Consider the following 55,949-nt stretch of genomic DNA (forward strand, 5'->3'; position numbering starts at 1 on the left):
CAACCGTTCCTCAGCTAAGTCTTTGCTTATTCACGAGAATCCCGGACAATCCGGCCCCTTCTATGGTCGGGGCGCTGCCTGTCAGGTTTTTCTGACTCGTCCCGGCCGTGTAAATGCGGAGATCCGACCGGATGAATGATCAGGCCAATAGCGTCGACGAACGCTATGCAACGACACCTGCAACCCTCACAAGCTGGAGCCGCCAGGACACCACCTGGATGCTTGGCCTGTTCGGCACCGCCATTGGCGCCGGCACTTTGTTCCTGCCGATCAACGCCGGCCTGGGCGGCTTCTGGCCCTTGGTGATCCTGGCGGTGCTGGCGTTCCCGATGACGTTCTTTGCCCACCGTGGCCTGACCCGTTTCGTACTCTCCGGTCGTGCCGGTTCCGACATTACCGATGTGGTCGAAGAACATTTCGGCGTCAAGGCCGGTGCGTTGATCACGCTGCTGTACTTCTTCGCGATCTTCCCGATCCTGCTGATCTACAGCGTGGCCCTGACCAACACGGTCAGCAGCTTTATGGAACACCAGTTGCACATCATGCCGCCGCCACGGGCACTGCTGGCGTTTGTGCTGATCTTCGGTTTGCTGGCGGTGGTGCGGTGCGGTGAACAGGTGATCGTCAAGGCCATGAGCATGATGGTGTACCCGTTTATCGTCGCCTTGCTGTTCCTCGCGGTGTACCTGATCCCGCATTGGAACGGTGGGATCCTCAGCACTGCGAGTGTGGTCCCGGCGCCTGCGGCCCTGCTCAATACCCTATGGCTGGCGATTCCGGTGATGGTGTTCTCGTTCAACCACTCGCCGATCATCTCGGCGTTCGCAGTCGACCAGAAGCGCCAGTATGGCGAACACGCCGATGAACGCAGTTCGCAGATCCTGTCCCGCGCGCACCTGTTGATGGTGGTGATGGTGCTGTTCTTCGTGTTCAGCTGCGTGCTGACCCTGTCGCCGGCGCAGTTGGGTGAGGCGAAAGCGCAGAACCTGTCGATCCTGTCGTACCTGGCCAACCACTTCAACAACCCGACCATCGCGTTTGCCGCGCCGTTGATCGCGTTCGTGGCGATTGCCAAGTCGTTCCTGGGCCACTACATCGGTGCCAGCGAAGGCCTCAAGGGCCTGGTGCTCAAAAGCGGTCGCCGCCCGGCCGCCAAGACCCTCGACCGCATGACCGCCGCCTTCATGCTGGTGGTGTGCTGGATCGTGGCCACGCTGAACCCAAGCATCCTCGGCATGATCCAGACCCTGGGCGGGCCGATCATTGCATCGATCCTGTTCCTGATGCCGATGTACGCGATCCGCAAGGTGCCGGCCATGGCTAAGTACCGTGGGCAGGCGTCCAACGTGTTTGTCACGGGGGTGGGCCTGGTGGCGATTACTGCATTGATTTACTCGCTGATGTCCTGACACCGGGGCGTACGCAAACAGGCCGATTCGTGCACAGCACGAATCGGCTTTTTTTTGCCTGCGCAAAAGCTGACGCGGCTCAACCGCAGCCGGGCAATGAGGGCTAAGCTTACGCACGCTTTTTGCCAGGATGGGTTGGGCCGATTGAAGACTGAAACCGATGCGCCCGTTGTCGTACCGTCGAACCGCATCCAAGACGTGCTGGCCGGTTTATCCATCGCCGGTTTGCTGCTGCCGGAGGCCGTTGCCTATTCCAGTATTGCCGCGCTGCCGCCCCAGGCCGGGGTGATCGCGCTGTTTGCCGGGTTGGTGTGCTACGGCCTGTTCGGCACCAGCCGCTTTGCGATTGTCTCGGCCACCTCGTCGTCGGCAGCGGTGTTGGCGGCCGCCACGGCCAGCCTGGCGGGGGATGACCCGACATTGAGGCTGTCCCTGGCCTTCGGGCTGGTGTTGCTGACCGGGGTGTTTTTCCTGTTGGCCGGCCTGTTCAAGCTTGGCGGCGTCACCTCGTTTATCGCCAAGCCGGTGTTGCGTGGCTTCGCCTTCGGCCTGGCGCTGACCATCATCCTTAAACAATTGGCCAGTGTGGTGGGCGTGCACCTGACCGATAACAACCTGATCCGTTTTCTGCCGCAGTTGCTGGAGCAGCTACCGCGCTGGAATTGGCCGGCGGCACTGGTGGCGGCGCTGGCGTTGCTGGTGTTGTGGCTGTGCGCACGCTTCCCGCGCCTGCCCGGTGGCCTGGTGGTCGTGGTGCTCGGCATTGCTGCCGGGCAGTACCTGGACCTGCAGGCCTATGGCGTGGCGCAGATCGGCATGATCGACCTGCGCCTGGAGCTGGGGCATTTGCCGGTACTGCCGTTTGCCGACTGGCTGCGCCTGGGGGAATTGGCGTTTGCGCTGGTGATGATCCTGTACGCAGAGTCCTACGGCTCTATCAGTTCGTTCGCGCTCAAGCATGGCGACCGCGTGTCATCCAACCGTGACCTGCTGGCGCTGGGCGCGGCCAATCTGGTCTCCGGTCTGTTCCACGGCATGCCGGCCGGTGCCGGGTATTCGGCGACCTCGGCCAACGAGGCGGCCGGCGCCTATTCGCGCCTGGCGGGGATTGTCGCGGCGCTGGTGATATTGCTGATCGTGCTGACGGTGCTGCCCTACGTTGCGCTCACGCCGGAGCCGGTGCTGGCGGCGGTCGTCATCTATGCCCTGGGTCGAGGCTTGAGCTTGCAGCCGTTGGGGCGTTATTTCCTGTGGCGCCGCGATCGCGTGCTGGTGATCTGTGCGGTGACGGCGGTGCTGGTGCTGGGCGTGCTGGATGGTCTGCTGCTCGCGGTCGCGATCAGTGTGATGTTGATGCTGCGCCAGATGTCGTCAGCCGACATTCAAGTGCTGGGCCGCCTGGGTGGCAGCCATGACTTTGTCGACCGCCAGCACCATGTCGATGCCCTGGCCGTGCCGGGGGTATTGATCGTACGGCCCAGCGAAGCGCTGTTTTTTGCCAATGCCGAGCGCATCCTGGGCGCGGCCTTGCGCCTGATGCGTCAGTCGCCGGTCGAGGCGGTGGTGTTGAGCCTGGAAGAATCGCCGGACCTCGACGGCACCAGCATCGAAGCGCTGGCGGCGTTTTTTGCCCAGGTGCACGGGGAGGGCAAGCGCCTGGTGCTGGCCCGCGTGCGGCATGAGGCCCGTGAGGTGTTGCAGGGGTTGCCTGAAGCATTGGCGCCCCATGTGCTGCTCAGTGGCTTGAGCGTCGATGGCGCGGTGCAGCTGGCGCTTGAGGTGAGCAAAGCGTGACGCGTGGGGCTTGCCCCCGATAGCGGTGGGTCAGTGACGGAACTGAGTGTGTTTGTATTCCAGGCATAAAAAAACGCCGCGTACCTTGCGATACGCGGCGTCTTTCACATCAACACACCGTTAAGCTTGAATCACCGGGATGTTGGCGCTTGCTGCGATTTTGCGGAACTCGGCGATCTGGTCGAAGTTCAGGTAGCGGTAGACGTCACTGGCCATGGTGTCCAGTTTCGCTGCGTAGCCCATGTACTCTTCGACGGTCGGCAGGCGACCCAGGGTGGAGGCGACTGCCGCCAGCTCAGCCGAAGCCAGGTAGACGTTCGCGCCATCACCCAGACGGTTCGGGAAGTTACGGGTCGACGTCGATACCACGGTCGAGTTCGGCTCTACACGTGCCTGGTTACCCATGCACAGCGAGCAGCCCGGCATTTCCATGCGCGCGCCAGCCTTGCCGTAGATACCGTAGTAGCCTTCTTCGGTCAGTTGGTGAGCGTCCATCTTGGTCGGCGGCGACAGCCACAGACGCGTTGGCAGCTGACCCTTGACCTGCTCCAGCAGCTTACCGGCAGCGCGGAAGTGACCGATGTTGGTCATGCACGAACCGATGAACACTTCGTCGATCTTCTCGCCGGCAACGCTGGACAACAGACGGGCGTCGTCCGGGTCGTTCGGTGCGCAGAGGATCGGCTCGTTGATTTCGGCCAGGTCGATTTCGATGATTTCGGCGTATTCCGCGTCGGCATCGGCTTCCATCAGTTCCGGGTTGGCAACCCAGGCTTCCATCGCTTGGGCGCGACGTTCCAGGGTGCGTGCATCGCCGTAGCCTTCGCCGATCATCCAGCGCAGCAGGGTGATGTTGGAGTTCAGGTACTCGGTGACGGAATCTTTCGACAGCTTGATGGTGCAACCGGCAGCCGAACGTTCAGCCGAGGCGTCGGAGAGCTCGAAAGCCTGCTCCAGCGTCAGGTCGTTCAGGCCTTCGATTTCCAGGATGCGGCCGGAGAAGGCGTTTTTCTTGCCTTTCTTCTCTACGGTCAGCAGGCCAGCCTGGATCGCGTAGTAAGGAATGGCATGAACCAGGTCACGCAGGGTGATGCCAGGTTTCATTTTGCCTTTGAAGCGCACCAGGATCGATTCCGGCATGTCCAGCGGCATGACGCCGGTGGCGGCGGCGAACGCGACCAGACCGGAACCGGCCGGGAACGAGATGCCCATCGGGAAACGGGTGTGGGAGTCACCACCGGTGCCGACGGTATCCGGCAGCAGCATGCGGTTCAGCCAGCTGTGGATGATGCCGTCGCCTGGACGCAGCGATACACCGCCACGGGTCATGATGAAGTCAGGCAGGGTGTGGTGGGTGGTCACGTCGATCGGCTTTGGATACGCCGCGGTGTGGCAGAAGGACTGCATCACCAGGTCGGTCGAGAAGCCCAGGCACGCCAGGTCTTTCAGCTCGTCACGGGTCATCGGACCGGTGGTGTCCTGGGAACCCACGGTGGTCATCTTCGGTTCGCAGTACGTACCTGGACGAACGCCTTTGCCTTCCGGCAGGCCGCACGCCTTGCCGACCATTTTCTGGGCCAGGGTGAAACCCTTGCCGGTGTCGACCGGTGCTTCAGGCAGCTTGAACAGGTCGGTAGGGCCCAGGCCCAGCTCGGCGCGAGCCTTGTCGGTCAGGCCACGGCCGATGATAAGCGGGATACGGCCACCGGCGCGAACTTCGTCCAACAGGACCGGCGTCTTCATTTCGAAGGTGGTCAGGACTTCGTCGGTGCCGTGTTTGCAGACTTTGCCAGCATGAGGGTACAGGTCGATCACGTCGCCCATGTTCATGTTGGTCACGTCGAATTCGATTGGCAGTGCGCCGGCATCTTCCATGGTGTTGTAGAAGATTGGAGCGATCTTGCTGCCGAAGCAGAAGCCGCCGGCGCGCTTGTTCGGCACGTAAGGAACGTCGTCGCCGAAGAACCACAGTACCGAGTTGGTAGCGGATTTACGCGAAGAACCGGTACCGACCACGTCACCGACGTAGGCGATCGGGAAGCCTTGGCCGCGCATTTCTTCGATCTGCTTCATCGGGCCGGTCTTGCCTTGCTCGTCCGGCACGATGCCTTCACGTGCCATTTTCAGCATGGCCAGGGCGTGCAGCGGGATGTCAGGGCGGGACCAGGCGTCCGGGGCAGGGGACAGGTCGTCGGTGTTGGTTTCGCCGGTGACCTTGAACACGCGCAGGCTGATCTTGTCGGCCAGGGTCGGGCGGTTGCGGAACCACTCGCCGTCAGCCCAGGACTGGATCACGCCTTTGGCGTGCTCGTTGCCGTTGCGGGCTTTTTCGGCGACGTCGTGAAACGCGTCGAACATCAGCAGGGTGTGCTTGAGTTGGGCGGCCGCGACAGGCGCCAGCTCGGCGTCGTCCAGCAGCTCGACCAAAGTCACGATGTTGTAGCCGCCCTGCATGGTGCCGAGCAGTTCAACAGCGCGTTTCTTGTCGATCAGGGGGGAAGTGGCTTCGCCCTTGGCCAGGGCAGACAGGAAACCGGCCTTGACGTAGGCAGCTTCGTCAACGCCTGGTGGAATGCGGTTGGTGATCAGGTCAACGAGGAATTCTTCTTCGCCAGCCGGAGGATTCTTCAGCAGCTCGACCAGGCCTGCGGTTTGTTCGGCGTTAAGCGGCTGGGGAACGATACCCAGTGCTGCACGCTCTTCGATATGTTTGCGGTAGGCTTCAAGCACAGTTATTACCCTCATCAGTGGTCCCACGGGACGCTCATCCAGAAATGAACGGCACGCATGCGCTCGGGGGCTTTTTGGGCCGCAAAGCCAGCGCTGCCGGCATTCCTTACAGAAGCTGCTTTCAAAGTTTTACGCCTGCAGAACGGAACTGATGAGGGTTGGCGCTGGCTATTACCTACCGGGTGATAACCATCGCCAACACCGTTCTGAAGGAACGACTGTGCTCGTGACGCTTTGAAAACAGCTTCCAGCGGATTATTGGCGCCTTACAAGGCCGGATGATTCTACGGCAAAAAATTTCTAAAGGTAAGTTGCATCACCAAGTTTGCTGGGTGAACAACCTTAGACAAAGGGCTAACATGGCGCACTGTTTCGCTGATTTGCGTGTTGTTGCCCATGTCCAACCAAACCATCAAGACCCCCTGCGTCGGTCTCTGCTCCACGGTTTACGGCGATCTTGTGTGCCGTGGCTGCAAGCGCTTCCACCACGAAGTGATCCAGTGGAATGGTTATAACGAAGAAGAAAAACGCGCGGTCTGGCTGCGGCTGGAGCAACTCTTGGTGCAGGTGATGGCCGGCAAGCTCGAGATTTTCGACCCCAAGACCCTGCGCGGCCAACTGGAGCAGCGCAAGATCCGTTTCGTGCCGCACCAGTCCGAGTACTGCTGGGCGTACCAGCTGATTGCCCGCGGGGCGCGGGTGATCAATAACCTGGAAGCGTACGGCATGGTGCTGTTGCCGGAGTTTCGCGACTGGCCCTTGCCGGAACTGCGCGATGCCATCGACCGTGAGTTCTTTATCCTGTCCGAGGCGCATTACCAGCGCTATATCGCCCCGGCGTTCCTGAAAGATGCGCTCGCTGACTGACAACACACATCCAAATGTGGGGGGGGCAAGCCCCCTCCCACATTGGATCTCGGGTGTCTGGGGGATCGGCGTCAGGCCTTGGTCGCCAGTTCTTCCAGGTGATCCATCAATGTCTGCGGCTTGAGCACCAGCACATCACTTTCCACCGCATCCAGTATGACCTCCGCCGTATTGCCGATCAGCGCCCCGGAAATCCCGGTGCGCGCCACGGTGCCGATAATGGTCACGGCCGCCTGCCATTTATGCGCCGCGAAGGGAATCAGCACATCCGCCGGGCCTTCCTCGATATGCAGGTGTGCGTCATCCACATCGAATTCCGCCTGGAACGCCTTGCACTGCTCGCGATAGCGCGCCTCGATGGTTTCCTTGAGTTGAAACGTCGGGTCCGCCGCCGACAACATCGGCGATGGGTGGGCGCTGATCACGTGCAACTGCGCCTTCGCCAGGCTGGCGATATCAAAGCCGTGATCGATGATCGAATTATGCAGCGAGCGGTGCTCGGCATCGGTATTGCCCACATCAATCGCCGCCAGAATCACTCTCTCCGCCCAAGGCGTGGACGTCTTGACCAGCAACACCGGCGTCGGGCAGAAGCGCAGCAGCTTCCAGTCCGCCGGTGTCAGCAGCGCTTTTTTCAGCGGGCTGTCGGGAAAGTGCTGCTTGATCACCAGCCCGCAGCCTTCAGCCTGCTGCACCTCGATAATGGTGTCATGCAGGCTTTCGTTCCACGCCTGCTCCGTGCTGACGCTGTAACCGTCCTCCTGCAAACCGGACTTGAGCAGGCTCAACAGCGCCGAGTGCTCGTGTTTCCGGTCGCAGACCAGCAAGTGCAGGTGCGCGCCGGTAACCCCGGCGATCAGCTTGGCGCGCTTGAGGGCCAGGCTTTCCGAATGCTCGGGCTCGATGACCACCAGGATGCTGCGAATGGCTTGCATGGTCGGATCTCCAAAAGGGTGGGCGTGGAACAACTATAGTTGCTGCCCGCCAGACGTCATGTTGATGCACATCAAGGCCGGTGGCTGGTGGTCTGCGGCGCGGTCGGTATAATCGGCGGCCTTTTGTGATCCTTTGCCCGTGAGCCCGATGAACCTGCCCGAAATCCACGAATTCCTCGGTTGCCCCACCCCCGATGCCTGGGTGCAGGCCGCATTGGCCGACCAGGACACCCTGCTGATCGACCACAAGAACTGCGAATTCAAAGCAGCCAGCACCGCCCTGAGCCTGATCGCCAAGTACCATGGCCACGTTGACCTGATCAATATGATGTCGCGCCTGGCCCGGGAAGAACTGGTGCACCACGAGCAGGTCATGCGCCTGATGAAAAAGCGCAAAGTCGAACTGCGCCAGTTGCATGCCGGGCGTTACGCCTCGGGTTTGCGCAAGGTGGTACGCAGCCACGAGCCGGTCAAGCTGGTGGACACCCTGGTCGTCGGCGCGTTTATCGAAGCACGCAGTTGCGAGCGTTTCGAAGCACTGGTGCCGCATTTGGACGAAGAACTCGGCAAGTTTTATTTCGGCCTGCTGAAAAGCGAGGCGCGGCACTTCCAGGGTTACCTGAAGCTGGCCTACCAGTATGGCGACGCCAAGGATATCGCCCAGGTGATCGAGCGGGTGAGGGCGGCGGAGCAGGACCTGATCGAATCACCCGACATCGAGTTCCGCTTTCACAGTGGCGTGCCAGCCTGAGGCCACGGCCACGCCGATCAATGCGGTGATCCCGGTCAGTAGCAGGATCACCGTTTGCGTGCCCAAGGGCGCAGCCAGCAGTGCAATCACCAGGCCGGCCAGCGGCTGGGGCAGGTTGTTGAGCAAGGTGATCACGCCCACCGTCTTGCCGAAGTCCTGCACGGGAATGACCCGCTGACGGGTGCTGCGCAGGTAGACGTTGAACATCTTGTCGAAGCCGGTGACCAGCAGGAAGCCCAGGGTGTACGCCCACAGGTTGGGGCTGACCGCCATGATCAGCGCGCCGGCGCCTATCATCGAATAAGACAGCCCGCCCAGCACTTTCAAGGGCAAGGTGGCGCGCGCCAGGTAAAACAGAATCGCGATGGTCACCCCCGCGCCGGCCGCCTGGAGCAGGGCATAGGTGTCCTTGTCGGCGGCGTACAGGCCGGTGACCATGGCGGCGGAGGTGGCCAGCGTCACGCCGATGATCAGGTTCACGCCGACCGCCAGGGTAATGATCCGCTTCAGCTCCACCAGGTTACGGATATGCCCGAAGGCGATGCGCAGCGGTTGCAGCCAGATATCCCGGTGCTGCTGATGGGTTTCCAGGTTTGCCGTGGTTTTACGCTGCCAGGCCAGCATCGCCAGGTCCGCCAGCACAAACAACCCGGCAACCCCCAGCACCACCCAATGCCAGGCCCACACCTCCAGCATCAGCGCGGCCACCAGCGGCCCGAGCACCAGGCCGCTCTGGTCGGCGATCTGCGAGTAGGAGAGGGTCTTGGCATAGCTGTACTGCTGGAAGACATACGGCATCAACACTTCGCGGGCCATGATGCCCTGGGTCGTCAGCACCCCGCACAACGCCGACAGCAGCACCAGCCAGTAGATACCGTCGAACATCCCATACAAGGCCACCGCCGCCACACAGGCCAACGCCCGGTAAACCTGGCTGATATGCAGGATGCGCACCGGTGAATACTTGTCGCACAACGCCCCGCACACCGGGAACGCCAGATAGCGTGGCAGTGACTCAACGAAAAACGCGAGCCCCGCCCAGGACACGCTGTGGGTGGTCTGGAACACAATCAGCGGCACGATAAACAACAGAATCTGGTCCGCCAGCCGTGACAGGAACAGTGAAACGAAGAACGCCAGGTAATCCTTGCGCATACAACTCCCTGTGAATGGCGTTAAAGATTGCAGGCTATTTGTTAAAAACTCTTAAAAGCATGAAGCTTCGTCGGCGCCAGCTGGCCAGTTACGTTAGTTGCCCAGCTTGCCACCTATAATGCCCGCTCTTCAATCTGCGTCTGCACACTGAGAACTTATGGAAAACCTGGGTTTGGGCAAGGTCCTGCTCGTTGAGGACGACGAGAAGCTGGCAGGGCTGATCGCGCATTTTCTGTCACAGCATGGGTTTGAGGTGCGCGTGGTGCATCGCGGCGATGAAGCGTTCGCGGCGTTCCTGGCGTTCAAACCGAAGATCGTCGTGCTCGACCTGATGCTGCCGGGTCAGAGCGGCTTGCACGTGTGCCGCGAGATTCGCAACGTGTCCGACACGCCGATTGTGATTCTCACCGCCAAGGAAGACGACCTCGACCACATCCTCGGCCTGGAGTCGGGTGCCGACGACTATGTGATCAAACCGATCAAGCCGCCGGTACTCCTGGCCCGCCTGCGCGCCCTGCAACGTCGCCAGGCGCCGGAGCCGACGGTGCGCGGCGCCCTCGCGTTCGGCCGCTTGGCGATTGACCGCAGTTGCCGGGTGGTCAGCCTGGGGGACGAGCAGATCGACCTCACCACCATGGAGTTCGAACTGCTGTGGTTGCTGGCCAGCAGCGCGGGGAAGATTCTTTCCCGCGACGACATCCTCAACCGCATGCGCGGCATCGCCTTTGATGGCCTTAACCGCAGCGTCGACGTGTACATCAGCAAGCTGCGCGGCAAGCTCAATGACAACCCCCGTGAGCCGGTGTGCATCAAGACCATCTGGGGCAAGGGTTATCTATTCAATCCGTTTGCGTGGGAGGTCTAGATGCTGCGCCTGTTTCTGCGCCTGTATGTGATTCTGGCGATCGGCCTTGCAGGAGCGATCTGGCTGGTCAACTACACCTTCGACGAACTGCTCCCCGAAGCCAACGAGACCTATAACCGCGAAGCCCTGCGTGGCCCAGCGTATGGGCTGGTGGAGCAATTGCGTCCTCTGCAAGGCGAGGCGCGCCAGGCCCGGCTGGCCGAGTTGCAGCCTCATTATGGGTTGCTGCTGAAGCTGGTGCAGAAGGAAACCCAGGCCCTCACCGAGCGCGAACGAAAGCTCTTGGACCAGGGCCTGCTGGTAGTGCGCGGCGACTTCATGGAGTTTCTCACGGCCATCGACGGTGGCTCGCAACTGCTGGAAATCAAGCTGCCGGAAGAGCCCAAGTGGTTATACCTGTGGGCGTATGGTTTTCTCGGGCTGTGCCTGGCCATCGTCCTGTATTTCTGGGTGCGCCCGCATTGGCGCGACCTGGAACATATCCGCCTGGCCGCGCAACGTTTTGGCGACAACGACCTCGGCTCGCGCATCCTGCTGCCGCGCAGCTCCACCGTGCGTGCGCTGGCCGGGCACTTCAACCAGATGGCCGAGCGCATCGAAAGCCTGATCGCCAACCAGCGTGAACTCACCAATGCCGTGTCCCACGAGCTGCGTACACCGATTGCACGGTTATCGTTCGAGCTCGACCAGCTCAAGCAACAGGCCGACCCGCACCAGCGGGGCGAATTGATCGCCGATATGTACGCCGACCTCGGCGAGCTGGAGGAGATGGTGTCCGAACTGCTCACCTACGCCAGTCTGGAGCGCGGCGCCACCCAGGTTACCCGCGAGCGCATCGAGGCTCACAGCTGGCTCGACAGCGTGATCGGCAGCGTCGCGCTGGAGGCGGAGGCGGCCGGTATCCAGCTGACGCTGCGTACCTGCGAGGTCGACGTTATCCAGATCGAACCGCGCTTCATGGCCCGCGCCGTGATCAACCTGCTGCGCAATGCCATCCGTTATGCCGAGCGCCGGGTCGAGGTGTCGCTGGTCAAGTTCGGCGAGGGCTACGAAGTGCGTGTGTGTGACGACGGCCCTGGCGTGCCCGAGGAAGGTCGGGCCAGGATCTTCCAGCCCTTCATACGCCTGGATGCCAGCCGCGATCGCCGCACCGGCGGCTTCGGCCTCGGCCTGGCGCTGGTGCAGCGGGTGTCGCAGTGGCATGGCGGGCAAGTGCAGGTGTTGGATTCGGAGTGGGGCGGGGCGTCGTTTCGCATGACGTGGGCGTATGCCGAGTAAGTATCTGGAGAACAATGGGAGGCAAATGTGGGAGGGGGCAGCCCCTTCCCACATTTTCTGACGGGCTTACCCGGTCAAAAGGTGTATTCCAACACCCCCATCACCGAGGTCTGCAAGCGCCGCTCCACAATCGGGCTCTTGCCCGCGTCATCCGCCAGGTATTGCACATCCAGCAGGGTCGAGAACTGGGTGTGCTCGCTGATCGGCAGGCTCCACACCAGGTTCATGCCATTGCTGATATTGCCCGCACCGGCCTTGTAGGCCTTGAAGCGACTTTGCGCGGCCTGGCCGGTGGTCACGCCGTACCAGGTCTGCAGGTAATTGCGGTCACCAAAGTGACTGTTGAGGCTGGCATCGACCGATCCGTAGCGGCCGTCGTAGAGCGTGGTGCCCAGGCTCAGCTCCAGGTGGGTGAACGCCTTGCCGCTGTCCTTGTGGTCATCTTCCTTGAGTGCGTGCTCCAGGGTTGCGCCGACAATCACACCCCCCAGGTTATAGCCGGCACTCACTCCCACTTGCGGGCGGGCCTTGATCTCGCCCATGCCCTTGAGCCGCTTCGAGCCGGCGTGCAGGCTTTGATTCTTGTCCTTGCGTGAATGGCTGGCACCGATATAGGTGCTGAAGCTCAAGGCGTTGCCTTCATAGCCCCAGCCCAGGCCTTTGTCGGTGTCGAGGAAGATCCCCCAGGGGCTGACGACTTTGCCGCCCAGCACCGGCGCGGTCATGCGTTCATCGCTGCCGCTGTAGCGGGGCACGTTGGCCATGCCGGCCTTGAGGCTGTATTGCCAGTCTTCGGCAATTGCGCGGTCGGCAGCGGCCAGCAGGCAGAGTGAGGAAAGCGACAGGTACAGGGGGGTTGAGCGCATAAAGGGTTCCATATGGGGTTAGAAGGCCAAGGGTTTATGAGGGGAGCGGGTGCGTTTGAAGGCGTAGCCCGAGGCGCTGAGACCGTTGATCTGGCGGCTCACCGTATCGCCCAGGCCGTAGCCGTTACCGGCGAGGACCGCATGGGCGTTGTCGATCGGCAGCAGGATGTAGTCGGTCAGCGGTTCGTCGTGCAGTTGGCCGCGGATCACCAGGAAGCCGTCTTCCAGGCGCACGCTGATGCCGTTCAGGGGGGCGTCCGGCTCATGGGTGTTGAGCACTTGATAGGTGCCGATGGTGTCGGCCCAGGCCGAGGGCAAGGGCAGCGGCTCGATGCGCTCACCGATAGCCACGCGCTGGCCGTGGCTGCGGGCGGTGAGCATCTGGCGGCCTTGCACGCTGATCACGTCCAGTTGCACGCGGCCCAGTTCGCCGAGGTCCTTGAGCCAGAAGCCGAGCACTTTCTTCTGCGCGCGCAACCAGCCGTCGTCGTCGCGCAACAATTCGAAGGTGTAGCCGGCCAACTGGCCCGACAGCCGCTGATCGTCATCCTTGATCCGGAACACGCCCCAGGCGGTGGCGTAGAACCCGGCCAGGCGCTTGCGGTCGATGGCGGCCGGCACGTGGCGCAGTTTCAGGCCGTGGCTGGGCGCCTGGCAGTCGTCGGCGCATACCGCGTGGCCGGTTTGCGCCTGGAGCAGCAGGCGCAGGGTGTCGGTGGCCAGGCCGGCCACCAGGTCTTCGGCGTTGCTGTCATTGGCCATGATGATCACGGCCAGTTGCTGGTCGGGCAGCAGGCTCAACTGCGCGGCAAAATCGTCGCCGCCACCGCTGTGCTGGTAGGTGCGTATACCGGGGCCGACGGGTTCGTCACCGCATGGGGCGAGGAACCAGCCCAAGCCCATCTGGCAATCGAAGTCCAGCGCATTGCCGGTGTTCTGCTGGGTGAACATCGCGTCAATCGAAGTGCTGCCCAGCACGCGGTTGCCTTTGTAGACGCCTTGGGCGAAGAGCATGTGCACGTAATGCCCGAGGTCTTTCGGGCTTGCCCACAGGCCGCTGGCGGCGATGTCGCGCACCGGGCCATCGGTACTGGCAACGCCGTCCGTGTAGCCCAGGGCGCGGAACGCCTGCTGGCTGGCGGTGCCGACAAAACTCGACTGGTTCATTTCCAGCGGCTTGAGCAGGCTGTTTTGCAACTGGGCTTCAAAGCTTTTGCCGCTGCTGCGCTCGATGGCCGCGCCCACCAGGGCATAACCGAGGTTGGAATACGCCACCTGCGAGCCTGGCGGGCTGCTCAGCCAAACCCCCGACACGCGCATCGGCATCTGCCCCATGGCGTAGGTGCTGCGCAGGTCACGCAGGTGTTCACTGGGCAGGCCGGACTGGTGGCTGAGTAAACGCCGCAGGGTGACAGCGCGGTCGGCAGCGGCCTGGTCGTCATGAAAGCGCGAGCGCACGTAAAACTCGCGCAGGGTCTGCTGGATCGGCGCATCCAGCGCCAGCCGTTGTTGTTCCACACATTGCAGCGCGGCCGTGGCGGTGAGCAGCTTGGAAATGCCACCGGCACGGAACGCCGTGTTGGGCGTGACCGGTACGCCCCTGGCCTTGTCGGCCAGGCCGAAGCCCTGGGCCCAGATCAGCTCCTGGCCATTGACCAGGGCAATCGACAGGCCGGCGATATGCTCTTGGGCGATCGCCCGGGGAATGCGGGCTTGCAGGTAGCGGATGATCGCGCCGTAGTCACCCTTCTGAATGGGCGGCGGTGCCGGCGGTTGCCCATGGCAACCGAGGCTGCCCAGCAGGCAACCCAGCAGCGGAATACCGCGCAATCTGCGAAACATGAGGAGCACCCGAATGGCTGTTTGGATGCTCGAATGCTAGGGAAGGGCCGTCCAACAATCTTTGCGAACTTTGTCGGGAAACTGTCAAAGACTGTTAACGGCTGAGCCCATGGCGTTCATGCCACTGTGCGATGGATTCTTCGGGGTATTCATCAAACTGCAGATCGCCCTTGGGCACGCTGACTTCGACCCACGGCGCCTTCGAGCCCAGCATCAGGTGCGTATGCGCCGGCGGCTCCGGCAACGGCGTGTCGATGGCCGAGGCAAACGGGTGGATCAGCTCCGGCCACTCCGGGCTGAACAGCCATAGCGCACTGCCGCACTGCGAACAGAAATGCCGCTCGGCGCTACTCGCATGCGCACGGCTGGCGCCCTCCGGCTTGAGCCGGGCGTGGTAGATCGAAATCTGTTTGCGTCCGCGCACCTGCAAACTCTTGGAGTCGCCGGCCAGGTTGATCGCATAACCGCCGCCGCCCTGGGTCTTGCGGCAGATCGAGCAATAGCAACGCTGGTAAGGGTAGGGATGGGCACTGGTGAGGCTGAACGTCACGGCGCCGCAGTGGCAGGATCCTTCGAGCTGCATGGGGAGTCTCCTCTGGCAAAGTGACTGTTGAGCTTAGGCGTTTTCCGGCATCAAGGTCGCGATCAGTGCGCGGATCGTCCCCGGCAGCGCTTGCGGCTCACGCACCAGCTTATCGGTGCTGAAGTGCAGTCCCTGCAACCCCGCTGCTTCCACGGGGCCGGTGATGATGCCCATCTCACTGGTGCCATCCAGGGTCAACAGGTGCGAGGGACAGGGCCCCTCCCACATTGGTTTTGCGTCCGGCTCTATTGGTCCATCGCACTCAAGATTGCATGGGCGACTTTTACCCGTTCGGCATTCGGGTAGTTCTTGTTCGCCAATATCACCACGCCCAAACCTTTGCTCGGCACATACGCCACGTAGGCGCCAAACCCATTGGTGGAACCGGTTTTATTCACCAGGGTGTCGGCGTGGGGCGCTTGCGCTGGCGTCAGCCAGTCGACGGTGTGCGGCTCCATTGCCATGGGTGTGGAGTTGCCGGCAATCAACGCATCGAGCTGGATGGGGTAGGGGTACATTTCCCAACCCAGGCCCTGGATCATGCCGTCCACGCTGTAGTAACCCGTGTGAGTCACGGTAATCGCCTGCTGCAAGGTTTTATCCAGATTCGCCGGGTGCATGTTCACCTCAACGTACTTCAGCAAGTCCGCAGCGCTGGTCTTGATGCCGTAGGCCTCGCTGTCCATGGCGCCGGGGCCGACGCGCACAGGTTTGCCATCTTTGCCATAGCCCTGGGCGTACAGGCTCATCTGGCTCTGCGGCACCTTGATGAAGGTGTGCTTGAGCCCGAGTGCGGGCAACAGGGTTTTCTCCATCACCTGATCGAACGGCTGCTTCAGGCTCTGCGCCGACAGATAGCCGAACAACCCCAGGCTCGGGTTGGAATACAGGCGCCGGGTGCCAGGAGCGAAGTCGGGTTTCCAGTGCTGGAAGTAGCTGATCATGTGCTGGCTGTTATCCGCCTGAGCGGGGAACTGCAGGGGCAAGCCGCCTGCGGTGTAGGTGCCGAGGTTAAGCACGCTGATGTGGTCGAACTTGCCGCCGCCCAGTGCCGGCAGGTAGTGGCTGGCCGGGTTGGAAAGCTTGAGTGCGCCGGTGGCCACGGCATAACCGGCCAGAGTGGCGGTGAAGGTTTTGCTCACCGAGCCGACTTCGAACAGGGTGTTTTCGCTGACCGGCTGGCGGGTGTCGGTGGCCGCGACGCCGTAGTTAAAGTATTGCGCCTTGCCGTCCCGCACCACGCCGACCACCAGGCCGTTAATCGACTGCTGCTGTATCAGCGGTTTTACATTGGCATCCACCACTGCCTGCAGGTCGGTGGCGGCCAGGCAGTTGCCGGCGGCGATAAAGACCGCGAGGGCGGTGAAATTACGCACGCCAGACAATAAATGTTGGGGCATGATAACGCTTCCATGAGAATGATCGATTGAATGAAGAGCCTGCGCGGGCGAGGCAAATGTAGGCAGTTCGCCAGCCCAGGGCAAACGATGATATCTCGCAGCAGCCATTAGAAATATTAGGGTCATATGCTCCGCTCCCATTTACCGTTGAACGCCTTGCGCGCGTTCGAAGCGGCCGCCCGGCATTTGAGCTTTACCCGCGCTGCCATCGAGTTGTGCGTGACCCAGGCTGCGGTCAGCCATCAGGTCAAAAGCCTGGAGGCGCAGCTCACTGTCACCTTGTTCAAGCGCCTGCCGCGCGGGCTGATGCTCACCCGCGAAGGTGAAACCCTGCTGCCGGTGGTGCGCGAATCGTTCGACCGCATTGCCCATACCTTAGGTCAGTTCGAGGGCGGGCATTACCGCGAGGTGCTCACGGTGGGAGCGGTTGGCACCTTCGCCGTCGGCTGGCTGCTGCCACGACTGCCGGACTTCCAGAGCCGCTACCCGTTCATCGACCTGCGCCTGTCCACCCACAACAACCGTGTCGACGTGGCTGCCGAAGGCCTGGATTACGCGATTCGCTTCGGTGCTGGTGCCTGGCACGGCACCGACGCCTGCCACTTGCTTGAGGCGCCGCTGAGCGTATTGTGCGTGCCCGCGCTTGCCGAGCAGCTGCACACGCCGGCCGACCTGTTGAAACACACGCTGCTGCGCTCCTACCGCGCCGATGAGTGGAACCTGTGGTTCCAGGCTGCCGGGTTGCCCGCCGACACCCTGGTACCGCGCAGCATCGTGTTCGACTCGTCGCTGGCGATGATGGAAGCGGCGTTGCAAGGCATAGGCGTCGCGCTGGCGCCGGCGCTGATGTTTTCGCGGCAACTGGAGAGTGATGTGATTCGCCAGCCCTTCGACGTCGGCATCAGCACCGGCAGCTACTGGCTGACGCGCTTGCAGTCGCGGGCCGAGACCTCGGCGATGCTGGCATTCAAGGACTGGTTGCTGGAGGAGCGTGGGAACGATCACTGTGGGAGGGAGCAAGCGCTTATCAAACTTTCTACTCCTTAACTGACAGGCATCAGGGCTAGCCCCTCCCACATGTTGACTGCATTCAGGCCAGGTATTTACGGAACCAGCCCAGCGTCCTTTCCCACGCCAGATTCGCCGCCGCCTCGTCATAACGCGGTGTCGAATCGTTATGGAAACCATGGTTGGCCCCCTTGTAGATATACGCTTCATAAGTCGTGCCGGCAGCCTTCAGGGCCTTTTCATACGCCGGCCACCCCTCGTTGATCCGCGTATCCAGCTCGCCGAAATGCAGCATGATCGGCGCCTTGATGCGCGGCACGTCCTTGTCTTGCGGCTGGCGCCCGTAGAACGACACCGCCGCGCCCAGTTCCGGGTAAGCCACCGCCGCTGCATTGGTCACGCCGCCGCCATAGCAGAAGCCGGTGATGCCGACCTTGCCGGTGCTGCTGTCGTGGTGCATCAGCCATTCGATGGCGGCGAAGAAGTCGTTCATCAGCTTGGTCGGGTCGACTGCCTGTTGCAGCGCCACGCCTTTTTCATCGTTGCCGGGATAGCCGCCCACCGAGCTCAGGCCGTCCGGCGCGAGGGCGATAAACCCGGCTTTGGCCAGGCGCCGGGCGACGTCTTCGATGTAGGGGTTGAGGCCACGGTTTTCGTGGACCACCACCACGGCCGGCAGCTTGCCGGCGGCCTTGGCCGGGCGCACCAGGTAGCCACGCACGGTGCCGTTGCCCTTGGGCGAGGGGTAGGTGATGTAGTCGGCAACGATGTCCGGGTCGGTGAATTTCACCTGTTCGGCCAGGGCATAGTTGGGGCTCAGGGCCGCCAGCAGGGCCGAAGCGGTGAGGCCGCCAAAGGTGAACAGCGCGGCGCGGTCGAGAAATTCGCGGCGGTTGATCTTGCCGTGGGCATAGCCGTCGTAGAGTTCCAGCAGTTCGGGGGCAAAGTCTTTCGCGGTGAGACGAGTCATCGGTTCGGTCCTTTTTGGGCGATGGCATTTAATGTAGACCAGGATCATTGTTATCGGACATTGGGCCGTTTTTTCTGTTGCGGAGCGTTGCATGAACAATCGAATTGTCCCGGCGGCTGTATTGGCGCTTGTCCTCGGTTATTTGCCCAGCGCCCAGGCGGCGGAGTACACCGACGTCAACCGCACCGCCAGCCAGATCAGCTTTACCTATACGCAGTTGGGGCAGCGGGTGTATGGCACCTTCGGCGACTTCGAAGGCACGCTGGGCTTTGACACGCAAAAGCCCGAAACCGGCCATGCCTTGCTCAAGATCCAGCTGGCGAGTATCGATGCCGGCAGCCCGGAGGCGAACGATGAGCTGCAACGGGCCTCGTGGTTCGATACCGCGACCTATCCGGTGGGCGTGTATGAGTCCACCGGTGTCACGGCCTTGGGGAATAACCGCTTCAACATCAGCGGTAACCTGACGATCAAGGGCACCACGCGCCCGGTGGCGGTCAACGTAGTGCTCAAGGAGCTGGATGGCATTGGCGTGTTCGACGGTGAGTTCATCCTCAAGCGCGGCGACTTCAGGATCGGTGAAGGCGAATGGGCCGGCAACAGCGTGGTGTCCAACGACATCAACATCAAGTTCAAGATGGTCGCGCCGCAGCGTTAGCGCGCGAACCGCCTGGCCCCGGCCACGCAGCCGATCACCGCGACCGTCACCAGCAGCATGCCCAGGCTGACCGGTTCATGCAGCAAGCCCGCTGCCAGCGCCAGACCGAAGAACGGTTGCAGCAGTTGCAACTGGCCGACTGCGGCAATACCACCCTGGGCCAGGCCGCGATACCAGAACACAAAGCCGATCAACATGCTGAACAGCGACACATAGCCCAGGCTCAGCCAGGCCGGCAGGCTGATGCCGCTGACGCTCGACGGTGCCAGCGCCAGGCTCAGCGGCACCACCACCGGCAACGACACCACCAGCGCCCAGCAGATCACCTGCCAGCCGCCCAGGCTGCGCGACAATTTGGCGCCTTCGGCATACCCCAGGCCGCACACCAGCACCGCCAGCAGCATCAGCACGTCACCTGCCGGTGCGGCGCTCAAGCCTTGGGCAAAGGCGTACCCCATCACCAGCGCACTGCCGAGGATCGAAAACAGCCAGAACACCGGGCGCGGACGCTCGCCGCCGCGCAGTACAGCAAACACGGCGGTCGCCAGCGGCAGCAGGCCGATAAAGACGATGGAGTGTGCGGAGGTCACGTATTGCAGCGCCAGTGCAGTGAGCAGGGGGAAACCGATCACCACGCCGAGGGCGACGATGGCCAGGGGCATCCATTGATGGCGCGCGGGGCGTTTTTCCTTGAACAGCCACAGCAAGGCCAGCCCCAGCAGGCCGGCAATGGCGGCGCGGATCAGGGTGAGGAACACCGGGTCGAATTCCATCACCGCCAGGCGCGTGGCCGGCAACGAACCGCTGAAAATCACCACGCCGATGAAGCCGTTGATCCAGCCTTGAGTGCGGGTATCCAGGCTGCTGAGGGGAGAAGTACGTTCCATGAGGGGCGCCCGAAAAGGATGAGTTGCGTGGGAGGCATCCTAGGGTCGAAGATAAAGACAATCAAAAAATTGTCATGGATACATCGCTTATGCCCCGCGCCCGCTACAAGTCGTTGGTCGACAGCTTCGCCGAGGCCATTCGCTCAGGCAGCATGCCCCCCGGCACACGGCTGCCGACCCACCGCAAGTTGGCCGCCGAGCATGGCCTGGCGCTGGTCACCGCCAGCCGGGTGTACGCCGAGCTGGAGGCGATGGGCCTGGTCAGTGGCGAGACAGGCCGGGGCACCTTTGTGCGCGAAATCTCGCTGCCGCCGGGGCAGGGCAGCGGGCAGATGAGTGTGGCGGCGGGCATGCTCGATCTGAATTTCAACTACCCGTCCTTGCCGGGCCAGGCCGACTTGCTGCGCACCGCATTGCGCCAGTTGGCGCTGTCCGGCGACCTTGAAGCGCTGCTGCATTACCAGCCCCACGCCGGTCGCCTGCATGAGCGCGCCGCCGTCGCGCGGCATCTGTTGAGCCGAGGGCTGACGGTCGAGGCCGAACAGGTGCTGGTGGTCAGCGGCGCCCAGCACGGGTTGGCCGTGACCATGATGGCCTTGCTCAAGCCCGGTGATGTGATCGCCGTCGACGCCTTGACGTATTCGGGGTTCAAGGTGCTGGCCGAGACGCTGCACCTGGAGATCGTCGCCATCCCGGTCACCGCCGACGGCCCGGACCTGGATCACCTGCAAAGCCTGTGTCGCAAGCGCCCGGTGCGTGCCGTGTACAGCATGCCGACCCTGCATAACCCGTTGGGCTGGGTGCTGAGCCTGACGCAGCGTGAGCAGTTGGTGGCGATTGCCCGTCAGCACAACCTGATGATCATCGAGGATGCGGCCTACGCGTTCCTGGCCGAGGACGTGCCGCTGCCCGTGGCGAGATTGGCACCGGAGCGCACGGTCTACGTGGGCGGACTGTCCAAAAGTGTCGCGACCGGCCTGCGCGTCGGGTTTATCGCCGCGCCTTCGGATTGGGTGAAGGCCCTGGAGCGCACCATCATGGCCACCACCTGGAACGTGCCGGGGGTGATGAGTGCGATTGCGGTCGCCTGGATCGAGGACGGCACGGTGGCGCAACTGGAAGCCCAAAAGCGCCAGGATGCGCGGGCGCGGCAAGCCTTGGCGGCGCAGGTGCTCAAGGGGGTGGCCTACACCAGCCACCCGTCATCGTATTTCTTGTGGCTGCCCCTGGCGGAAGAGGCCCGCGCCGATCAAGTCGCCATGACCTTGCAGCGCGACGGCATTTCCGTCTCCACCGCCGAGCCCTTCGCCGTTTCGGCCCACGTGCCCCACGCGTTGCGCCTGGCCTTGGGCTCGGTGGACATGCCGGCGCTGCGCGAGGCGTTGGTGAAGGTGCGCAAGGTGGTGCAGTGGTGAGGCTGATGGCTCACCGCTAGCCATCAGAATTTAAACGCCTGGCGACCGATCAGCAGCCAGTGGCCTTTCTGCTTCTGCCAGATCTGGAAGTTCTCGATTTCGGTCGGCACTTCTTTGCCACTGTTCACCGCCAGGGCGGAGAAGTGGTTGCGTACCAGTGCAGTGTCGCCGCTCAAGGTGATGGTCTGTTTCTGCATTTCGAGGGTCTTGAAGCCGCTGCGTCCGGTCTCGATGTCGGCGATGAATTCCTGCTTGTTCTGGATCTTGCCGCTTGAGTGGCCGTAGGTGAGGTTCTCGGCGGTCAAGCTCTGGAGCTGCTTGAGGTCTTTATGCAGCATCGCCTGGGTCAGGTGGTCCACCGCTTGGGCGACGTCTTTGTCGGCGGCAGGGGCAGCGGCCACATACCCGCTGAACAGGCACAGAAAACCGATTAGCACTTTGACGTTTTGCATGGGTGTTTCCTTATTGTTGTTGGGGTGGTGTACGGGCAACACGTTACCGAGTGTGTCGTCGTACAACATTGCAATAGTCGCAGGGGGTTTGGAAAGTAAAATTTAGAATATTTGCGCAGGGCCCTGGATTGTGAGGGTTGGATGAGATTTTCAATCTTGTACGATGTCTCATCACGGGTTAAAACTAGTCTCCCGTCTAACAATAAAATAACGGAGATACCTATGGATTTTCCCCCTTCGCCTGCCCGGCCCGAACACAGCCGCCGGGGCTTTCTCAAGCGATCCCTGGCGGTTTCCGCGTCGGTGGCGGTGCTGGGCAACCTGCCTCGCCTGGCAGACGCTATCGAGCCGTTGAGCCAGCGTTATCCAGACCCGCTGATCAAGGTGCTCGACGACAGTTTCCTCGAGCTGCGCCTGTTCAATGCCAGCGTTGAGCGCCTGGCGACCGGCCTGCGCTGGGCCGAGGGGCCGGTGTGGATCGGCGATGGCCGCTACCTGCTGCTCAGTGATATCCCCAACAACCGCATCGTGCGTTGGGATGAGGTGACCGACAGCCTGTCGGTGTACCGCGAAAACGCCAACTTCTCCAACGGCATGTGCCGCGATCGTCAGGGTCGCCTGCTGGTGTGCGAAGGTTCGACCACCTCTGGCGAGGGGCGGCGTATTACCCGCACCGAGCACAACGGCCGAATCACCGTGCTGGCGGACAGCTTTGACGGCAAGCCCTTCAACTCGCCCAACGACATCGTGTGCAAGCGCGATGGTTCGGTGTGGTTCAGCGACCCGCCATTCCAGACCGGCAACAACTACGAAGGCCACAAGATCACCCCCACCCAACCCCATGGCGTGTACCGCATCGACGCTGAAAGCGGCAAGGTCACGCGGGTGATCGACGATCTCAACGGTCCCAACGGCCTGTGCTTTGCGCCGGATGAAAGGACCCTCTACGTGGTGGAAGGGCGGGCCAAGCCCAATCGGCTGATCTGGGCTATTGACGTCAAGGACGACGGCACCCTGGGAGAGCGGCGAAAGCATATCGAAGGCTTTGAATACGCAGCGCTGGACGGCATCAAGTGCGACGAGAGCGGCAATCTCTGGTGCGGCTGGGGCGGCAATGGCGACCCCAAGGCCGACCTGGAGAAGCTCGACGGCGTGCGCGTATTCAATCCCCAGGGCAAGGCCATCGGGCATATCTCGCTGCCGGAACGCTGCCCCAACCTGTGCTTTGGCGGCCGCGAAGGCAACCGCCTGTTCATGGCCGGCAGCCATTCGATCTACGCGTTGTTCGTCAATACCCGAGGGGCGGATTTCGCCTGATAGGCGCTGAAAAAGATCCACTGTCAGCGTCGGTTCACCGGCGTTCACAGTGGCCATTTAGCGCTATGCTGCGTGCTCCCGAAACATCAGAGCGTTACGCAAATGGACTTCGATTGGCACAGCGCCCCCATCACCCGCAGCACGCCTGTCACTTCACACTACAAAAACACCCAGAACGTACGCCGTTTCATGCGTGAGCACTGCGGCGCGGGGTTCAAGTTCGACCGGCCTTTCATGGCCTGGATTCGCAACCCAACACCCAAGACGATGGGCGACGTGGTGGATGAGTGGCAGCGTCGCAACGAGGACTCACGCCCATGACACCGGATGAAAAATACCAGGCCGTGCAACAACGCCTTGGCTATCAATTGGATGAGTTCAAAGTCGGCGGCAACTACACGCCGCTGGCGCGCGACGGCAACCACCTGTACATCAGCGGGCAGATTCCTCGCGTCGGCGACACGATCGTGCTGCCGGGTAAAGTCGGTGACACCTTGACCCTGGCCCAGGCACAAATCGCTGCCGGCATCAGTGCATTGCGCTGCCTGGGCCTGCTCAAGCAAGCGCTCGGTTCGCTGGGCCGGATCAAGGCCATCCCGCGTATCACCGTGTATGTGCGCAGCGCTGAGGACTTCGATCAGCAGAGTGAAGTGGCCAACGGCGCGTCCGACCTGTTGCACGAGATCCTCGGCGGTGCCGGGGTGCATACGCGCACGTCGGTGGGGGTGATGCAGTTGCCGAAGTCGGCGGCGGTGGAGATCGACATGATCGCGGTCGCGCGCGACTGATGATCAGTGGCGTGGTGTTTGCCGCCTGCCATGCCTTCCTGGCCTTGAGCGTGACCCAACTGGGATGGCCGGTGTTGCTGTTTACCCTGATCGAAGGGCTGGCCTGCGCGCTGGTGCGTATGCGTCATGGCGTGTTGGCTGCAACGGCCTGCCATGGCACGGTAATCCTGCTGATTGCCGTGCCCTATATGGCCTGACTTGAAATGCGGTTAGAACTGTGGGAGGGGGCTTGCTCCCGATTGCAGTGGGTCAGCCACAGATGCATCAACTGACACTCCCTCATCGGGAGCAAGCCCCCTCCCACACTTAACCGAGTACACCAGTCACAACTCCTGTCGGCTCGAAGACTGCAAAAGCCAGAGCAAAAGCAGACCGAGATCTACCTGATATATGCAGATCCAAATGTGGGAGGGGGCTTGCTCCCGATGGCAGTAGTTCAGCCACAGATGCATCAACTGACACTCCCTCATCGGGAGCAAGCCCCCTCCCACAGTTGAACGGCATTGAGCCAGTTAGTTTGTCGCCAGCGGCGGCGTGCGCGGCGGGATCAGGCGTTTGCTGCCGGTGGCTTCATACGCCGCTGCAAACCGCAGTAACGCCGAATCCTCATAGGCCCGCCCGGCAAAGGTCAGCCCGACCGGCATGCCGATATCCGCCATCACGCCCATGGGCACGGTAACGGTAGGCACGCCCAGATGGCGGATGGCGAGGTTGCCGTTGGCCACCCATACACCATTGCTCCACGCGATATCGGCACTGGCTTCGTTCACATCGGCATCCGCCGGGCCCACATCGGCCACGGTCGGGAACAGCACCGCGTCAAGGCCGAGGCCGTCCATCCAGTCTTCCAGGTCGATCCGCCGGGTTTGCTCAAGGCCACGCAGGCCATCGGGGACAGTGCTGATCTCGTTCCACGGGGTGATGCCGCGCTCGGCCATGCGCACGTATTCGTCCATGCCGGCCGCGAGGTCGTCTTCACGGTTGGGCAAGGTGCCGGGGTCGTGGTGGAAGATCTTCGGCCCGTCCACATCGGCCAGGCGGTTCAGGGCCGGATCATTGTTGGCGCGCAGGAAATCATCGAAGGCCCAGGCCGACAGTTCCCACAGTTCATCGTGCAGGAATTCCTTGGACACCAGGCCACGGGTAAACACGGTCGGCGCGCCGGGGCGGTCGCCTTCGCAGTTGGACACCAGCGGGAAATCGACCTCGACGACTTCGGCGCCGGCGGCTTCCAGCGCCCGGCGGGCGTCTTTCCATAAGTCGATGACGCTGTCACGGGTATTGATCTTCTGCCCGGTCGGCCCGCCGATGCCGGGCTTTTCGCTGGTGCCGGCCTCGGGGTCGGCATTGATGTACATGCGCGGCACGCCGAAGCGTTTGCCGGCCAAGGCTTCAGTGTTGACCGCCAGTTCAGCGTAGGACGCCGGGCGCACCGAGGCGACGTCGGGGATCGGCACCCACGGCTGCAGGCGCCACAGGTCGCCACGGGTGTCCGGGTCGTCGGCCACCACCACGTCGAGCACTTCCAGCAGGTCGGCCATGGTGCGGGCGTAGGGCACCACCACGTCCATGGTCGGGGTCAACGGCCAGTTGCCGCGCACCGAAATCACCCCACGGGACGGGGTGTAGGCGCACAGGCCGTTGTTGGACGCCGGGCCACGGCCGCTGGACCAGGTTTCTTCCGCCAGGCCGAAGGCGGCAAAGCTGGCGGCGGTGGCGGTGCCGGCACCGTTGGATGAACCGGAGGCGAACGGCGCGGTGAGGTAGTCGGCGTTATACGGGCTTTCCGCGCGGCCATACACGCCGCGCTGCATGCCGCCATTGGCCATCGGCGGCATGTTGGTCTTGCCCAGGCAGATGGCGCCACCGGCGCGCAGACGCTCGATGGTGAACGCATCGCGCTGGGCGACCAGCTTGGCGAACGCCGGGCTGCCGGAGGCGGCGGTCAGCCCTTTGACCAGATAGCTGTCCTTGGCGGTATAGGGAATGCCATCCAGTGGTCCCAAGGTTGTGCCCTTGGCCCGGCGTGCATCGGAAGCCTCAGCTTCCTTCAGGGCATCGGGGTTACGCACGACGACGGCGTTGAGTGCGGTAGCGGTCTGCGGGCCGTCATAGGCATCGATCCGCGCGAGGTAAGCGTGCACCAGTTCAACGGCCGTGGTCTGGCCGGATTCGAGTGCCGCGCGCAATTGGGCAATGGAGACTTCGGTAACTTGCATGACGTTTTCTTCGCCGCCTTAAGTTGAGGTATGGCGGCAGTCTACGTACAGATATTTCACAAAACCAGTGCGGCATTTTCCCCATAGGCGGCGCGCATCACCTGCCAGGTGGTGGCGTCAGCGGGAATCAGATGTTCGATGCGCAGGGAGGTGAGGGTGATGTCCTGGGGCATGCCGAAGGTGGTGAAGGTGGACAGGAAGTTCAGCTCGCCCCGACTGGAGTGCAGGCGGGTCACCACCAGCGGCGGCATTTCAGTGGGCGGCGCAGCGGGGGCGGGGGCGGGCAAGCTCGCCAGTAACGCGGCCAATACGGGGTTGCCCAACGCTTCGCGGCTTGCCCGTTGCCAGGCCAGGGTGCGGATTTCTTCGGCGTTGATCAGGTGGTCGCCCAGGCCACCGGGTTGCAGCAGGGTGGTCAGCAGGTTCAGGCCTTCGATTGGCGGCGTGACCCCCACCAGCCCCAACAGCACACCAGTACTGGCATTCGCCGCCAGTACTTCCCAGTGGCTGCCGAGCAGGATCGCCGGGGCCGGGTTGTTGGCGTGCAGTACATGGCTGACCGCCTCGCGAATCGCAGCCATGGCCGGCGCGGCGAGCGGAGTAGCGGTATAGCGGGGCGCGAAGCCGGCGGCGAGGAACACGCGGTTGCACTGCTCCAGCGGTGTTTCCAGTGCGGTTAGCAGGTGCTGCAACGTACCTGGGCTCGGCTTGGCGCGGCCGGTTTCGAGGCAACTGAGGTGGCGCTGGGAAACGCCGGTGATCAGGGCCAGGTCAAGTTGGCTCAGACCAGCCTGTCGGCGTAGCTGGCGCAAGTGTTCGCCGGCAGTAGCGGGGGTATCCATGGCGTGACGATGACCTCCGAGGTCATTGCGAGGAAGGCAACCTTATCACTAGGGTGGGCCTTGATCACGTCAAGGAACAGACCATGCACAAACCTTATCTGGCACTTGCCGCTCTGCTGGGCTTTTCGCTGTACACCCTGTTCACGCTGCTCACGGCCGAGCAATCGTTGCTGGCCTTCGGACGAGAGTTGATATCGCGCCCGGACACCGCGCAGGTAGTAACCGACCTGTACCTGATGGCCGTGCTGGCCTGTGTGTGGATGTACCGGGATGCACGGTCGCGGGGACGGTCGCTGGCGTCGGTGCTGCCGTACTTCTTGCTGACGGCGGTGTTCGTCTCGGTGGGGCCGTTGCTCTACATCGTGCTGAAGGGATTTCGGGATGAATGAGCTGTTGAACATCTACGCCCTGTGCGTGCTGGTGCTGTGCCTGAAGATGTTTAGCATTTCCTGCTATCAGGGTTTTTTCCGGCTTCGCGGGCTGGCCTTCACCAACCGCGAAGATGCGGCAGTCTTCAAGCGTGCTGCACATTCCGTGGAGTTACCCCAGGTGAGTCGGGCGTCCAGGGCCTGGGCCAATGACCTGGAGAATATCCCGTTGTTCTTCGTGCTCGGCGGGTTGTGTGTGGCGCTGGGCACTGCCGGTGCGCCCACAGCCTGGTTGTTCGGCGGTTTCACCCTGGCGCGGATGGCCCATACGCTGATGTATCTGGCGGGATGGCAGCCGTGGCGCACGCTGGCGTATGGGCTGGGGGTCGCGTGCCTGTTCGGGCTGGGCGCAATGACGGGGTGCAGTGTGGCGGTCAATTACGACCTTTCGCTGTAGGAACCAGACCCCGTCCGATCCACCAATCGAATGCTGTCCCGCCCACCACGCTTGGACTCATACAGCGTGGTGTCCCCCTGTTCGATCAGCGCCGCGAGGCTGGCCGGCGGCTGGTCGAACAGGGTGGCGCCGATGCTCAGGGTCACGGGCGCGGGCGTGGCGAACGTCTGCGCGGCCAGTTGCTGAAACTGCTCGCGCAGGCTGCTGCCCAGTTCGACGATCTGCTCGGTCGAGGCCGGGTTGAGCAGGATCACAAACTCATCACCGCCCAAACGTGCAGCCAGCGCGCCTCGGGGCACGACTGCGCGAATCATCTCGCTCAAGGCGATCAGCACGCGGTCGCCGGCGGTATGGCCGTGGAGGTCGTTAACCGACTTGAAGTTGTCGATGTCGATCAGCAGCAGGGCGCCCGGTTGTTGCGCCGACACCTGGGCCAGCAGGCGCGGGGCGCGCAGGTCCAGGGCGCGGCGGTTGTAGAGGGCGGTGAGCGGGTCGCGGGCGGCGAGGCGGGCGATCTGCTGTTCGCGACGGTAGCGTTCGGAACCGGTCATCGACAGCGCAATCAGCATGATCGCCATCGCGCCTTCCACCAGGGACACCTGGATGATCTCGCCCTTGAACGCCGCAAGGTCGATCAAGGTGCCGGGGATCATCACCGACAGCGCCTTGGCCACGTAGAAACTCCCGTGGACCAGCAGCACATAACGCAGTTGCACCGCGCCGATGCTCAATGACCGGCCGTGGGGCCGCAGCAGGAAACTCGCACGCAAGGTCGGCAGTGCGACCAGCAGCGACTGCACGCCGAGCATGGCTTTGGACCACGGCAGGTCGGTCGGCAGCATCAGCATGCCCAGCCACACGGCCAGCATCAGCAGCCACAGTGGTGACAGGCGCACGTGGGTAAAGCGCGCGACACCGAGCAAAAACAGGACATGCGCGCTCACCAGCAAGCCGTTGGCAAACCAGATGCCGATGAGCAAATAGCCATTGATGCGCAGCAGGGCCAGGGTGGAACCGACGGTGATGGTGGCGAAACCGGCGCTCCAGAACAGCAGCGAAGGTTCGCGTACGCTGCGCCATTCTATGGCCAGGTACAGGGCAGCAGCGGCGGCCAGGGCAACGGTGAGTGCCAGAATCGTAGGAGGGTCGAGCGTCATTTCGTGCCGGGTCTGCCTGGGTGTGCGTTTAAACCGGGATTGTAAGCGCACACACAGGGTTTTCAGAACACAAAAGGTAGTGGCATACAGCTATTCGATGATCGGCGGTTCAGACGCCTTTGGTCGACGGCAGCAGTATCGTCAGGATGCCCACCAGCGGCAGGAATGAGCACAGTGTGTAGACGTACTCAATGCCGTGGCTGTCGGCGAGCAGGCCGAGCAGCGCCGCGCCGATACCGCTGAAGCCGAACATCAGGCCGAAAAAGATCCCGGCGATCATGCCGACATTGCCCGGCACCAGTTCCTGGGCAAATACCACGATGGCCGAGAACGCCGAGGCGAGAACAAAACCGATCACCACGCTGAGCACGGCGGTCCAGAACAGGTCGACGTAGGGCAGGGCCAGGGTGAACGGCGCGGCACCGAGGATCGAGAACCAGATGACTTTCTTGCGCCCGATCCTGTCGCCGATCGGTCCGCCCGCGAAGGTGCCCACGGCCACCGCCCCGAGGAACAGGAACAGATACATCTGGGAACTCGATACCGACAGGTGGAATTTTTCAATCAGGTAAAACGTGAAGTAGCTGGTCAGGCTGGTCATGTAGAAGTATTTGGAGAACACCAGCACCGCCAGCACCACCAGGGCAAACGTCACGCGGCCTTTGGACAAGCCGTGGGTGGCTTTGCCGCCTTGCTTGAGCTTGAACAGGTTGAGGTGGTTGCGGTACCAGCGGCTCAAGCCATACAGCACCAGGATCGCGAACACGGCAAACAGCCCGAACCAGGCGATGTTGCCCTGGCCATAGGGAATGATGATCGCCGCCGCGAGCAACGGCCCCAACGCGCTGCCGGCGTTGCCACCGACCTGGAAGGTCGATTGCGCCAGGCCGTAGCGCCCGCCGGAGGCCAGGCGCGCGACGCGCGAGGTTTCCGGGTGGAAGGTCGACGAGCCGACGCCCACCAGGGCTGCCGCCAGCAGGATCGCCGGGAAGCTGCCGACAAACGCCAGCATCAGGATGCCGACCAGGGTGCAGACCATGCCTGCCGGCAGCAGCCACGGCTTGGGATGCCGGTCGGTGTGGTAGCCGATCCAGGGTTGCAGCAGGGACGCGGTCAGTTGGAAGGTCAGGGTGATCAGGCCGACCTGGGTAAAGCTCAGCCCGTAATTGGCCTTGAGCATCGGGTAGATCGACGGCAATACGGCCTGGATCAGGTCATTGATCAGGTGCGCCAGGGCACAGGCGCCGAGGATGCGCATGACTAACGGGCTTACTTGAGGCGGACTCGAGGTGGCGGCAGGTGATGCGGTCAAGGTCGACATGCAGGCATTCCATACAAGGCAGTGAACAGGGGCAGCGAGTACTTAAGCCGGCTGCCCATTTCAATTTGTTTCAGAGCTTATGCTAGATTCGGCAAAAATGCCTGTCTCGCGTAATTCGGGAGGCAACCATCGTAAAAAGGGCGAAATGATCAAGTCACTGGATAAATTTTTGCAGGAGATCGATGAGGGCGACTGGGCTGTCATCAGTTCGGCCACCGATTATCCGGAAAACTGGGTGATACCCGAGCACAGTCACGAAAAGCATCAATTACTCTACGCCACCGAAGGCGTGATGGTGGTGCATTCGGCACACAACCAATGGACGGTGCCGCCCAATCGCGGCTTCTGGATACCCTGCGGGCACGTGCACTCCCTGCGCTGCGTGGGCGCCCTGAAAATGCGCAGCGTGTTTGTTCGCCCCGACAGCTTCCCCAACCTGCCGACCGAGACCAAGGCGGTGAGTATCTCGCCGTTGCTCAGCGAGCTGATCAAGGCCTCCGTGAGCTTGAAACCGCCCTATGCCGAAGACTCCCGCGATGCGCGGATCATGCACCTGATCCTCGACGAACTCGCGCTGTTGCCGGCGTTGCCGCTGTCGCTGCCGCAGCCCGCCGACCCGCGTATCAACCAGATCTGCCTGGCGTGGCAGGATGACCCGGGCGATGCCTCCACCGTGGCGGATTGGAGCGAGCGCCTGGCGCTCGACCAGAAAACCATCCAGCGCCTGTTCCGCAAGGATACCGGCATGACCTTCGGCCAATGGCGCCAGCAGGCGCGGCTGCTGCTGGCATTGGAGCGTATCGCGGTGGGGCAGAAGATTATCGATGTGGCCCTGGAGCTGGGCTACGAAAGCCCGAGTGCGTTTACCAGCATGTTCAAGAAACAGTTTGGCAAGACCCCGAGTCATTTTTTCCGCTGACGTCGGCGCAGTAGTCGTCCAGCAAGCTGTTGAATGCGTCGATATCCAGCGGTCGGCTGAGGAAGTAGCCTTGGCCTTCCTCACACGCCACGCTTTTGAGCATGGCCAGGTGTTCAGCGGTTTCAATGCCTTCGGCCGTTACCGTCAGGGCAAGGGCACGGCCCAAGCCGACAATGGCTTGGATAATCGCCTTGTCATCCTCGCTTTCCTCCAGCCGGGTCAGGAAGCTGCGGTCGATTTTCAAGCCGTCGAACGGGAACGCACGCAGGTAGCTGAGGGACGAATAGCCGGTACCGAAGTCATCCATGGCAATGCGGATGCCCAGTTGCTTGAGCGTGCGCATCACCTCAAGCGCACCGACGGCGTCCTCGAGCATGACACTTTCGGTCATTTCCACCTCAAGGCGCGCAGCGTCGATACCCGAGGCGTTTAGGGCGTGGCGCACGCGCTCCACCAGATTGCCGCGCTTGAACTCGGTGGGTGACAGGTTCACCGAGACGAACAGCGTGTCCGGCCACTGCGCCGCGCATGCGCAAGCGGTTTCCAGTACCCAGTCACTCAGCGACAGAATCAACCCCGATTCTTCGGCAATCGGAATAAAGGTGTCCGGGGCGATCAGCCCGCGTACCGGATGCTGCCAGCGCACCAGTGCTTCGGCCCCGACCATCTGCCCGTCGGCGATGCGATAGCGCGGCTGGAAGTGCAGGCGCAGTTCAGCGTGCTTGATCGCAAAGCGCAGATCGCTCTCCAGGCGCCGCCGTTCGATGATCCGCGTATTCATTTCCCCGGAGTAAAAGCGCCAGGTATTGCGCCCGGCCGCCTTGGCCTCATACAGCGCGATATCGGCGTAGCGCAGCAGTTCGGTGGCATCGCGGGCATCGGTGGGCGCCATGGCAATGCCGATACTGGCGCTGATAAACACCTCTTGTTCGTCGATTCTGATTGCCTGCTCGATGGACTCGATCAAGCGCAGGCACAGGCTTTCGACTTCCTCCTGGCTGCCTGCATCGCTGAGGATCAGCACAAACTCATCGCCGCCGATACGGGCCACCAGGTCACCGTGGCGCACGCAGGCGGCCAGGCGGCCGGACACTTGATTGAGCACCCGGTCACCGGCGGCGTGGCCGAGCAGGTCATTGACCGGCTTGAAGCGGTCCAGGTCGAGGCTGAGCATCACCAGCGGCTGCTCGGCGCTGGGCAGGGCCTTGAGTTTGCCTTCCAGGAACGCCTGCAGGCGTGTGCGGTTGGGCAGCCCGGTCAGGGCGTCGTGTTGAGACAGGTACTCGATGCGCCGACGTGCTTCGACTTCTTCAGTCACGTCGGTGGCCGTGCCGCGAAACCCGCCGCAGGGCATTTCCCGCGCCGACAGCCGGGTGGTGCGCTCCTGTCCCTGGGCATCGATATAGCGGCACTGCACACTGACGTCCACGCGCCGACCTGGGGTGCTCAGCCATTGCGACAGCAGGCCGGCTTCGGTGTCCAGCAGGTCGCTCATCGCGGCCCCGAGCCAGGCTTGCCGGGCCAGGCCGGTGACGTTTTCGAAGCGTTCCGACAGGTAGGTAAAACGCCAATCGGCATCGATTTCCCAGACCCAGTCGGAACTTGCCTCCACCACATCCCGAAAGCGTGCTTCGCTGGTGGCCAGGGCGTTCTGGCTGTCCAGCAGTGAGGTGTGGCTGGCATCCAGGGCGAGGGCGGCGGCAGTGGCGCGGCGCAGAATCACCCAGGTCATCAGGCACACCAGCAGCGCGGCCAGCCCCAGCAGCGGCAAGCCTACGCTCATCAAGCGCAGGCCGGGTCGCGCAGGTTCCCAGTGCAGGCTGCCGGCGGCGCCGTTATCGCCCAGGGGGAAAACCAGGGTATTGCCGATATCGTCGGGTGTGGCGATGTGCAGCTTGCCCACGCCGAACTCATCGCCGATCGCCGTCAGTTTGGCGCTGTTGAGGACGTCGACGAAGATCAATACCGAGGCTGGCCGGCCATCGGGCTCGACCGTGGGGTCAGTGCCGGGGGTGATCGCGGCGGCGGCCACCAGCGCGGGACTGCCGTGTACGTTGATGAAGGCCGTGACCGGTGTTTCGTTTTCAGCCCCTGCGCGCGCCTGCTCGATGATCTCGGCCAGGGGTTGGTCGAGCCACTGCGAGAGTTCGATGTTTTGCAGCTCGCCCTGGATCACCGAGTAAACCGTGCGATTGTCGTCGTCGACCACAAACAGGCCTTGAAAACCGAAGTCCTGATACAACGTGGCCCCGACATTGCCACGCGCGTAGGCCCAATCGGTGTCCACCTTCATGTGCAGATGCGTGTAGGCATCGCTCCAGAAGGCGTAGTCCTTGACGGTCACCCGCAGGGATTTTTCCAGGGACTGCACGGCTTTGCGGGTATAGAACGCGCTTTCTTCCTGTTCGGAATGGTCCAGTTCGTGCGCAAGGTAAACCAGGGAGTAGGCGGCGGCCGCAAAGACCAGGGCCAGCAAGGCCACGAAATTGAACAGCGATGTACGTGCCAGCGACAGGCTGGTGCGATTGGAGAGCTTGCGCACAATGGGGGCGAGAGAGTTGGGCATATTTCCCGCAGGACGTCGCTGCAAGTAAGGGGTATGCCTGGGTATCGGCTGTCTAGGCCGAATAATTAGGTTGTCAGCGGGCGTTATTCGCGCTGGAGAACGGCTTCACCGGAACGCTGTCGCCGTACTCGCTCCACTCCTGCATCTGCTTCCTGTGGCGAGCGGGCTTGCCCCGCGTTGGGCTGCGTAGCAGCCCCAAAACCAGGCGCAGAGAAGTGTCTGATACACCGCATTCGTCTTCATCAGGGGCGCTTCGCACCCCAACGCGGGACAAGCCCGCTCGCCACAACAGCCCTATCTGCTGGGCGTTCAGCGTTGAACCAAAGCCTATGCCCCAGCGGGGCGCGTGAGGATTTATCGAGATTACTTCAAGTTGCTTTTAAAGAAGCTGGTGAGCTTGGCGAAGGGGATCAGGTTGACCCGGTCGTAGAGGTCCACGTGGCCGGCATTCGGGATGATCACCAGCTCCTTGGGCTCGGCGGCCCGGTTGTAGGCGTCTTCGCTGAACTCGCGGGAGTGCGCATCGGCACCGGCAATCAGCAACAGCGGGCGAGGCGAAATCGTCTCGATGTCGTTGAACGGGTAGAAGTTCATGAACTTCACGTTGCTGGTCAGCGTGGGCATGGTGGTGGTCTGCGGCGAGGCGCCGGCCGGTGTGACTTCGCCTCGCGGTGTGCGGTAGAAATCGAAAAACTCATCGCCAATCGGGTTGCCGGTCAGCTTGAGCGGCGTGCCGCTGGTGTATAGGGTCTCGCCGCCCTGGAATTCCACGTAACGCTGGTTGGCCGCCTGCACCAGCACCTGCCGGCGTTGCTCCGCTGTCATGCCGTGCTTGAGGCCGTTGCGGTTGGCGGCGCCCATGTCGTACATGCTGACCGTGGCGATGGCCTTGAGGCGTGGGTCGATCTTGGCCGCCGCGATGGCAAAGCTGCCGCTGCCGCAGATGCCGATCACGCCGATGCGCTCACGATCGACCAGCGGCCGGGTGCCGAGGAAGTCCACGGCGGCGCTGAAGTCTTCGGCGTAGAGGTCGGGTAGCACCGCATTGCGCGGCTGGCCTGCGCTTTCGCCCCAGAACGACAGGTCCAGCGACAAAGTGACAAAGCCCTGTTCGGCCATTTTGGTGGCGTAGAGGTTGGCGCTCTGTTCTTTGACGGCCCCCATCGGGTGGCCGACGATCAGCGCGGCATTTTTCGAGGCCGGGGCGAGCTGTTTGGGCACGAACAGGTTGCCCGCCACCGGCATGCCGTATTGATTGTTGAAGGTGACTTTTTCGACGGTCACCTTGTCGCTTGTGTAGAAGTTGTTTGCACCGTTGGACATGTCGGCTCCCAGAGAAGAGAACGAAATCACCAGCAGACTCAGGGTGAGCAAGAGGCTTTTCATGGATGGATCCTTGAGAAGGGGGACGGCACATTTTCCCGGCGTGGCCCAGGGTTCTGTAGTGCGTTCCACTGGATTACTTGCCTGATCCTCTGAGTCTGTCGGGTTGCCGGGGACGCAAGCGGGCCGGTCGGGGTAAAGTCCAGCGATCAGAGAAAAGGGCCCTTTATGAAGATCAATCAAACGCCCCTGGACGCGCTGGTCCACGCCATCGGCTCAAGGGTCTGCTTACCCGGCGACTACCCCATGCCCATCCCCGGCCTGGGCTTTTATCGGCGTGAGCAGCCCGCGACACCCGTGGTGTGCATGGTCGAGCCGAGCATCGTGCTGGTTGCCCAGGGTGAGAAGCGGTTGTGGGTCGGCGGCGAGGGGTACCCGTATGACACGGCACGATTCCTGGTCACGTCGCTGGATATACCGGCCAATTCTGAAGTGCTGGTGGCCAGCCCGACTCGCCCGTGCCTGGGCCTGACCTTCAAGCTGGACCTGCGCATCCTCGCCGAACTGATCGCCCAGGGGGCGTTGCCGCCAACGCGGGAGCGGGCGGTGATGAAAGGCGTGGGGATTGGTGTCGTGACCGGCGCCATGCTCGCGTCATTTGCGCGCCTGGTTGAATTGCTTGATGAGCCCGAAGCGATACCGGTGCTCGCGCCCTTGATCCAGCGCGAGATTCACTTCCGGCTGTTGCAGAGCGACCAGGCCGGCCGATTGCGCCAGATCTGTTCCGTGGACGGGCAGGGTTATCGGATTGCGCGGGCGATCGATTGGCTCAAGCTCAATTACGACGTGCCTCTGCGCGTGGAAGAACTGGCCGCGCGCGTGCAGATGAGCGCGGCGACCTTTCACCATCACTTTCGTCAACTCACGGCGATGAGCCCGTTGCAGTATCAGAAGTGGCTGCGCCTCAACGAGGCGCGGCGCTTGATGTTGAACGAGCACCGGGACGTGTCCAGCGCGGCGTTCAAGGTCGGCTATGAAAGCCCGTCGCAGTTCAGCCGCGAGTACAGCCGGTTGTTTGGCGTGCCGCCCAAGCGTGATATGGCCGCGCTGCGCGGCAAGGCGCCTGTCACTGATCCGCGGGCGTCAAGTTAGCGTAGAAGATGCAGCCGATCAGCCGCGCAAACAGGCTGAGGGTTTCCGGCAGGTTGGGGTCGTCAAACAGCATTGCCCGGGAATCCAGCGCACACAGTGCGCCGAACAGGCGGCCGTCAGGCAGGAAGATCGGCGCGCCGGCGTAGCTCTCGATGGCGTATTGCTTGACCACCGGGCGTGAGGCGAAGCGGCCATTGTCGCTGACATGCGGGATGAACAAGGTCTGGGGGTTGATACAGAACTCGCTGCACAGGGTGGTTTCCAGGTCGAGCACGTCATCGACGTGAATACCCATGTCGGCAGTGTCGTGCACCGAGCAGACGATCCATTCCAGGTCTGTGAACTTGGCGATGCCAGCAAAGCGCATGCCCGTCAGGCGGGTGACCAATTGCAGGATGCTGGTGGTGGCTTCGATTTCGGCGATGGCAGCGCGTTCGTCGGCGCTGAGTAACGCGTGTGCGGCGGTGAAGCTTGGAAGCATGGTTGAACACTCCACTGGCGTGGCGGCCCTTGCCGCCACGCTTGGTCAGGTCTTAATTGATACGCGGATGCTGCTGCACCAGGTTCTGGCGCTTGGCTTCCAGTTCGGCAATTTCGGCGTCGATGTCTTCGATTTTCTGCTCGATATTGTCGTGATGCTCCTGCAGCAATTCCTTCGCTTCGGCCATATCCGACGCCGCCGGTGCTGCGCCGCGCAGGGGTTTGTTGGCGGTTTCCTTCATGGTCAGGCCGGTGATCAGGCCGACCACCGCAAACACCATCAGGTAGTAGGCGGGCATGTACAGGTCGTTGGTGCTCTCCACCAGCCAGGCCACGACGGTGGGGGTGACACCGGCGATCAGTACCGAAACGTTGAACGCACTGGCCAACGCGCTGTAGCGCAGGTGCGTGGGGAACATCGCCGGCAGTGTGGAGGCCATGACGCCGATGAAGAAGTTAAGCACGATGGCCAGGATCAGCAAGCCGGCGAAGATCAGGCCGATCTTGCCGCTGGTGATCAGCATGAATGCCGGGATGGACAGGAACAGCAGGCCGATGCTGCCGGCGATGATGAAGGGCTTGCGGCCGATCTTGTCGCTGACAAAACCGATGAACGGCTGCACGAACAACATGCCGACCATGATCGCGATGATGATCAGTACGCCGCTGTTTTCTTTGTAGTGCAGGTTATGCGACAGGTAGCTGGGCATGTAGGTGAGCAGCATGTAGTAGGTCACGTTGGTGGCCGCGACGATCCCGATGCAGGTCAGCAGGCTGCGCCAGTGCTTGGTGGCGATCTCCTTGAACGACACTTTCGGGCCATGGGTCAGGCCTTCGCGGTCTCCCTGTTCGAGCTTTTCGACATGCTGTTGGAACGCCGGGGTTTCTTCCAGCGCATGGCGCAGGTAGAGGCCGATCATGCCCAGGGGCAGGGCCAGGAAGAACGGCAGGCGCCAGCCCCAGGCCTCGAAGTCGGCTTCGCCCAGCACGCTGGAGATCAGCACCACGACGCCGGCACCGAGCACGAAACCGGCGATGGAGTCGAAGTCCAGCCAACTGCCGAGGAAGCCGCGCTTGCGGTCCGGCGCATATTCGGCGACGAAGATCGAGGCGCCGGTGTATTCACCGCCCACCGAGAAGCCTTGGGCCATTTTGCACAGCAGCAACAGGATCGGCGCCCAGATGCCGATGGAGGCGTATCCGGGAATCAGGCCGATGGCGAAGGTGCTCAGCGACATGATCACAATGGTCGCGGCGAGGACTTTCTGGCGTCCGTATTTATCGCCCAGCGCGCCGAAGAACAGGCCGCCCAGGGGACGAATCAGGAACGGCACGGAGAAGGTCCCCAGTGCCGCGATCATTTGTACGCTGGGGGAGGCGTCGGGGAAGAACACCTTGCCCAATACATAGGCGACAAACCCGTAGACACCAAAGTCGAACCATTCCATGGCGTTACCCAGTGCGGCGGCGGTGATCGCCTTGCGCATCTTGGCATCGTCAACAATGGTGATGTCTTTCAAACCGATGGGCTTGACGCCTTTCTTACGTAATTTCATGCGGACCACTCTAAAACAGAACAGGGGAGGTGCCATCGTTGCAATGGCACCGCTCTGTCAGTTCAGATACAAGCGGACATGAAATAATTCACCACTATTTGCGTTTTTTTGCTTGGGGCGCAGTTTGCCAGCAATCGCCTGGGTTTTCGGGGTGAGCACCTACCCTGTGGCGAGCGGGCTTGCCACAGTTCTAAAGAGGAATGATCCCGATGCCGGCTACCACCTCGCGTCTTATCTACCGTCAGCCACTCCCGAGTGACGTACAGCGATTGTTCGCGATCTTCGGCGACCCGCAGACCAACCTCTTCAATCCCTCGGGCCCCATGCCCAGTCTGTCCGCTGCCCAGCGCTTGCTCGACCAGTGGATCGCACAGTGGGCCACCCACGGCTATGGCTGGTGGGCAATTGCCCATCAGCAAGCCCCGGACTGCATCATCGGCTTCGGCGGTATTGCGCCGCTCAACTACCTCACGCAACCGCGCATCAACCTGGGCTACCGCTTCGCGGTGGAGGCCTGGGGGCAGGGCTACGCCACTGAGTTGGCACGCGATGCCCTGGCGCTGGCGTTTGACACCCTCGGATTGCCGGAAGTGTTCGGCCTGGTGCGCCCTGACCACGCGGCGTCGATCCGCGTGCTGGAGAAGGTCGGCATGCAGCCGTTCGGTGTACTCGATGATGTGCCCGGCAAAGCGCCGAGCCGGGTCATGCGCGTTTGTCGTCCTACAACCTAGCCGCACCTGACACTTTTCACATCCGTCGGATAGCCTGCAAAAGCCGTAACTTTTCACATTGACAGCGGGTAGGTAGCCCGATATAAAAGCCACAGTTGTACGACGACATATGACGTTACATATGTCCTACCTAACAAAAATAAAAAGTGATGCCATGAACTTGATCGAGCCCATCAACGCCCAGCGCGTTGGCCAAGCGGTAGGCAGCTATCGCTGGACCATCTGCGCGATGTTGTTTTTCGCGACCACCGTCAACTACCTCGACCGTCAGGTGCTCAGCCTGCTCGCGCCGCAGTTGTCGACGCAATTTGGCTGGAGCAACACCGATTACGCCAATATCGCGGCGGTGTTCCAGTTTGTGTATGCGATTTCCATGCTCTTCGCCGGTCGGTTTGTCGACAAGATCGGCACCAAGGCCGCCTACGTGATCGCGATTGCGATCTGGTCTACCGGCGCCATCATGCATGCGTTCTCGGTGCCGATGGGCGAGGGCATCGCCGCGCTCAGCGGTGCGATCGGCCTGGCGGTGATCCCGGTGTCCATCGCCGGCTTCATGTTGTCCCGTGCGGTGCTGGCGATTGGCGAGGCGGGTAACTTCCCGATTGCGATCAAGGCCACCGCCGAGTATTTCCCCAAGAAAGAACGCTCGCTGGCCACCGGGATCTTCAACTCCGGCGCCAACGTCGGCGCGATCCTGGCGCCGATCTGTGTGCCACTGATCGCCGGGATGTGGGGCTGGGAAGCGGCCTTTATGGTCATCGGCATGCTGGGCTTTGTGTGGGTGGCGGTGTGGGCGGCGGTGTATGAAAAGCCGGAGCAGCAAAAACGCCTGTCGGCCGAAGAGCTGGCCTATATCCGCAGCGACCAGAGCGCGCAGCCGTTGACTGCGGCCCCCGCAGGTGCGGCGGCGAAGAAAGTCTCGTGGTTCAAGTTGCTCACCTACCGCCAGACCTGGGCGTTTGCCTTTGGCAAGTTCATGACTGACGGCGTGTGGTGGTTCTTCCTGTTCTGGCTGCCCACCTACCTGTCGGCGCAATACGGCATGAAAGGCGCCGATATCGTCATGCCCCTGGCCGTGCTGTACAGCATGACCATGGTCGGCAGCATCGGCGGCGGCTGGTTCCCCAGCTACTTCATGGCCCGTGGCGACGCACCCTATGACGGCCGCATGAAAGCCATGCTGGTGATCGCGCTGTTCCCGTTGGTGGTGTTGCTGGCGCAGCCGTTGGGCTACATCAGCTTCTGGGTGCCGGTATTGCTGATCGGCGTGGGTGCCTCGGCGCACCAGGCGTGGTCGTGCAACATCTTCACCACCGTGTCCGACATGTTCCCGCAGAAAACCGTGGCCTCGGTGGTCGGCATTGGCGGCATGGCCGGCGGTATCGGCGGCGTGGTGATGACCAAGATCGGCGGCTGGGTGTTCGACTACTACAAGTCCATCAATGACATTCACACCGGCTACATGATCATGTTCGCGATCTGCGCGCTGGCGTACCTGGTGGCCTGGAGCGTGATGAAGACGCTGGTGCCGCGCCACAAGGAAATCACTGACCTGTAAACCCAGACCTCACTACCTCTGTGGCGAGCGGGCTTGTCCCGCGTTGGGGTGCGAAGCGCCCCTAATAAAGACGAATGCGGTGCATCAGACACTCCGCTGCGCCTGGTTTAGGGGCTGCTGCGCAGCCCAACGCGGGACAAGCCCGCTCGCCACAGGTCCGTCGAATCACCCATAACGTTGTGTCGAGACCCATTCCTTCAAGCGCCTTTTCTACAACGCGCGTGCCCAGGTCTGGCTGACCAATTGCTGGCCGAAACTCAAGGTGGGCTCCTCTTCCGTCGGTCAGTTGCTGCTGTTGGGGGGCGGGCAGGCCGTCGCCCGAGGGCTCGTCAATATGATCCGAATCGCCATGACCACGCCGATCAGCACCGCGCCCAGGCCCGCGGCTTCCATGAGCGTGGGCCAGCGCCCGTGGAACCCCAGGCCGAGCAGGGTGGCGAAGAGTGATTCGAGGGCGATCAATTGGCCGCTGAGCACCATTGGCAGGCGTCGGGTCGCGGCGTTCCAGGCCCAGGCGCCGACCATGGTGGACATCACCGCGATCACCAGGCTCCAGGCATAGAGCGGGCCTGCCTGGGAAAGGCCGAAGCCGAGCGTCGGCAGCTTGAACACGCCAAGCTCATGGATGAACGGCAGCAGGCACAGGGTGGCGACACCGCTGCCCACCATCATCAGTGCGGTCCAAAGGCCGGTTGCCTGCGCCGCAAGGTGTGTCAGTTGCCGTTGGTTGATCACGCTGAACCACAACCAGAGAACAACTGCACTCAGGGAAAAAAAGAGCCCCGCCCACCAGGCGTTTGTATCCAATGAAGGTTGATGAACGCTGCTGATGTTCGACAGCAAGAGGCCCACCGTCAGGCATGACAAGGGGGCTGCCAGCCGGCGCCACGGCACGGTCCTGGTGCTGGCGTTACCCACCAGGGCCAACAACACCGGCACCGTGCCGACAAACGCCGGGGTCATGACCGGCCCGCCGAACATCACGCCTGCGGCGATGCACACGCCGTAGCCCAGGCACCCCAACGCCCCGAGCGCTGCGGCGAGGCATCGCTGGCCGGGCCCGAGCATGTGCAACTGTGCCCGGCATAGGATCACCCCCATGACACCCAATATGCCGGCGACCAGAAATCGTACGGCCATCAAGTCATAGAGGCTGTAGTCGCCGGTGACGTAGGGCGTGATGAAGTTCAACGCCCAGCCCAATGTCGCAACAACCGCGAGCAGTACGCCGACGGCAATGGAGGTCTGTGCAGCGTTCATGTGGGGCATCCATTCAGGTAATGGATCCATGGTGCCCAGTCGGGTGGGTGTGCTACAAACGAGTTCTCGGCCCTGAATGTATAACCTCAGATTATGAATACGCTCGGCAAGACCCTACCGCCCCTGGCCAGTCTGTTGCCGTTTGAAGCGGCGGCACGCCTGGGCAGTTTCTCCAAGGCTGCCGATGAGCTGCACATCACCCAGGCCGCCATCAGCCGCCAGATTCGCGGGCTGGAAGACAACCTGGGCGTGAAGCTTTTCAGTCGGCGCAACCGAGCGGTGTTCCTGACCCAAGAGGGGCGGGAACTGGGCAGGGTGGTCGGCGAGGCGCTGCGCAGCATCAGTGAAAGTGCCGCCAGCCTGCGGGTGTCACCGCACAGTCATCGCGTGGTGCTGCTGTGCCAGTTGTGCGAAGCGTTTTATTGGCTGATGCCGCGCCTGTCGACGTTCCACCAGCAATACCCGCATATCGAAATCCAGGTGGTGACCTCCACCCGTCCCCTGACCGAGTTCACCGACCATTTCGACGTGGCCTTGCAAAGTACCGGGCGCGCCAGTGGCGCCCATCCGCTGATGTTCACCGCGGCTGACGAAGTGTTCCCGGTGTGCAGCCCTGCCTACCTGCGCACGAAAAAACCACTATCGCTCGCGGGGTTGCAGGCGTGCACCTTGTTGCACCACAGCTCCCATCCTCCGCACTTGATGGAGTGGGACCGCTGGTTGCAGGTATTCGGCCAGGCCGTGGCCGGGGATACGCGTGGAGTCACCTTCGACAGTTACCCGCTGATGTTGCAGGCTGCGGTGGAGGGGCACGGTGTTGCCATGGGCTGGCGGCGTACCGCGACCAAGTTGATTGAAACGGGGGCGCTGGTCAGGCCCTGTACCGAGAGCGTGCATTTGCCGGAGGCCATTTCGGTGTATAGGCAGCAGGGAGGAGGCAGTCGAGCCGAGATCACGGCATTGCTCGACTGGCTGGAGGTGCAATTGCAGGATGAGGGCTGACAGGGGCGACACCGCCCCTGTCATGTGCCGCTATGGGTTCCGCGTCACCCGCCACACGGTATTGGCCAGGTCATCGGCGATGATCAGCGCGCCTTTCGGGTCGACCGTCACCCCCACCGGGCGCCCACGGGTCTTGCCGTCGTCACCGCGAAAACCGCTGGCGAAATCTATCGGCTCACCGGATGGCTTGCCATTGCTGAACGGCACGAAGATCACCTTGTAGCCCACAGGATTGTCGCGGTTCCAGCTGCCGTGCTCGCCGACGAATACGCCGTCGGCAAATTGCTCGCCCATGGCCGGGATGGAGAAATCCACGCCGAGTGCGGCCACGTGGGAACCGAGGCTGTAATCCGGCTTGATCGCGGCGGCGACTTTGGCCGGGTTCTGCGGTTGCGCGCGCGGGTCGACGTTCTGGCCCCAATAGCTGTAGGGCCAGCCGTAGAACGCGCCTTCTTTCACCGAGGTCAGGTAGTCGGGCACCAGGTCGGGACCCAGTTCGTCGCGTTCGTTGACCACCGTCCACAGTTGCCCGGAGTCGGGTTGAATGGTCAGCGCCGTGGGGTTGCGCAGGCCAGTGGCATAGGGTTTGTGCGCGCCGGTCGCAGCGTCGATCTGCCAGACCATCGCGCGGTCGATTTCCACTTCCATGCCACGTTCGGTGACGTTGCTGTTGGAGCCGATACCGACGTAGAGCTGGCGCCCATCGGCACTCACCGCCAGGGATTTGGTCCAGTGATGGTTAATCTGCGCGGGCAGGTCGGTGACTTTCACCGGCGCGCCGCTGGCCTTGGTCTGGCCATCGGTGTAGTCGAAACGCACCAGCGCATCCTGGTTGGCCACGTAGAGCTTGCCGTCGGCAAACGCCAGGCCGTAAGGCGCGTTGAGGTTATCGGCGAACACCGTCTTCAACTCGTAGGTGCCGTCACCGTCGGCATCGCGCAGCAGTGTCAGGCGGTTGCCGCCCTTGACCTTGGTGTTGCCTTCGGCCTTGATCAGGCTGGCGATCACATCCTTGGGCTTGAGCTTGGCTGCGCTGCCGCCACGGCCTTCGGCGATGAGGATGTCGCCGTTGGGCAGCACCAGGGTCTGGCGCGGGATGGCGAGGTCGGTGGCGATGGCCGTGACGCTGTAGCCTTCGGGCACCTTGGGTTTCTGATCGCCCCACGGGGTGGGCTCGGCGATCTTCATGCTCGGCAACAGGCTGCTTTGCTGCTCCGGCAACTTGGGGTCGGGGCCACGGGCCTGGGTCTTGTCACCTTCGCCGCCGCAGGCGCTCAGCAACAGCGCGGCGCTCAATACGCTCAGTGTGTGGGACGTTTTCATTTGGCACCTCCTGAGCGCAGGCCGGTCCAGGTGGCCGCCAGTGTCAGCAGCAAGACGATGGCCGACATGATCAGCCCGGCAGGCATTGAGGCGTAGGCATCCTTGGCATGTTGAAAGGCATTGACCAGCCCTAATACCCAGGTGGCTAACAGCAGCAGGACATACCGCGTGGGTTGCCCCGCCTTGCGCTCGGCGCGAAGCAGGTTGACCAGCGCAAACAGGAACGCGAGCCCACAGAAAACCAGAGCACCGGCAATCAACCAGGACGCAAAGTTGGCCCATTGAATCTGGTAGGTTTGGGTGTAGGCAATGTCGCTGAGCAAGGCACCAAGAAACAGCGGCACGGTGCCGGCCAGCAAGGTCGCATGCAGCGGCCCCGGCGTGTATCGGTAGGCGGGAAGGGTTGTCATGGTAAGGCGGCTCCTTGTTGTACAACGCCCCTGGTCGGGGCTGCGCATAGGAAATGAACGCCTTACGTGTCAGATAGTTCAGCATAATTCGTGTCGAAATATTAAGCGTCAGCCGGAAAGCTGGCATGCTCAAGGCCTGACATAAGGAGCTGTCCCCATGCCAACCCTGCACCTGCTGTGCGGCAAGATCGCCTCGGGCAAGTCAACACTGGCCAAGACCCTGGTGGCCGAACACGCAGCCATCCTGCTCAGCGAAGACACCTGGCTCGCCCAGTTGTACGCCGGTGAAATCCTCTCGATCGCCGACTACCTGCGCTGTGCCCAGCGGATTCGCGGGGTGGTGGGGCCGCTGGTGGTCAGCCTGCTTGAATCCGGCGTCAACGTGGTGCTGGATTTTCCGGCCAACACCCTGGCCAATCGCGAATGGCTGCTGGGGCTGGCGCAAGCCGCCGAGGTGCCGCACCGCCTGCATTACCTCGAACTGGACGACGCCACCTGCCGCGCAAGGCTGCATGCGCGCAATGCCCGGGGCGACCACGATTTTGCGGCGACCGATGCCGAGTTTGAGCTGATCACCCAGCATTTCTGCGTGCCGAGTGAGGAGGAGGGGCTGGTGATTGAGGTGCATCGCCCATGAATACCCTTTCTACAGGCATCGACGCGGACGGATTTATCCTCACCGTCGCCGACACCCCCGTGCAGCGTGAATACCAGCCATTGCTGACGGAGGTATGCGCTTCGCTTTCCCAGGAATATCTGGGCCTGGACGGCATCTATCTCTATGGCAGTGTCGCAAGGGGCGACGCCACTGCGGGTGTTTCCGACCTCGACCTCACCCTGATACTACGCGAGCCGGCAACGACGGATCTATTGGCGCAACTGGAGGACGTCCGCTGTGCACTGGAGAAGCGGCATCCCCATGTCACCAAGATAGATTTCGATATCGGCCACCGTGCGCAGGTGCTGGCGGCTGAAAATCGCAACAGTTGGGGCTTCTGGCTCAAGCACCAGTGCCGCTGTGTGTGGGGCGAAGATCTATCAGTGCGTTTCGAGCGGTTTCGGCCGTCCCGTGACATCGCGCTGGCGGTAAATGGCGATTTCCATGCCGTATTGAGCACCTACCTCACGCGCATCGCGTGCGCCGATACCGAGACGCAGCGGCTTCGCTTGCAGCGCGAAGCTTCACGCAAGCTGATCAGGTCCACTCATGTACTGCGCTCGAAAGAGGCGTCGACATGGCCGCAGACCCTCGAAGAGCATGTGGCGATGTTCGTCCGGGGGTATCCGCAGCGGGTCACTCACATTGCATTCTTTCTCTTTGAGGCCAGGAACCCTGGCGCCACGATGGAAAACTTCACCACGCGGCTTCGAGCTTTTCTGGACTGGATGGCTTCACCCGCAGCCACTGCGTAGCTGTCGAGCCCTGGCGAGGCTCGACGGTTGCTGGGGAGGCCGTCTGCGCCTATCAGAGCATGGGTATCAGATGGCGACAATCATCAGGACTTGAAGCGCCCCACCAGGCCATTCAACTCATCCGACAGATTCGACAGGCGCCCCGAATCGTCCTGCGCCGAGTTGGCCAGGCTTTCCACCAGCCGCGCTTCGTCGTAGATCTGCTGGATATGCCGGTTGATCTCTTCGGCCACGCTGTGTTGTTCCTCGGCGGCGGCGGAGATTTGCAGGTTCTGGTCGCGGATCTCGTTGACCGACAGCTGGATGCCTTCAAAGCTGTCCCGCGCGCTTTCGATGGACGACACACTGGCCCGTGACAGGTCGAGGCAACTGCCCATTTTTTGCGTGACTTCCTGGGTCTTGTTTTCCAGGGTGCCGAGCAGGTGCTCGATCTCGCCGGTGGAGTCGGAGGTGCGTTTGGCCAACGCGCGCACCTCGTCGGCGACCACGGCAAAACCACGGCCCTGGTCGCCGGCACGGGCGGCCTCGATGGCGGCGTTGAGTGCCAGCAGGTTGGTCTGTTCGGCAATCGCGCGGATGGTGCCGATAATCTGGTTGATGCTGCGGCTGCCGGCCTCCAGCTCAACCATGGCGTCGGACGACTCGGTCAAGCGGCGGCCCAGGCGGTTGACGTTATCGGTGGTGACTTCGATCTGTTGTTTGCCCTCGGCCACGCGGCGATGGCCGTTCTCCGCCGACTCTGCCGCACTGCTGCAGGAGCGCGCGACTTCGTTGGCGGTGGCGACCATTTCGTTGAATGCGGTGGACACCAGTTCCACCGCCTCGCGCTGGCGCCCGGCGGCTTCGTTCATGTTGTGCGCCACTTCGCTGTTGACCTTGGAGGCGTTGTGCAAATTGGCCGAGGCCGCGCCGATGTGCTGGATCAATTGGCGGATGGCGGCGAGGAACTTGTTGAACCAGCCGGCGAGTTCGGCGGTTTCATCCTTGCCCTGCACCTGCAGTGCGTGGCGCAGGTCGCCTTCACCCTCGGCAATCGACTGCAAACCGCTGCTGACCTGGCCGATAGGCTTGACGATCACTTTGGAAAACGCCGCGGCGAGCACGCCGAAGATCAGCACCAGCACGCCGACGATGATGGCGGTGAGGTAGGTCATGCGCGTGGCTTCGGCCATGACTTCGCGGTGTTCGATCAGGCCGATATAGCGCCAGCCCAGGCCGGGGGAGGTCCATACGTTGGCCATGTAGCGCACGCCGTTGATTTCCACTTCGGTAGAGCCCTGGGAGGTCTCGGCCAGGTGCGCATAGGCGGCACCCAGGTCCTTGAGCGGCTTGAAGCTGTGGGCGGCGTCGCGCGGGTCGACCAGCACCACGCCGTCTTCGATCAGCATCACGTAGCCGCTTTCGCCGAGCTTGATGCTCTTGACCAGCTCGGTGAGGTTCTTCAGCGACACGCTGACCACGAACACGCCCTTGGCTTTGCCGGCGCTATCCAGCAACGCCCGGGCAGTGCCCACCAGCGCCACATCGTCTTTGTCGTAGTAGTAAGCCGGCGTGCGCACGGTCTTGCCGGGGCTGGCCATCGCGGCCTTGTACCAGGGGCGTGTGCGTGGGTCGTACTTGGCCAGTTGCGGATCATCCGGCCATTTGACGTAGGTACCGTCTTCCAGGCCGATGGACAGGATGGCGGCGGCCGGGTGCGTGGCGCCAAAGCGTGCAAAGCGGTTGATCACGTCTTGCGCCATCGCCGGCATCGGCTGGCTGGCGGCGTCGGCGGGCTGGTAGTTCTTCAGCGTGTCCACGGAGGTGTATACAGGATCGGTCGCCATTTGATCGACGTTCTGCAGCGTGCCGTCGAAGAACTGGCGAATATTGCCATCGATCTGGCGGATTTCCCGGGTGCTGCCGTCGATAAACTGATCCACCGCCTGGGTCCGTGTGTTCATCACGGAGATCACGGCCACCAGGCTTACCGGAATAAACGCTACAGAGACAAATGCCAGCACCAGCTTATTTTTTATTTTCATCGAGACGACCATCAGCGCAGAGGGTGGTCAAATCGTCGGCTCAGGAAAAACAGCGCGGCGATTTGCTATCACCGCTGTTTCGGCCCCATGCTGGTAAATCTTTAGGGTTTTTTGTACACAATACAAAGTGCTTATTGTTCTGTATCCAATCAGTAGACATCACGCAGGTAACGCTTCTGTTCGCTCAACTGGCGCCAGTACTCCATCGCGCCCTCAACGCCAAGCCCGCCGTGGGTTTGCGCGACCTGGCGCAACGCCTGGTCGACGTCCTTGGCCATGTGGCTGGCATCCCCGCAGATATACAGCTGCGCGCCGTCCTGCAGCCAGCGCCACAGCTCGGCACCTTGTTCGCGGATGCGGTCCTGTACGTAGATCTTTTGCGCCTGGTCGCGGGAGAACGCCAGGCTCAGGTGGGTGAGCAGGCCGTCGCGCTGCATGGATTGCAGTTCATCCTGGTAGTAGAAGTCGCTGGCCGCGTGTTGCTCGCCAAAGAACAGCCAGTTGCGGCCCTGATGCCCCAGAGCCCGACGCTCCTGCAAAAACGCGCGAAATGGCGCCACGCCGGTGCCAGGGCCGATCATGATCATCGGCACAGCGCCGTCGGCGGGTGTGCGGAAGTGTTTGGACGGCTGCACGAACAACGGCACCTCACTGTCTGCGGCGCGGTCGGCGAGGAAGGTCGAGGACACGCCCTTGCGCTTGCCATAGCGCACGGCAGCCACGGTGAGGTGCACTTCCTGCGGGTAGGCTTTGGCGCTGGAGGCGATTGAATACAAACGTGGTTGCAGGCGCTTGAGGGTGCCGAGCAGTTCGTCCGCCGAGCAATCGATGGGGTACTCGTGCAGCACATCCACCAGTTGCCGGCCCCACAGCCAATCCTGCAGTTGGGCCTTGTGCTCAGGGCTCAGCAGGCGTTTAAGGCCTGGGTTGGCACTGCGCTCGGCGATAAAGGCCAAGGTGTCGCTGCTGGGCCGGGCGATTTCGAAACGCTGGGTCAATGCCTGGTGCAGCGGTACATCGCCGAAGGTGTCGATGTTCACGCAGGCACTGGCATCCAGGCGCGTCAGGTCGAGCAGTTCGCTGACCAGTTCCGGGCAGTTGCGCGGCATCACTCCCAGGGCATCACCGGCTTCATAGCTCAGCCCGGAGTCGGTCAGGTCCAGAGCGAACTGGCGGGTTTCCTTGTGGGTGCTCTGCGGGTTCAGGTGCCGGTTGAGCAGCAGCCGTGAGCCATGCAGCTTGGTTTTGCCCGCCGGGGTGGCGGGTGGGGCGAGCGTCGCGGGCTTGGCCGGGTTGAGGGTCTGTTGCAGCTGTGCCAGCCAGGCATAGGCGCGTTCTTCGAATTCGGTGTCGCAATCCACGCGCTCCAGCAGGCGGGTCGCGCCCAGCTCCAGCAGGCGCTGGTCAAGGCGTTTGCCGTGCTTGCAGAACTGGTCGTAATTCGGATCGCCCAGGGCCAGTACCGCAAAGCGCAGCGACTCCAGGCGGATCTCGGCGGTGCTGAGGCTGTGCCAGAAACCTTCGCCATTGTCGGGCGGGTCGCCGTCGCCGAAGGTGCTGCTGATCAGCGCCAGGTTTTGCGTGCTCGCCAGTTTGCTGGGCGGGAAGTCCGCCATCGCGCTGAGTTCCACGCTGATACCGGCGTCGCGCAGGCGCTTGGCGAATCGCTCGGCCAGGGCTTCAGCGTTACCGGTCTGCGAGGCCCATAACAGGGTGACGGCCGGGGAGGGCGGTGCTGCGACGGCGCTGGCTTCTGCACGGCTGAACAGCCCGCCGAGCAAACCGTCCAGCCACAGTCGGGTGTCCTTGGCCAGCGGCGCATTGCTTGGCATCACCGGTACACCGGCGGCCTGGCGCCCGGCGTCGGAGCGCAGACCGCTGAGGAAACCTGCGAGGTAAGTACGCTCGCTGTCGCTCAGTGGCGGCGCTGGCACGTTACGGAGGCCGGCGATATCGGCGAAGGCGTCGAGGCGCGACATGGCGAGGTCCTCTGCTAAGGGGGAAAGGTCATTCGTGGCCGGTCTATCGAGAAACTGGTGATCGATCAACTCGACCCGGGCCAGGGCCACGGCACAGAACTTGAACTCGGGTTGCAGGGAAATCGGATCGACCGCGTCGTTGGTCACCGCGTTGATCGCCAGGTTTTCGCCAAATACATCATTCCAGTGGAAAGGCGCAAAACAGTTGCCCGGGCGCACGCGGTCGGTGACCACCGCAGGCAGTACGGCACGCCCGCGTTGGGAGCGCACCTCCACGCGGTCCTTGTCCTTGATGCCCAGGCTGGCGGCGTCTTCGGGGTGCAGTTCGACGAAGGGGCCGGGGTTGAGTTTGTTCAGCGTGGCGACCTTGCCGGTCTTGGTCAGGGTGTGCCACTGGTGCTGCAAACGGCCGGTGTTGAGCACGAAAGGGAAGGCTGCGTCGGGCATCTCTGCCGGCGGCCTATGCGGGCGTGCCAGGAACTGGCCCTTGCCGTTTTCGGTGGCGAATCTGAGCGTGCCTGTATCCAGGTAGCGGATCGGGTTGCGGTCCGCGCCCGCGTCTGAAGAGCAGGGCCATTGCAGCGGTTGCTCGCGCAGCCGTTCATGGCTGGCGCCGCGAATGTCATAGCCGGTCTTGGGGTTCCAGGCGCGCTTGATCTCGTCGAAGACCTCGGCGGCGCTGGCATAGGTGAAGGCTTCGGCAAAGCCCATCTCGCAGGCCACCCTGGCGATGATTTGCCAGTCGGGCAAGGTCTCGCCCGGTGGTTCGACGGCTTTTTGCATCAGGGTCAGGTTGCGTTCGGAGTTGATCATCACCCCTTCGGCCTCGGCCCACAGCGCGCCGGGCAGCAGAATGTCGGCGTAGCGGTTGGTCTCGGTGTCGAGGAAGGCATCCTGGGTGATCACCAGTTCGGCGGCTTGCAGGCCTTCGATGACCTTGCGGCGATTGGGCGCGCTGGCCACCGGGTTGGTGCAGATGATCCAGCAGGCCTTGATCTGCCCGGCACTCATCTGCTCGAACAGCGCCACGGTGCCGCTGCCAACCTGGCGCGGCAGGCTGCCTGCGGGGATCTGCCAGAGGTCTTCGATAAATGCGCGGTCGGCCTCCACCAGCACCGAGCGTTGCCCCGGCAGGCCAGGGCCCATGTAGCCCATCTCACGGCCGCCCATGGCATTGGGTTGGCCGGTGAGGGAAAACGGCCCGCTGCCGGGGCGGCAGATGGCGCCGGTGGCCAGGTGCAGGTTGCACAGGGCGTTGGTGTTCCAGGTGCCGTGGGTGCTTTGGTTGAGGCCCATGGTCCAGCAGCTCATCCACTCGGCGGCTTGGCCGATCCAGTCGGCGGCCTGGCGGATATCCGCTTCGGCCAGGCCGGTGATGTCGGCGACGGTGTGCGGCGGGTAGTCCTCGAGGAAGCCGGGCATGGCCTCCCAGCCCTCGGTGAACGCGGCAATAAAGGCCGGGTCGGTGTGGCCTTTCTTGACCAGCAGGTGCAACAGGCCATTGAGCAGGGCGAGGTCGGTGCCGGGTTTGATCGGCAGGTACAGGCCGGCCTTGTCCGCCGTGGCGCTGCGCCGTGGGTCGACCACGATCAGCTTCGCCCCGGCCTTGACCCGGTCCATCATGCGCAGGAACAGGATCGGGTGACAGTCGGCCATATTGGCGCCGATCACGAAGAACAGGTCGGCGCGGTCGAAGTCTTCATAGGAGCCCGGCGGCCCGTCGGAACCGAGGGACAGCTTGTAGCCGCTGCCGGCGCTGGCCATGCACAGCCGCGAGTTGGACTCGACGTTGTTGGTGCGCACAAAGCCCTTGGCCAACTTATTGATCAGGTACTGGGCTTCCAGGGACATTTGCCCGGACACATAAAAGGACAAGGCATCCGGCCCGTGGCTGTCGAGGATGCCGCGCAGGCGCCCGGCGGTTTCGCTGATTGCGGTGTCCATGGCGATGCGCACCGGGTCGTGGTCACGCTTCTCGCGCAGGTAGGCGTTCTCCATCCGCCCGGACTCGGCGATGGCCTGCCCGCAGGTGGTGCCTTTGGTGCACAGGCGGCCGAAGTTGGTGGGGTGGGCCTTGTCGCCGATGACCTTGACCACCTTGTTGTGCTCGACCTGCATGATGATGCCGCAGCCCACACCACAATAGGGACACACACTGCGTACGCTTTGGTTTGCCATCCGTAACCCTCGAAACTTTTTCTGCCCGCCAACAAAAAAGCGCCCTGCAACCCTCCGTTGGAAACGGGGATTGCACGGCGCCTTTGTCGTGAATGGGCAATCAGCGTTGACTGCTCTGTATGTGTTCCTAGCAAGTCACGCGCCAATTTCTTAAGCACAGGTTAATTGTGGCGAGCGGGCTTGCCCCGCGTTGGGCTGCGCAGCAGCCCCAAACCCAGGCACCTCAGTCCTTACAGGAAGCAAGCAGTGGCAGTAATGGGGCGGCTTCGCCACCCAACGCGGGGCAAGCCCGCTCGCCACAACAGTCCCCCTCACCATAGAAGCATTTGTGATCCTTTGAACGTGCGCTTTTTTGAAGCAAGGCGCACCAGTTGGAGGCGAAATTGGGTGTGCATTGTGCAGTTGATTGCCTGTCGCCGCCGTGAGTGCTCGCTTGCGGCCAATTGGCACAGACCCTGCAAGCTCCCCCTCAACCCACCTCGGTCAACGACGATCGACAACAGGGGCATAAAGCGGTAGATCCGGCGCAGTCGCCGATCCGATCCCGCATAAGAACAGGCAAAGACGCCTGGAACCGTAAGGTTTCAGGCGTTTTTTTTTGCTTTTTAAACCGTGATGAACGTTGTCGGGTGCTTGATATGAACAAACAGATGAAAACCCTGATCGTCGTCGGCAATGGCATGGTCGGCCACCATTGCGTGGAGCAACTGATCGAACGCGGCGCGTTGGATCACTACCGGCTGCACGTGTTCAGCGAAGAGCCGATGCGTGCCTATGACCGCGTGCATCTGTCCGAATACTTCACCGGCCGCGATGCCGAGTCGCTGGCGTTGTCCGACGCCGCGTTGTACCAGACGCCGGGTGTCACCCTGCACCTGGGTGTACCGGTGCTGGAGATCGACCGCGAACGCTGTGAAGTGATCACCGCCCAGGGCTGCGTGGGCTACGACAAGCTGGTGCTGGCCACCGGTTCCTATCCGTTCGTGCCGCCGATCGAGGGCGCTGAAGGCGACTCGCGGCTGGTGTATCGCACCCTTGAAGACCTCGACGCCATTCGCACCGCTGCCGCCAATGCGCGCCGTGGTGTGGTGGTGGGCGGTGGCCTGCTCGGCCTGGAAGCCGCCAACGCCCTGAAAAGCCTGGGCCTGGAAGCCCATGTGGTGGAGTTCGCACCGCGCCTGATGCCGGTGCAGCTGGACGATTTTGGCGGTCTGGCGCTCAAGGCCCAGATCGAGCGGCTGGGCGTCGGTGTGCATCTGTCCCGCGCCACTCAATCGATCAGTGCCGGCGAGCAGTACCGCTACCGCATGAACTTTGCCAATGACGAATTCCTTGAAACCGACCTGATCGTGTTCTCCGCCGGTATCCGCGCCCAGGACGCCCTGGCCCGCCAGGCCGGCCTGGACATTGGCCCGCGCGGCGGCGTGGTGATCAACGACGAGTGCTTGAGCTGCGACCCGCATATCTACGCGATTGGCGAATGTGCCTCCTGGAACGGCAGTCTGTTCGGCTTGGTTGCGCCGGGTTACCAGATGGCCCGTGGCGTCGCCGCGCTGTTGTGCGAGCACACCGCTGAGCCGTTTGTCGGCGCCGACATGTCCACCAAGCTCAAGCTGCTGGGCGTGGACGTGGGCTCCATCGGCGACGCCCACGCCCATACACCGGGTGCGCGCAGCTACCAGTTCATCGACGAGGCGACCGCCAGCTATCGGCGCCTGGTGGTGGATGCGAGCGGCAAACACGTGATCGGCGCGGTGCTGGTCGGCGACAACAGCTACTACGACACCTTGCTGCAATACATGCAGAACAGCATCGCGCTGCCGGCCGAACCGGCCAGCCTGATCCTGCCATCGTCCAGCGGCGCACCGACCCTCGGCCCAGGCGCCTTGCCGGACTCGGCCACGGTGTGCTCGTGCCACAACGTCAACAAGGGTGCGATCTGCTCGGCCATCGACGCCGGTTGCAGCGACCTCGGCCTGCTCAAATCGCAGACCAAGGCCTGCACCGGTTGCGGTGGCTGCGCCGGGTTGCTCAAGCAGGTGTTCGAGCACGAGCTGATTGTCCGTGGGGTCAGCGTCGACAAGAGCCTGTGCGAACATTTCGCCTATACCCGCCAGGAGTTGTATGCCCTGGTGCGCGTGGAAGGGGTGACCACCTTCGAAGAACTGCTGGCCAAACACGGCCGTGGCCACACCGGTTGCGATGTGTGCAAACCGGCGGTGGGGTCGATCCTGGCCTCGTGCTGGAACCAGCCGATCATGGACGCATCCCTGGTGCCGTTGCAGGACACCAACGATACCTTCATGGCCAACATGCAGAAGAACGGCACCTACTCGGTGGTGCCGCGTATTCCGGGCGGCGAGATCACTGCCGACAAACTGATCGTGATTGGCGAAGTGGCGAAGAAGTACGACCTCTACACCAAGATCACCGGCGGCCAGCGTATTGACCTGTTCGGTGCGCAACTGCACGAGCTGCCGGACATCTGGGCCGAGCTGATCGCGGCCGGGTTTGAAACCGGCCACGCCTACGGCAAGTCCACGCGCACGGTGAAGTCCTGCGTGGGCAGCACCTGGTGCCGCTACGGTGTGCAGGACAGCGTGAAAATGGCGCTGCTGATCGAGGACCGCTACAAGGGCCTGCGTTCGCCACACAAGCTCAAGTTCGCGGTGTCCGGCTGCACCCGCGAATGCGCCGAGGCGCAGAGCAAGGACGTGGGCGTGATCGCCACCGAGAAGGGCTGGAATCTCTACATCGCCGGCAACGGCGGTATGCGCCCACGCCACGCCGAACTGTTCGCCACCGACCTGGATGACGCCACGCTGATCCAGTACATCGACCGCTTCCTGATGTTCTACATCCGCACCGCCGACAAGTTGCAACGCACCTCGGTCTGGCGCGAAAGCCTGGAAGGCGGCCTGGATTTTCTCAAGGACGTGATCCTGCACGACAGCCTGGGCCTGGGCGCCGAGCTTGAAGCGCAGATGCAACTGGTGGTCGACCGCTATGAATGCGAGTGGGCCAACGCCCTCAAGGACCCGGAAAAACTCAAGCGCTTCCGCACCTTCGTCAACGACAAACGCCCCGACCCGGACATCCACTTTGTCCAGGAACGCGGCCAGCGTCGGCCGATCATGGCCGCCGAACTCAACCTGATTCCCGTCACCGAGGAGCTTGCCTGATGAGCCAGTCCAACACGCAGCGCAACCTTGCCACCTGGAAAAGCGTGTGCAACGAGACCGACCTGGTGAGTAATTCCGGCGTGGTGGTGTGGCTGGACGGCGCCCAAGTCGCGCTGTTCTACCTGCCCGGCGCCCAGGACCAGACGCTGTACGCCATCGACAACCACGACCCGGAATCCGGTGCGAATGTGATTGGTCGTGGGCTGGTCGGCAGCATCAAGGGCGACCTGGTGGTGGCTGCACCGATCTACAAGCAGCATTACCGTTTGCACGACGGCCAATGCCTGGAAGCACCGCATCAGCGTTTGCGGGTGTGGCCGGTGCGGTTGAATGCTGGAGTGGTGGAAATAGGTCTGGGCTGACACGCCTCGGTCTGAACGTGGGAGGGGGCTTGCTCCCGATGACGGTGGATCAGCTAAATAAATCAGTTGACTGACACTCCGCTATCGGGAGCAAGCCCCCTCCCACAGTTGAGCTGTTTACATCCGGCAGATTTCGGTCGCATGGGCGACTGCCAAAAGTCGCGTGGTTGAAGTAGGCGTGGGCTGACACGCCTCGG

General features: G+C 62.5%; 46 protein-coding genes and 3 pseudogenes. 24 read left to right on the forward strand and 25 right to left on the reverse strand.

All coding sequences use genetic code 11. The features are described 5' to 3' along the window. Positions 1 to 131: 131 nt before the first annotated feature. Positions 132 to 1,409: a serine/threonine transporter gene (locus FBY10_RS20110; RefSeq protein ID WP_145337565.1), complete on the forward strand. Its 1,278-nt coding sequence runs from the start codon at positions 132 to 134 to the stop codon at positions 1,407 to 1,409. Between the two features lie 144 nt (positions 1,410 to 1,553). Next, on the forward strand, positions 1,554 to 3,203 hold the full coding sequence (locus FBY10_RS20115) for a SulP family inorganic anion transporter (protein ID WP_145337566.1): 1,650 nt from the start codon (positions 1,554 to 1,556) through the stop codon (positions 3,201 to 3,203). Between the two features lie 120 nt (positions 3,204 to 3,323). On the opposite strand, the gene acnB is transcribed toward FBY10_RS20115, so the two are convergent. Beyond that, positions 3,324 to 5,933 carry a bifunctional aconitate hydratase 2/2-methylisocitrate dehydratase gene (acnB, locus tag FBY10_RS20120; RefSeq protein WP_131696636.1) on the reverse strand — a complete coding sequence of 870 codons (2,610 nt, stop codon included), beginning with the start codon at positions 5,931 to 5,933 and terminating at the stop codon, positions 3,324 to 3,326. A gap of 396 nt (positions 5,934 to 6,329) precedes the next feature. Between acnB and FBY10_RS20125 the strand changes: the two genes are divergently transcribed. Next, the gene (locus FBY10_RS20125; RefSeq protein ID WP_145337567.1) at positions 6,330 to 6,800 is read left to right on the forward strand and encodes a DUF1289 domain-containing protein; all 471 of its coding nucleotides are present in this window, start codon (positions 6,330 to 6,332) and stop codon (positions 6,798 to 6,800) included. Positions 6,801 to 6,871: 71 nt separating this feature from the next. On the opposite strand, the gene FBY10_RS20130 is transcribed toward FBY10_RS20125, so the two are convergent. Continuing rightward, on the reverse strand, positions 6,872 to 7,735 hold the full coding sequence (locus tag FBY10_RS20130) for a universal stress protein (RefSeq protein ID WP_131696067.1): 864 nt from the start codon (positions 7,733 to 7,735) through the stop codon (positions 6,872 to 6,874). Positions 7,736 to 7,883: 148 nt separating this feature from the next. Here FBY10_RS20130 and FBY10_RS20135 point away from each other — a divergent pair, with 148 nt between their 5' ends. Then, the gene (locus tag FBY10_RS20135; protein ID WP_131696068.1) at positions 7,884 to 8,486 is read left to right on the forward strand and encodes a tRNA-(ms[2]io[6]A)-hydroxylase; all 603 of its coding nucleotides are present in this window, start codon (positions 7,884 to 7,886) and stop codon (positions 8,484 to 8,486) included. Here FBY10_RS20135 and FBY10_RS20140 read toward each other — a convergent pair. Next, a complete protein-coding gene (locus tag FBY10_RS20140; protein WP_145337568.1) occupies positions 8,442 to 9,641 on the reverse strand; it encodes an MFS transporter in 1,200 nt (399 codons plus the stop codon). The two genes, FBY10_RS20135 and FBY10_RS20140, sit on opposite strands and share 45 nt — an antisense overlap. A gap of 157 nt (positions 9,642 to 9,798) precedes the next feature. Here FBY10_RS20140 and FBY10_RS20145 point away from each other — a divergent pair, with 157 nt between their 5' ends. Both FBY10_RS20145 and FBY10_RS20150 read left to right on the forward strand, forming a co-directional pair. Continuing rightward, complete coding sequence (locus FBY10_RS20145) at positions 9,799 to 10,506, forward strand: winged helix-turn-helix domain-containing protein (RefSeq protein WP_131696070.1); 708 nt, start codon at positions 9,799 to 9,801, stop codon at positions 10,504 to 10,506. Next, positions 10,507 to 11,784 carry an ATP-binding protein gene (locus tag FBY10_RS20150; RefSeq protein WP_131696071.1) on the forward strand — a complete coding sequence of 426 codons (1,278 nt, stop codon included), beginning with the start codon at positions 10,507 to 10,509 and terminating at the stop codon, positions 11,782 to 11,784. 74 nt (positions 11,785 to 11,858) lie between these two features. Here FBY10_RS20150 and FBY10_RS20155 read toward each other — a convergent pair whose 3' ends face one another. From FBY10_RS20155 to ampC, 5 genes and pseudogenes are all read right to left on the reverse strand, one after another. After that, positions 11,859 to 12,650, reverse strand: coding sequence for a MipA/OmpV family protein (locus FBY10_RS20155; protein ID WP_145337569.1), 792 nt, complete (start codon positions 12,648 to 12,650; stop codon positions 11,859 to 11,861). An 18-nt stretch (positions 12,651 to 12,668) separates the two neighbouring features. Beyond that, positions 12,669 to 14,492, reverse strand: a complete 1,824-nt coding sequence (locus tag FBY10_RS20160) for a serine hydrolase (RefSeq protein WP_145337570.1) — start codon at positions 14,490 to 14,492, stop codon at positions 12,669 to 12,671. A gap of 94 nt (positions 14,493 to 14,586) precedes the next feature. After that, complete coding sequence (locus FBY10_RS20165) at positions 14,587 to 15,075, reverse strand: GFA family protein (protein WP_145337571.1); 489 nt, start codon at positions 15,073 to 15,075, stop codon at positions 14,587 to 14,589. A gap of 102 nt (positions 15,076 to 15,177) precedes the next feature. Beyond that, positions 15,178 to 15,267: pseudogene (locus FBY10_RS20170) on the reverse strand (LysR family transcriptional regulator); the annotation flags it as partial. A 53-nt stretch (positions 15,268 to 15,320) separates the two neighbouring features. Continuing rightward, positions 15,321 to 16,475 (reverse strand): class C beta-lactamase, encoded by a 1,155-nt coding sequence (gene ampC / locus FBY10_RS20175; protein WP_145337572.1) that lies wholly within the window; start codon positions 16,473 to 16,475, stop codon positions 15,321 to 15,323. 126 nt (positions 16,476 to 16,601) lie between these two features. On the opposite strand from ampC, the gene FBY10_RS20180 reads away from it, so the two are divergent. Then, positions 16,602 to 17,522 carry a LysR family transcriptional regulator gene (locus FBY10_RS20180; RefSeq protein WP_145337573.1) on the forward strand — a complete coding sequence of 307 codons (921 nt, stop codon included), beginning with the start codon at positions 16,602 to 16,604 and terminating at the stop codon, positions 17,520 to 17,522. 43 nt (positions 17,523 to 17,565) lie between these two features. On the opposite strand, the gene yghX is transcribed toward FBY10_RS20180, so the two are convergent. Next, positions 17,566 to 18,453: a YghX family hydrolase gene (yghX, locus tag FBY10_RS20185; protein ID WP_145337574.1), complete on the reverse strand. Its 888-nt coding sequence runs from the start codon at positions 18,451 to 18,453 to the stop codon at positions 17,566 to 17,568. A 91-nt stretch (positions 18,454 to 18,544) separates the two neighbouring features. Between yghX and FBY10_RS20190 the strand changes: the two genes are divergently transcribed. After that, entirely contained in the window at positions 18,545 to 19,111 is a 567-nt protein-coding gene (locus FBY10_RS20190) for a YceI family protein (protein WP_145337575.1), read from the forward strand. Here FBY10_RS20190 and FBY10_RS20195 read toward each other — a convergent pair. Beyond that, positions 19,108 to 19,998, reverse strand: a complete 891-nt coding sequence (locus FBY10_RS20195; RefSeq protein ID WP_145337576.1) for a DMT family transporter — start codon at positions 19,996 to 19,998, stop codon at positions 19,108 to 19,110. The two genes, FBY10_RS20190 and FBY10_RS20195, sit on opposite strands and share 4 nt — an antisense overlap. Positions 19,999 to 20,087: 89 nt before the next feature. Between FBY10_RS20195 and FBY10_RS20200 the strand changes: the two genes are divergently transcribed. Next, positions 20,088 to 21,413, forward strand: a complete 1,326-nt coding sequence (locus FBY10_RS20200; RefSeq protein WP_145337577.1) for a PLP-dependent aminotransferase family protein — start codon at positions 20,088 to 20,090, stop codon at positions 21,411 to 21,413. A 23-nt stretch (positions 21,414 to 21,436) separates the two neighbouring features. Here the strand turns inward: FBY10_RS20200 and FBY10_RS20205 are convergent, their stop codons facing one another. Further along, the gene (locus tag FBY10_RS20205) at positions 21,437 to 21,865 is read right to left on the reverse strand and encodes a nuclear transport factor 2 family protein (RefSeq protein WP_024075865.1); all 429 of its coding nucleotides are present in this window, start codon (positions 21,863 to 21,865) and stop codon (positions 21,437 to 21,439) included. Positions 21,866 to 22,087: 222 nt separating this feature from the next. Between FBY10_RS20205 and FBY10_RS20210 the strand changes: the two genes are divergently transcribed. The 4 genes and pseudogenes from FBY10_RS20210 to FBY10_RS20225 all read left to right on the forward strand — a co-directional run. After that, positions 22,088 to 23,182, forward strand: a complete 1,095-nt coding sequence (locus FBY10_RS20210) for an SMP-30/gluconolactonase/LRE family protein (protein WP_145337578.1) — start codon at positions 22,088 to 22,090, stop codon at positions 23,180 to 23,182. Positions 23,183 to 23,284: 102 nt separating this feature from the next. Beyond that, a complete protein-coding gene (locus FBY10_RS20215; protein ID WP_131696083.1) occupies positions 23,285 to 23,503 on the forward strand; it encodes a DUF6434 domain-containing protein in 219 nt (72 codons plus the stop codon). After that, on the forward strand, positions 23,500 to 23,970 hold the full coding sequence (locus tag FBY10_RS20220) for a RidA family protein (protein ID WP_145337579.1): 471 nt from the start codon (positions 23,500 to 23,502) through the stop codon (positions 23,968 to 23,970). Before FBY10_RS20215 ends, FBY10_RS20220 begins: the two co-directional genes overlap by 4 nt. Beyond that, positions 23,970 to 24,167 (forward strand): annotated as a pseudogene (locus FBY10_RS20225) (CPBP family intramembrane glutamate endopeptidase); the annotation flags it as partial. The gene FBY10_RS20220 and the pseudogene FBY10_RS20225, both read left to right, overlap by 1 nt. A gap of 315 nt (positions 24,168 to 24,482) precedes the next feature. Here FBY10_RS20225 and FBY10_RS20230 read toward each other — a convergent pair. Continuing rightward, complete coding sequence (locus FBY10_RS20230; RefSeq protein WP_145337580.1) at positions 24,483 to 26,189, reverse strand: amidase; 1,707 nt, start codon at positions 26,187 to 26,189, stop codon at positions 24,483 to 24,485. Between the two features lie 56 nt (positions 26,190 to 26,245). Beyond that, positions 26,246 to 27,031, reverse strand: coding sequence for a helix-turn-helix domain-containing protein (locus tag FBY10_RS20235; RefSeq protein WP_145337581.1), 786 nt, complete (start codon positions 27,029 to 27,031; stop codon positions 26,246 to 26,248). An 83-nt stretch (positions 27,032 to 27,114) separates the two neighbouring features. Between FBY10_RS20235 and FBY10_RS20240 the strand changes: the two genes are divergently transcribed. Further along, the gene (locus tag FBY10_RS20240) at positions 27,115 to 27,420 is read left to right on the forward strand and encodes a DUF2834 domain-containing protein (protein ID WP_145337582.1); all 306 of its coding nucleotides are present in this window, start codon (positions 27,115 to 27,117) and stop codon (positions 27,418 to 27,420) included. Beyond that, the gene (locus FBY10_RS20245; protein ID WP_145337583.1) at positions 27,413 to 27,856 is read left to right on the forward strand and encodes an MAPEG family protein; all 444 of its coding nucleotides are present in this window, start codon (positions 27,413 to 27,415) and stop codon (positions 27,854 to 27,856) included. The genes FBY10_RS20240 and FBY10_RS20245 overlap by 8 nt, the downstream gene beginning before the upstream one ends. Here the strand turns inward: FBY10_RS20245 and FBY10_RS20250 are convergent. Continuing rightward, entirely contained in the window at positions 27,838 to 29,013 is a 1,176-nt protein-coding gene (locus FBY10_RS20250; protein ID WP_145337584.1) for a GGDEF domain-containing protein, read from the reverse strand. The two genes, FBY10_RS20245 and FBY10_RS20250, sit on opposite strands and share 19 nt — an antisense overlap. Positions 29,014 to 29,122: 109 nt before the next feature. After that, complete coding sequence (locus tag FBY10_RS20255; RefSeq protein ID WP_131696090.1) at positions 29,123 to 30,334, reverse strand: MFS transporter; 1,212 nt, start codon at positions 30,332 to 30,334, stop codon at positions 29,123 to 29,125. A 97-nt stretch (positions 30,335 to 30,431) separates the two neighbouring features. Between FBY10_RS20255 and FBY10_RS20260 the strand changes: the two genes are divergently transcribed. After that, positions 30,432 to 31,253 (forward strand): helix-turn-helix domain-containing protein, encoded by an 822-nt coding sequence (locus tag FBY10_RS20260; protein ID WP_131696091.1) that lies wholly within the window; start codon positions 30,432 to 30,434, stop codon positions 31,251 to 31,253. Here FBY10_RS20260 and FBY10_RS20265 read toward each other — a convergent pair. Then, complete coding sequence (locus tag FBY10_RS20265; protein WP_145337585.1) at positions 31,210 to 33,819, reverse strand: EAL domain-containing protein; 2,610 nt, start codon at positions 33,817 to 33,819, stop codon at positions 31,210 to 31,212. The genes FBY10_RS20260 and FBY10_RS20265 overlap by 44 nt on opposite strands. A gap of 363 nt (positions 33,820 to 34,182) precedes the next feature. Beyond that, positions 34,183 to 35,205 carry an alpha/beta hydrolase gene (locus tag FBY10_RS20275; RefSeq protein WP_145337586.1) on the reverse strand — a complete coding sequence of 341 codons (1,023 nt, stop codon included), beginning with the start codon at positions 35,203 to 35,205 and terminating at the stop codon, positions 34,183 to 34,185. Between the two features lie 165 nt (positions 35,206 to 35,370). Here FBY10_RS20275 and FBY10_RS20280 point away from each other — a divergent pair, with 165 nt between their 5' ends. Next, positions 35,371 to 36,294 carry an AraC family transcriptional regulator gene (locus tag FBY10_RS20280; RefSeq protein ID WP_145337587.1) on the forward strand — a complete coding sequence of 308 codons (924 nt, stop codon included), beginning with the start codon at positions 35,371 to 35,373 and terminating at the stop codon, positions 36,292 to 36,294. Here FBY10_RS20280 and FBY10_RS20285 read toward each other — a convergent pair. Next, entirely contained in the window at positions 36,269 to 36,775 is a 507-nt protein-coding gene (locus tag FBY10_RS20285; RefSeq protein ID WP_145337588.1) for a GAF domain-containing protein, read from the reverse strand. The genes FBY10_RS20280 and FBY10_RS20285 overlap by 26 nt on opposite strands. Positions 36,776 to 36,827: 52 nt before the next feature. Further along, the gene (proP, locus tag FBY10_RS20290; RefSeq protein ID WP_145337589.1) at positions 36,828 to 38,330 is read right to left on the reverse strand and encodes a glycine betaine/L-proline transporter ProP; all 1,503 of its coding nucleotides are present in this window, start codon (positions 38,328 to 38,330) and stop codon (positions 36,828 to 36,830) included. Positions 38,331 to 38,539: 209 nt separating this feature from the next. Here proP and FBY10_RS20295 point away from each other — a divergent pair, with 209 nt between their 5' ends. Together FBY10_RS20295 and FBY10_RS20300 are read left to right on the forward strand one after the other, a co-directional pair. Then, positions 38,540 to 39,061 carry a GNAT family N-acetyltransferase gene (locus FBY10_RS20295; RefSeq protein ID WP_145337590.1) on the forward strand — a complete coding sequence of 174 codons (522 nt, stop codon included), beginning with the start codon at positions 38,540 to 38,542 and terminating at the stop codon, positions 39,059 to 39,061. A gap of 154 nt (positions 39,062 to 39,215) precedes the next feature. Further along, entirely contained in the window at positions 39,216 to 40,619 is a 1,404-nt protein-coding gene (locus FBY10_RS20300) for an MFS transporter (protein ID WP_145337591.1), read from the forward strand. Positions 40,620 to 40,901: 282 nt separating this feature from the next. On the opposite strand, the gene FBY10_RS20305 is transcribed toward FBY10_RS20300, so the two are convergent. Then, positions 40,902 to 41,879, reverse strand: coding sequence for a DMT family transporter (locus FBY10_RS20305; RefSeq protein ID WP_145337592.1), 978 nt, complete (start codon positions 41,877 to 41,879; stop codon positions 40,902 to 40,904). Between the two features lie 93 nt (positions 41,880 to 41,972). Here FBY10_RS20305 and FBY10_RS20310 point away from each other — a divergent pair, with 93 nt between their 5' ends. Further along, a complete protein-coding gene (locus FBY10_RS20310) occupies positions 41,973 to 42,881 on the forward strand; it encodes a LysR substrate-binding domain-containing protein (RefSeq protein WP_145337593.1) in 909 nt (302 codons plus the stop codon). Positions 42,882 to 42,911: 30 nt separating this feature from the next. Here the strand turns inward: FBY10_RS20310 and FBY10_RS20315 are convergent, their stop codons facing one another. Beyond that, on the reverse strand, positions 42,912 to 44,204 hold the full coding sequence (locus FBY10_RS20315) for a sorbosone dehydrogenase family protein (RefSeq protein WP_145337594.1): 1,293 nt from the start codon (positions 44,202 to 44,204) through the stop codon (positions 42,912 to 42,914). Continuing rightward, positions 44,201 to 44,614 carry a DUF2231 domain-containing protein gene (locus FBY10_RS20320; RefSeq protein ID WP_053138898.1) on the reverse strand — a complete coding sequence of 138 codons (414 nt, stop codon included), beginning with the start codon at positions 44,612 to 44,614 and terminating at the stop codon, positions 44,201 to 44,203. The genes FBY10_RS20315 and FBY10_RS20320 overlap by 4 nt, the downstream gene beginning before the upstream one ends. 157 nt (positions 44,615 to 44,771) lie before the next feature. Here FBY10_RS20320 and FBY10_RS20325 point away from each other — a divergent pair, with 157 nt between their 5' ends. Continuing rightward, positions 44,772 to 45,251 carry an ATP-binding protein gene (locus tag FBY10_RS20325; protein WP_145337595.1) on the forward strand — a complete coding sequence of 160 codons (480 nt, stop codon included), beginning with the start codon at positions 44,772 to 44,774 and terminating at the stop codon, positions 45,249 to 45,251. After that, positions 45,248 to 46,027, forward strand: coding sequence for a nucleotidyltransferase domain-containing protein (locus FBY10_RS20330; RefSeq protein WP_145337596.1), 780 nt, complete (start codon positions 45,248 to 45,250; stop codon positions 46,025 to 46,027). Before FBY10_RS20325 ends, FBY10_RS20330 begins: the two co-directional genes overlap by 4 nt. A gap of 83 nt (positions 46,028 to 46,110) precedes the next feature. Here FBY10_RS20330 and FBY10_RS32215 read toward each other — a convergent pair whose 3' ends face one another. From FBY10_RS32215 to FBY10_RS20340, 3 genes and pseudogenes are all read right to left on the reverse strand, one after another. Beyond that, the gene (locus FBY10_RS32215) at positions 46,111 to 46,878 is read right to left on the reverse strand and encodes a methyl-accepting chemotaxis protein (protein WP_370737674.1); all 768 of its coding nucleotides are present in this window, start codon (positions 46,876 to 46,878) and stop codon (positions 46,111 to 46,113) included. A gap of 87 nt (positions 46,879 to 46,965) precedes the next feature. Further along, positions 46,966 to 48,063: pseudogene (locus FBY10_RS32220) on the reverse strand (cache domain-containing protein); the annotation flags it as partial. A 137-nt stretch (positions 48,064 to 48,200) separates the two neighbouring features. Continuing rightward, a complete protein-coding gene (locus FBY10_RS20340; RefSeq protein WP_145337597.1) occupies positions 48,201 to 52,208 on the reverse strand; it encodes a bifunctional nitrate reductase/sulfite reductase flavoprotein subunit alpha in 4,008 nt (1,335 codons plus the stop codon). Positions 52,209 to 52,846: 638 nt separating this feature from the next. On the opposite strand from FBY10_RS20340, the gene nirB reads away from it, so the two are divergent. Further along, a complete protein-coding gene (nirB, locus tag FBY10_RS20345; RefSeq protein ID WP_145337598.1) occupies positions 52,847 to 55,390 on the forward strand; it encodes a nitrite reductase large subunit NirB in 2,544 nt (847 codons plus the stop codon). Further along, on the forward strand, positions 55,390 to 55,752 hold the full coding sequence (nirD, locus tag FBY10_RS20350; RefSeq protein ID WP_131696106.1) for a nitrite reductase small subunit NirD: 363 nt from the start codon (positions 55,390 to 55,392) through the stop codon (positions 55,750 to 55,752). The genes nirB and nirD overlap by 1 nt, the downstream gene beginning before the upstream one ends. The last annotated feature ends 197 nt before the right edge of the window (positions 55,753 to 55,949 follow it).

Origin of the sequence: Pseudomonas sp. SJZ103 (genome assembly GCF_007828335.1) — a bacterium.
GTDB lineage: Bacteria > Pseudomonadota > Gammaproteobacteria > Pseudomonadales > Pseudomonadaceae > Aquipseudomonas.

What these genes read in the sequence shown, in the direction of transcription:
- FBY10_RS20110 (WP_145337565.1), top strand. Translation starts at nt 132, where the DNA reads ATGAATGATCAGGCCAATAGCGTCGACGAACGCTATGCAACGACACCT.
- FBY10_RS20125 (WP_145337567.1), top strand. Translation starts at nt 6,330, where the DNA reads ATGTCCAACCAAACCATCAAGACCCCCTGCGTCGGTCTCTGCTCCACG.
- FBY10_RS20130 (WP_131696067.1), bottom strand. Translation starts at nt 7,735, where the DNA reads ATGCAAGCCATTCGCAGCATCCTGGTGGTCATCGAGCCCGAGCATTCG.
- FBY10_RS20135 (WP_131696068.1), top strand. Translation starts at nt 7,884, where the DNA reads ATGAACCTGCCCGAAATCCACGAATTCCTCGGTTGCCCCACCCCCGAT.
- FBY10_RS20140 (WP_145337568.1), bottom strand. Translation starts at nt 9,641, where the DNA reads ATGCGCAAGGATTACCTGGCGTTCTTCGTTTCACTGTTCCTGTCACGG.
- FBY10_RS20145 (WP_131696070.1), top strand. Translation starts at nt 9,799, where the DNA reads ATGGAAAACCTGGGTTTGGGCAAGGTCCTGCTCGTTGAGGACGACGAG.
- FBY10_RS20150 (WP_131696071.1), top strand. Translation starts at nt 10,507, where the DNA reads ATGCTGCGCCTGTTTCTGCGCCTGTATGTGATTCTGGCGATCGGCCTT.
- FBY10_RS20155 (WP_145337569.1), bottom strand. Translation starts at nt 12,650, where the DNA reads ATGCGCTCAACCCCCCTGTACCTGTCGCTTTCCTCACTCTGCCTGCTG.
- FBY10_RS20160 (WP_145337570.1), bottom strand. Translation starts at nt 14,492, where the DNA reads ATGTTTCGCAGATTGCGCGGTATTCCGCTGCTGGGTTGCCTGCTGGGC.
- FBY10_RS20165 (WP_145337571.1), bottom strand. Translation starts at nt 15,075, where the DNA reads ATGCAGCTCGAAGGATCCTGCCACTGCGGCGCCGTGACGTTCAGCCTC.
- ampC (WP_145337572.1), bottom strand. Translation starts at nt 16,475, where the DNA reads ATGCCCCAACATTTATTGTCTGGCGTGCGTAATTTCACCGCCCTCGCG.
- FBY10_RS20180 (WP_145337573.1), top strand. Translation starts at nt 16,602, where the DNA reads ATGCTCCGCTCCCATTTACCGTTGAACGCCTTGCGCGCGTTCGAAGCG.
- yghX (WP_145337574.1), bottom strand. Translation starts at nt 18,453, where the DNA reads ATGACTCGTCTCACCGCGAAAGACTTTGCCCCCGAACTGCTGGAACTC.
- FBY10_RS20190 (WP_145337575.1), top strand. Translation starts at nt 18,545, where the DNA reads ATGAACAATCGAATTGTCCCGGCGGCTGTATTGGCGCTTGTCCTCGGT.
- FBY10_RS20195 (WP_145337576.1), bottom strand. Translation starts at nt 19,998, where the DNA reads ATGGAACGTACTTCTCCCCTCAGCAGCCTGGATACCCGCACTCAAGGC.
- FBY10_RS20200 (WP_145337577.1), top strand. Translation starts at nt 20,088, where the DNA reads ATGCCCCGCGCCCGCTACAAGTCGTTGGTCGACAGCTTCGCCGAGGCC.
- FBY10_RS20205 (WP_024075865.1), bottom strand. Translation starts at nt 21,865, where the DNA reads ATGCAAAACGTCAAAGTGCTAATCGGTTTTCTGTGCCTGTTCAGCGGG.
- FBY10_RS20210 (WP_145337578.1), top strand. Translation starts at nt 22,088, where the DNA reads ATGGATTTTCCCCCTTCGCCTGCCCGGCCCGAACACAGCCGCCGGGGC.
- FBY10_RS20215 (WP_131696083.1), top strand. Translation starts at nt 23,285, where the DNA reads ATGGACTTCGATTGGCACAGCGCCCCCATCACCCGCAGCACGCCTGTC.
- FBY10_RS20220 (WP_145337579.1), top strand. Translation starts at nt 23,500, where the DNA reads ATGACACCGGATGAAAAATACCAGGCCGTGCAACAACGCCTTGGCTAT.
- FBY10_RS20230 (WP_145337580.1), bottom strand. Translation starts at nt 26,189, where the DNA reads ATGCAAGTTACCGAAGTCTCCATTGCCCAATTGCGCGCGGCACTCGAA.
- FBY10_RS20235 (WP_145337581.1), bottom strand. Translation starts at nt 27,031, where the DNA reads ATGGATACCCCCGCTACTGCCGGCGAACACTTGCGCCAGCTACGCCGA.
- FBY10_RS20240 (WP_145337582.1), top strand. Translation starts at nt 27,115, where the DNA reads ATGCACAAACCTTATCTGGCACTTGCCGCTCTGCTGGGCTTTTCGCTG.
- FBY10_RS20245 (WP_145337583.1), top strand. Translation starts at nt 27,413, where the DNA reads ATGAATGAGCTGTTGAACATCTACGCCCTGTGCGTGCTGGTGCTGTGC.
- FBY10_RS20250 (WP_145337584.1), bottom strand. Translation starts at nt 29,013, where the DNA reads ATGACGCTCGACCCTCCTACGATTCTGGCACTCACCGTTGCCCTGGCC.
- FBY10_RS20255 (WP_131696090.1), bottom strand. Translation starts at nt 30,334, where the DNA reads ATGTCGACCTTGACCGCATCACCTGCCGCCACCTCGAGTCCGCCTCAA.
- FBY10_RS20260 (WP_131696091.1), top strand. Translation starts at nt 30,432, where the DNA reads ATGCCTGTCTCGCGTAATTCGGGAGGCAACCATCGTAAAAAGGGCGAA.
- FBY10_RS20265 (WP_145337585.1), bottom strand. Translation starts at nt 33,819, where the DNA reads ATGCCCAACTCTCTCGCCCCCATTGTGCGCAAGCTCTCCAATCGCACC.
- FBY10_RS20275 (WP_145337586.1), bottom strand. Translation starts at nt 35,205, where the DNA reads ATGAAAAGCCTCTTGCTCACCCTGAGTCTGCTGGTGATTTCGTTCTCT.
- FBY10_RS20280 (WP_145337587.1), top strand. Translation starts at nt 35,371, where the DNA reads ATGAAGATCAATCAAACGCCCCTGGACGCGCTGGTCCACGCCATCGGC.
- FBY10_RS20285 (WP_145337588.1), bottom strand. Translation starts at nt 36,775, where the DNA reads ATGCTTCCAAGCTTCACCGCCGCACACGCGTTACTCAGCGCCGACGAA.
- proP (WP_145337589.1), bottom strand. Translation starts at nt 38,330, where the DNA reads ATGAAATTACGTAAGAAAGGCGTCAAGCCCATCGGTTTGAAAGACATC.
- FBY10_RS20295 (WP_145337590.1), top strand. Translation starts at nt 38,540, where the DNA reads ATGCCGGCTACCACCTCGCGTCTTATCTACCGTCAGCCACTCCCGAGT.
- FBY10_RS20300 (WP_145337591.1), top strand. Translation starts at nt 39,216, where the DNA reads ATGAACTTGATCGAGCCCATCAACGCCCAGCGCGTTGGCCAAGCGGTA.
- FBY10_RS20305 (WP_145337592.1), bottom strand. Translation starts at nt 41,879, where the DNA reads ATGAACGCTGCACAGACCTCCATTGCCGTCGGCGTACTGCTCGCGGTT.
- FBY10_RS20310 (WP_145337593.1), top strand. Translation starts at nt 41,973, where the DNA reads ATGAATACGCTCGGCAAGACCCTACCGCCCCTGGCCAGTCTGTTGCCG.
- FBY10_RS20315 (WP_145337594.1), bottom strand. Translation starts at nt 44,204, where the DNA reads ATGAAAACGTCCCACACACTGAGCGTATTGAGCGCCGCGCTGTTGCTG.
- FBY10_RS20320 (WP_053138898.1), bottom strand. Translation starts at nt 44,614, where the DNA reads ATGACAACCCTTCCCGCCTACCGATACACGCCGGGGCCGCTGCATGCG.
- FBY10_RS20325 (WP_145337595.1), top strand. Translation starts at nt 44,772, where the DNA reads ATGCCAACCCTGCACCTGCTGTGCGGCAAGATCGCCTCGGGCAAGTCA.
- FBY10_RS20330 (WP_145337596.1), top strand. Translation starts at nt 45,248, where the DNA reads ATGAATACCCTTTCTACAGGCATCGACGCGGACGGATTTATCCTCACC.
- FBY10_RS32215 (WP_370737674.1), bottom strand. Translation starts at nt 46,878, where the DNA reads ATGAACGAAGCCGCCGGGCGCCAGCGCGAGGCGGTGGAACTGGTGTCC.
- FBY10_RS20340 (WP_145337597.1), bottom strand. Translation starts at nt 52,208, where the DNA reads ATGGCAAACCAAAGCGTACGCAGTGTGTGTCCCTATTGTGGTGTGGGC.
- nirB (WP_145337598.1), top strand. Translation starts at nt 52,847, where the DNA reads ATGAACAAACAGATGAAAACCCTGATCGTCGTCGGCAATGGCATGGTC.
- nirD (WP_131696106.1), top strand. Translation starts at nt 55,390, where the DNA reads ATGAGCCAGTCCAACACGCAGCGCAACCTTGCCACCTGGAAAAGCGTG.